The sequence below is a fragment of the Haloterrigena sp. KLK7 genome, from assembly GCF_037914945.1.
In the GTDB taxonomy this organism is placed as follows: Archaea; Halobacteriota; Halobacteria; order Halobacteriales; family Natrialbaceae; genus Haloterrigena; species Haloterrigena salinisoli.
Map to the genome: position 1 here is coordinate 115343 of NZ_CP149789.1, position 56853 is coordinate 172195.

The 56853-nt window shown below is 60.5% G+C and carries 54 protein-coding genes and 3 pseudogenes (2 of these 57 only partly in view); 27 read left to right on the forward strand and 30 right to left on the reverse strand.

Features of this window, described 5'->3' with window-relative positions; genetic code table 11:
* Together WD430_RS21230 and WD430_RS21235 are read right to left on the reverse strand one after the other, a co-directional pair.
* Positions 1-1137, reverse strand: partial view of an acyl-CoA dehydrogenase family protein gene (locus WD430_RS21230; protein WP_339106191.1) — the 5' portion only. It extends 18 nt beyond the left edge of the window; only the first 1137 of its 1155 coding nucleotides appear in the window; the start codon lies at positions 1135-1137; the stop codon falls past the left edge of the window.
* Positions 1138-1266: 129 nt separating this feature from the next.
* The gene (locus WD430_RS21235) at positions 1267-2718 is read right to left on the reverse strand and encodes an aldehyde dehydrogenase family protein (RefSeq protein ID WP_339106329.1); all 1452 of its coding nucleotides are present in this window, start codon (positions 2716-2718) and stop codon (positions 1267-1269) included.
* Between the two features lie 106 nt (positions 2719-2824).
* Here WD430_RS21235 and WD430_RS21240 point away from each other — a divergent pair, with 106 nt between their 5' ends.
* The 7 genes from WD430_RS21240 to WD430_RS21270 all read left to right on the forward strand — a co-directional run bounded on the left by WD430_RS21240 (position 2825) and on the right by WD430_RS21270 (position 9268).
* A complete protein-coding gene (locus WD430_RS21240) occupies positions 2825-3997 on the forward strand; it encodes a thiolase domain-containing protein (protein ID WP_339106192.1) in 1173 nt (390 codons plus the stop codon).
* Positions 3994-5415 carry an OB-fold domain-containing protein gene (locus WD430_RS21245; RefSeq protein ID WP_339106193.1) on the forward strand — a complete coding sequence of 474 codons (1422 nt, stop codon included), beginning with the start codon at positions 3994-3996 and terminating at the stop codon, positions 5413-5415. Before WD430_RS21240 ends, WD430_RS21245 begins: the two co-directional genes overlap by 4 nt.
* Positions 5416-5678: 263 nt before the next feature.
* Positions 5679-5894 carry a MarR family transcriptional regulator gene (locus WD430_RS21250; protein ID WP_407067157.1) on the forward strand — a complete coding sequence of 72 codons (216 nt, stop codon included), beginning with the start codon at positions 5679-5681 and terminating at the stop codon, positions 5892-5894.
* Positions 5895-6384: 490 nt separating this feature from the next.
* The gene (locus WD430_RS21255) at positions 6385-6774 is read left to right on the forward strand and encodes a hypothetical protein (protein WP_339106195.1); all 390 of its coding nucleotides are present in this window, start codon (positions 6385-6387) and stop codon (positions 6772-6774) included.
* Between the two features lie 77 nt (positions 6775-6851).
* Positions 6852-7742 (forward strand): 3-hydroxyacyl-CoA dehydrogenase family protein, encoded by an 891-nt coding sequence (locus WD430_RS21260; RefSeq protein WP_339106196.1) that lies wholly within the window; start codon positions 6852-6854, stop codon positions 7740-7742.
* Complete coding sequence (locus tag WD430_RS21265; RefSeq protein ID WP_339106197.1) at positions 7735-8541, forward strand: enoyl-CoA hydratase-related protein; 807 nt, start codon at positions 7735-7737, stop codon at positions 8539-8541. The genes WD430_RS21260 and WD430_RS21265 overlap by 8 nt, the downstream gene beginning before the upstream one ends.
* A gap of 121 nt (positions 8542-8662) precedes the next feature.
* Positions 8663-9268, forward strand: coding sequence for a GNAT family N-acetyltransferase (locus WD430_RS21270; RefSeq protein ID WP_339106198.1), 606 nt, complete (start codon positions 8663-8665; stop codon positions 9266-9268).
* A gap of 5 nt (positions 9269-9273) precedes the next feature.
* Here WD430_RS21270 and WD430_RS21275 read toward each other — a convergent pair whose 3' ends face one another.
* The 8 genes from WD430_RS21275 to WD430_RS21310 form a co-directional block, all read right to left on the reverse strand.
* Positions 9274-9681, reverse strand: coding sequence for a universal stress protein (locus tag WD430_RS21275; protein ID WP_339106199.1), 408 nt, complete (start codon positions 9679-9681; stop codon positions 9274-9276).
* 117 nt (positions 9682-9798) lie between these two features.
* Complete coding sequence (locus WD430_RS21280; protein WP_339106200.1) at positions 9799-10575, reverse strand: enoyl-CoA hydratase/isomerase family protein; 777 nt, start codon at positions 10573-10575, stop codon at positions 9799-9801.
* A 553-nt stretch (positions 10576-11128) separates the two neighbouring features.
* Complete coding sequence (locus tag WD430_RS21285; RefSeq protein ID WP_339106201.1) at positions 11129-11938, reverse strand: enoyl-CoA hydratase-related protein; 810 nt, start codon at positions 11936-11938, stop codon at positions 11129-11131.
* A gap of 150 nt (positions 11939-12088) precedes the next feature.
* Entirely contained in the window at positions 12089-12805 is a 717-nt protein-coding gene (locus tag WD430_RS21290; protein ID WP_339106202.1) for an ABC transporter ATP-binding protein, read from the reverse strand.
* Positions 12798-13613: an ABC transporter ATP-binding protein gene (locus WD430_RS21295; protein WP_339106203.1), complete on the reverse strand. Its 816-nt coding sequence runs from the start codon at positions 13611-13613 to the stop codon at positions 12798-12800. The genes WD430_RS21290 and WD430_RS21295 overlap by 8 nt, the downstream gene beginning before the upstream one ends.
* A gap of 2 nt (positions 13614-13615) precedes the next feature.
* On the reverse strand, positions 13616-14692 hold the full coding sequence (locus WD430_RS21300) for a branched-chain amino acid ABC transporter permease (RefSeq protein ID WP_339106204.1): 1077 nt from the start codon (positions 14690-14692) through the stop codon (positions 13616-13618).
* Positions 14693-15562: a branched-chain amino acid ABC transporter permease gene (locus WD430_RS21305; RefSeq protein ID WP_339106205.1), complete on the reverse strand. Its 870-nt coding sequence runs from the start codon at positions 15560-15562 to the stop codon at positions 14693-14695.
* 86 nt (positions 15563-15648) lie between these two features.
* Complete coding sequence (locus WD430_RS21310; protein ID WP_339106206.1) at positions 15649-16944, reverse strand: ABC transporter substrate-binding protein; 1296 nt, start codon at positions 16942-16944, stop codon at positions 15649-15651.
* 73 nt (positions 16945-17017) lie between these two features.
* Between WD430_RS21310 and WD430_RS21315 the strand changes: the two genes are divergently transcribed.
* From WD430_RS21315 to WD430_RS21330, 4 genes are all read left to right on the forward strand, one after another.
* The gene (locus tag WD430_RS21315; RefSeq protein ID WP_339106207.1) at positions 17018-17911 is read left to right on the forward strand and encodes a CoA-transferase; all 894 of its coding nucleotides are present in this window, start codon (positions 17018-17020) and stop codon (positions 17909-17911) included.
* Entirely contained in the window at positions 17901-18674 is a 774-nt protein-coding gene (locus WD430_RS21320) for a CoA-transferase (protein WP_339106208.1), read from the forward strand. Before WD430_RS21315 ends, WD430_RS21320 begins: the two co-directional genes overlap by 11 nt.
* A gap of 53 nt (positions 18675-18727) precedes the next feature.
* The gene (locus WD430_RS21325) at positions 18728-19075 is read left to right on the forward strand and encodes a hypothetical protein (protein WP_339106209.1); all 348 of its coding nucleotides are present in this window, start codon (positions 18728-18730) and stop codon (positions 19073-19075) included.
* Between the two features lie 90 nt (positions 19076-19165).
* Positions 19166-20806: an acyl-CoA synthetase gene (locus WD430_RS21330; RefSeq protein ID WP_407067158.1), complete on the forward strand. Its 1641-nt coding sequence runs from the start codon at positions 19166-19168 to the stop codon at positions 20804-20806.
* A gap of 784 nt (positions 20807-21590) precedes the next feature.
* Here the strand turns inward: WD430_RS21330 and WD430_RS21335 are convergent.
* Positions 21591-21875: a 2Fe-2S iron-sulfur cluster-binding protein gene (locus WD430_RS21335; RefSeq protein WP_012945242.1), complete on the reverse strand. Its 285-nt coding sequence runs from the start codon at positions 21873-21875 to the stop codon at positions 21591-21593.
* A 4-nt stretch (positions 21876-21879) separates the two neighbouring features.
* Positions 21880-22377, reverse strand: a complete 498-nt coding sequence (locus WD430_RS21340) for a GNAT family N-acetyltransferase (protein WP_339106211.1) — start codon at positions 22375-22377, stop codon at positions 21880-21882.
* Between the two features lie 418 nt (positions 22378-22795).
* Here WD430_RS21340 and WD430_RS21345 point away from each other — a divergent pair, with 418 nt between their 5' ends.
* The 5 genes from WD430_RS21345 to WD430_RS21365 all read left to right on the forward strand — a co-directional run bounded on the left by WD430_RS21345 (position 22796) and on the right by WD430_RS21365 (position 26238).
* Positions 22796-23716, forward strand: a complete 921-nt coding sequence (locus tag WD430_RS21345; RefSeq protein ID WP_174703449.1) for a Phenylacetic acid catabolic protein — start codon at positions 22796-22798, stop codon at positions 23714-23716.
* A gap of 2 nt (positions 23717-23718) precedes the next feature.
* Entirely contained in the window at positions 23719-24114 is a 396-nt protein-coding gene (locus WD430_RS21350; protein ID WP_339106212.1) for a metal-sulfur cluster assembly factor, read from the forward strand.
* 5 nt (positions 24115-24119) lie between these two features.
* A complete protein-coding gene (locus tag WD430_RS21355; RefSeq protein ID WP_339106213.1) occupies positions 24120-24329 on the forward strand; it encodes a phenylacetic acid degradation PaaB family protein in 210 nt (69 codons plus the stop codon).
* A complete protein-coding gene (locus WD430_RS21360; RefSeq protein WP_339106214.1) occupies positions 24322-25089 on the forward strand; it encodes a Phenylacetic acid catabolic protein in 768 nt (255 codons plus the stop codon). Before WD430_RS21355 ends, WD430_RS21360 begins: the two co-directional genes overlap by 8 nt.
* A 306-nt stretch (positions 25090-25395) precedes the next feature.
* Positions 25396-26238 (forward strand): enoyl-CoA hydratase/isomerase family protein, encoded by an 843-nt coding sequence (locus WD430_RS21365; protein WP_339106215.1) that lies wholly within the window; start codon positions 25396-25398, stop codon positions 26236-26238.
* A 196-nt stretch (positions 26239-26434) separates the two neighbouring features.
* Here the strand turns inward: WD430_RS21365 and WD430_RS21370 are convergent, their stop codons facing one another.
* The 4 genes from WD430_RS21370 to WD430_RS21385 are packed head-to-tail and all read right to left on the reverse strand — an operon-like array spanning position 26435 to position 30792.
* Positions 26435-27391 carry an MBL fold metallo-hydrolase gene (locus WD430_RS21370; protein WP_339106216.1) on the reverse strand — a complete coding sequence of 319 codons (957 nt, stop codon included), beginning with the start codon at positions 27389-27391 and terminating at the stop codon, positions 26435-26437.
* On the reverse strand, positions 27384-28805 hold the full coding sequence (locus WD430_RS21375) for a UbiD family decarboxylase (protein ID WP_339106217.1): 1422 nt from the start codon (positions 28803-28805) through the stop codon (positions 27384-27386). The genes WD430_RS21370 and WD430_RS21375 overlap by 8 nt, the downstream gene beginning before the upstream one ends.
* The gene (locus tag WD430_RS21380; RefSeq protein ID WP_339106218.1) at positions 28802-30298 is read right to left on the reverse strand and encodes a UbiD family decarboxylase; all 1497 of its coding nucleotides are present in this window, start codon (positions 30296-30298) and stop codon (positions 28802-28804) included. The genes WD430_RS21375 and WD430_RS21380 overlap by 4 nt, the downstream gene beginning before the upstream one ends.
* Positions 30295-30792: a hypothetical protein gene (locus WD430_RS21385; RefSeq protein WP_012945232.1), complete on the reverse strand. Its 498-nt coding sequence runs from the start codon at positions 30790-30792 to the stop codon at positions 30295-30297. Before WD430_RS21385 ends, WD430_RS21380 begins: the two co-directional genes overlap by 4 nt.
* Positions 30793-30963: 171 nt before the next feature.
* Here WD430_RS21385 and WD430_RS21390 point away from each other — a divergent pair, with 171 nt between their 5' ends.
* On the forward strand, positions 30964-31446 hold the full coding sequence (locus WD430_RS21390) for a MaoC/PaaZ C-terminal domain-containing protein (protein WP_339106220.1): 483 nt from the start codon (positions 30964-30966) through the stop codon (positions 31444-31446).
* A gap of 102 nt (positions 31447-31548) precedes the next feature.
* Here the strand turns inward: WD430_RS21390 and WD430_RS21395 are convergent, their stop codons facing one another.
* Both WD430_RS21395 and WD430_RS21400 read right to left on the reverse strand, forming a co-directional pair.
* On the reverse strand, positions 31549-32295 hold the full coding sequence (locus WD430_RS21395; protein ID WP_339106221.1) for an enoyl-CoA hydratase-related protein: 747 nt from the start codon (positions 32293-32295) through the stop codon (positions 31549-31551).
* 378 nt (positions 32296-32673) lie between these two features.
* Positions 32674-32946: a hypothetical protein gene (locus WD430_RS21400; RefSeq protein WP_339106222.1), complete on the reverse strand. Its 273-nt coding sequence runs from the start codon at positions 32944-32946 to the stop codon at positions 32674-32676.
* Between the two features lie 104 nt (positions 32947-33050).
* On the opposite strand from WD430_RS21400, the gene WD430_RS21405 reads away from it, so the two are divergent.
* Positions 33051-34574, forward strand: a complete 1524-nt coding sequence (locus WD430_RS21405; RefSeq protein ID WP_339106223.1) for an NADH-ubiquinone oxidoreductase-F iron-sulfur binding region domain-containing protein — start codon at positions 33051-33053, stop codon at positions 34572-34574.
* Complete coding sequence (fdhF, locus tag WD430_RS21410) at positions 34571-37903, forward strand: formate dehydrogenase subunit alpha (RefSeq protein ID WP_339106224.1); 3333 nt, start codon at positions 34571-34573, stop codon at positions 37901-37903. Before WD430_RS21405 ends, fdhF begins: the two co-directional genes overlap by 4 nt.
* A 396-nt stretch (positions 37904-38299) precedes the next feature.
* Here fdhF and WD430_RS21415 read toward each other — a convergent pair whose 3' ends face one another.
* On the reverse strand, positions 38300-38701 hold the full coding sequence (locus tag WD430_RS21415) for a PaaI family thioesterase (protein WP_339106225.1): 402 nt from the start codon (positions 38699-38701) through the stop codon (positions 38300-38302).
* 127 nt (positions 38702-38828) lie between these two features.
* Here WD430_RS21415 and WD430_RS21420 point away from each other — a divergent pair, with 127 nt between their 5' ends.
* Positions 38829-39671, forward strand: a complete 843-nt coding sequence (locus WD430_RS21420; RefSeq protein WP_339106226.1) for an acyl-[acyl-carrier-protein] thioesterase — start codon at positions 38829-38831, stop codon at positions 39669-39671.
* A 43-nt stretch (positions 39672-39714) separates the two neighbouring features.
* On the opposite strand, the gene WD430_RS21425 is transcribed toward WD430_RS21420, so the two are convergent.
* Positions 39715-40137 carry a hypothetical protein gene (locus WD430_RS21425; RefSeq protein ID WP_339106227.1) on the reverse strand — a complete coding sequence of 141 codons (423 nt, stop codon included), beginning with the start codon at positions 40135-40137 and terminating at the stop codon, positions 39715-39717.
* Positions 40138-40467: 330 nt separating this feature from the next.
* Between WD430_RS21425 and WD430_RS21430 the strand changes: the two genes are divergently transcribed.
* The 4 genes and pseudogenes from WD430_RS21430 to trpD all read left to right on the forward strand — a co-directional run bounded on the left by WD430_RS21430 (position 40468) and on the right by trpD (position 42974).
* The gene (locus tag WD430_RS21430; RefSeq protein ID WP_339106228.1) at positions 40468-40959 is read left to right on the forward strand and encodes a hypothetical protein; all 492 of its coding nucleotides are present in this window, start codon (positions 40468-40470) and stop codon (positions 40957-40959) included.
* 16 nt (positions 40960-40975) lie between these two features.
* Positions 40976-41351, forward strand: a pseudogene (locus WD430_RS21435) (RNA-guided endonuclease TnpB family protein); the annotation flags it as partial.
* A gap of 171 nt (positions 41352-41522) precedes the next feature.
* Positions 41523-41774 carry a HalOD1 output domain-containing protein gene (locus WD430_RS21440; RefSeq protein ID WP_339106229.1) on the forward strand — a complete coding sequence of 84 codons (252 nt, stop codon included), beginning with the start codon at positions 41523-41525 and terminating at the stop codon, positions 41772-41774.
* A gap of 199 nt (positions 41775-41973) precedes the next feature.
* A pseudogene (gene trpD, locus WD430_RS21445) lies at positions 41974-42974 on the forward strand (anthranilate phosphoribosyltransferase).
* 26 nt (positions 42975-43000) lie between these two features.
* Here trpD and WD430_RS21450 read toward each other — a convergent pair.
* The 3 genes from WD430_RS21450 to WD430_RS21460 are packed head-to-tail and all read right to left on the reverse strand — an operon-like array spanning position 43001 to position 45846.
* On the reverse strand, positions 43001-44284 hold the full coding sequence (locus WD430_RS21450; RefSeq protein ID WP_339106230.1) for an amidohydrolase: 1284 nt from the start codon (positions 44282-44284) through the stop codon (positions 43001-43003).
* Between the two features lie 58 nt (positions 44285-44342).
* Complete coding sequence (locus WD430_RS21455) at positions 44343-45095, reverse strand: hypothetical protein (protein WP_339106231.1); 753 nt, start codon at positions 45093-45095, stop codon at positions 44343-44345.
* Between the two features lies 1 nt (position 45096).
* On the reverse strand, positions 45097-45846 hold the full coding sequence (locus tag WD430_RS21460) for a DUF5058 family protein (protein ID WP_407067159.1): 750 nt from the start codon (positions 45844-45846) through the stop codon (positions 45097-45099).
* A 336-nt stretch (positions 45847-46182) separates the two neighbouring features.
* On the opposite strand from WD430_RS21460, the gene fni reads away from it, so the two are divergent.
* Complete coding sequence (gene fni, locus WD430_RS21465; RefSeq protein ID WP_339106232.1) at positions 46183-47265, forward strand: type 2 isopentenyl-diphosphate Delta-isomerase; 1083 nt, start codon at positions 46183-46185, stop codon at positions 47263-47265.
* Positions 47266-47356: 91 nt separating this feature from the next.
* Here fni and WD430_RS21470 read toward each other — a convergent pair.
* A pseudogene (locus WD430_RS21470) lies at positions 47357-48178 on the reverse strand (IS5 family transposase).
* 153 nt (positions 48179-48331) lie between these two features.
* Between WD430_RS21470 and WD430_RS21475 the strand changes: the two are divergent.
* Positions 48332-48982, forward strand: a complete 651-nt coding sequence (locus tag WD430_RS21475) for a TRIC cation channel family protein (RefSeq protein ID WP_339106331.1) — start codon at positions 48332-48334, stop codon at positions 48980-48982.
* An 80-nt stretch (positions 48983-49062) separates the two neighbouring features.
* Here WD430_RS21475 and lipA read toward each other — a convergent pair whose 3' ends face one another.
* From lipA to WD430_RS21490, 3 genes are all read right to left on the reverse strand, one after another.
* A complete protein-coding gene (gene lipA, locus WD430_RS21480; RefSeq protein WP_339106233.1) occupies positions 49063-50007 on the reverse strand; it encodes a lipoyl synthase in 945 nt (314 codons plus the stop codon).
* Positions 50008-50238: 231 nt separating this feature from the next.
* Entirely contained in the window at positions 50239-51648 is a 1410-nt protein-coding gene (gene lpdA / locus WD430_RS21485; RefSeq protein ID WP_339106234.1) for a dihydrolipoyl dehydrogenase, read from the reverse strand.
* Between the two features lie 222 nt (positions 51649-51870).
* The gene (locus tag WD430_RS21490) at positions 51871-52248 is read right to left on the reverse strand and encodes a Rid family detoxifying hydrolase (protein WP_339106235.1); all 378 of its coding nucleotides are present in this window, start codon (positions 52246-52248) and stop codon (positions 51871-51873) included.
* Between the two features lie 124 nt (positions 52249-52372).
* On the opposite strand from WD430_RS21490, the gene glyA reads away from it, so the two are divergent.
* Entirely contained in the window at positions 52373-53623 is a 1251-nt protein-coding gene (glyA, locus tag WD430_RS21495; protein ID WP_339106236.1) for a serine hydroxymethyltransferase, read from the forward strand.
* 185 nt (positions 53624-53808) lie between these two features.
* On the opposite strand, the gene gcvPB is transcribed toward glyA, so the two are convergent.
* The 3 genes in view from gcvPB to gcvH are tightly spaced (at most 3 nt apart) and all read right to left on the reverse strand, a layout consistent with a single transcriptional unit that may run on beyond the window.
* Entirely contained in the window at positions 53809-55233 is a 1425-nt protein-coding gene (gene gcvPB, locus WD430_RS21500; RefSeq protein ID WP_339106237.1) for an aminomethyl-transferring glycine dehydrogenase subunit GcvPB, read from the reverse strand.
* Positions 55233-56609, reverse strand: coding sequence for an aminomethyl-transferring glycine dehydrogenase subunit GcvPA (gcvPA, locus tag WD430_RS21505; protein WP_339106238.1), 1377 nt, complete (start codon positions 56607-56609; stop codon positions 55233-55235). The genes gcvPB and gcvPA overlap by 1 nt, the downstream gene beginning before the upstream one ends.
* 3 nt (positions 56610-56612) lie before the next feature.
* On the reverse strand, positions 56613-56853 hold the 3' portion of the coding sequence (gcvH, locus tag WD430_RS21510) for a glycine cleavage system protein GcvH (RefSeq protein WP_339106239.1). The gene runs 134 nt beyond the window's last position; the window shows 241 of its 375 coding nt (coding positions 135-375); its start codon lies beyond the right edge, outside the window — the gene reads right to left on this strand; the stop codon is at positions 56613-56615.

Below are 56853 nucleotides of genomic sequence, written 5' to 3' on the forward strand. Positions count from 1 at the left end.
GCTCGCAGCAGTTGTCTTCTGGATCTCCGTCGTCCCGCCGATGATACTCAGGATTTTCGCGTCACGATAGTATCGCTCGAGGGGAAGATCGGTTCGGTATCCCTTTCCACCATGGACCTGAATCGCGTTTCGGGTCACGAACTCTGCTGCGTCGCTCGCCACGTACTTCGCCTTGCTCGATTGTCGCGTACTTCCGTTACCATTGGCGATCGCTGTCGCAGAATTGTAGACGAGGTGGCGCGCAGCGTCGAGTCGCGCATCCATGTCTGCGATTAGGACCTGGACGGCTTGGTATCCTCCGACCGGTTGCCCTCCCTGTTCGCGATCCCCGGCGTAGTCGACGGCTTCTTCGAACGCGGCGGTGGCAATCCCAGTCCCGATCGCTCCCAGACCCGTTCGAGCCATATCGATCGTACCCATCGCGATTCGGAACCCCTGGCCGATCTCGCCGAGCAGTGACGATTCGTCGACGAAGACGTTCTCGAGCGTGGAGTCGCCCGTTACGTGACCCTTCATTCCCATGAACTCCGTTCGATCGAACGTGAATCCCTCTTGTTCGTCAGCTTCGGGAGTCAAGAACACGCTCACGCCGTGACCGTCCTCGGGCGCAGGTCGCTTGCGTGCGACGACGAGGTGGACGTCCGCGATGCCGGCGTTCGTCCCGAATGCTTTCTCGCCGCTGAGAGAGTACCCGTCCTCGTCGGTCTCGGCGACCGTCGACAGTTCGGTCGGCGAACTCCCGGCGTCGGGTTCCGTCAGTAACATCGCACCGACGGTATCGCCGCTGGCCATCGACTCAAGGTACTCTTCTTTCTGTGCAGCCGTCCCGAAATTTGCAATAGGGAGCGCTGCGAACGTGTGTCCCTGTATAGTCTCGGCGACGGCGCCGCTGGCCTGTGCGATCCGCTCGACCGCCAGACAGTAGGAGAGGAAATCGGATCCCTCTCCGCCGTATGCTTCCGGAAGCAGGATCCCTAACAGTCCCCTGTCTCCCGCCGCTTCGATTACCTCTCGCGGAAATTCGTCGGTTCGTTCGATGCGGTCGGCTTCCGGCTCGACGACGTCCTCGGCGAAGGCCGCTGCTCGCTCCCGAAACTCGCAGTGCTCGTCGGAAAGCGCGTTCTCGATGAGGCTCATACAGTGCTACACGCGAGGCACACCACCATAAAAGTTCTCGAGGGACATGATAGCTCTCGGCGACTGCAACGGTCGGATCCTTTTCGAGTCGCAGCCGTCGCTATTGGAGAGAGCGATCGAAGACCGTCATCACTCGAGGTTCACGTTAACGTTCTTCGTCTGGGTATATTCGTGGATCGCCTCGGTGCCCTGTTCTCGGCCGTGTCCGCTCTGTTTGAATCCGCCGAACGGCGTCTGTGGCTGCGTTACGGGATACTCGTTGACACTAACCATTCCGTAGTCGAGGTAGTCGGCGGTTTTGTGGGCTGTATTGAGGTCAGACGTCCAGATTCCGGCCATCAGCCCGTACGGTGAGTCGTTGGCTATTTCGATCGCTTCTTCCTGATCGGAGAACTCGATGACTGAGAGGACCGGCCCGAAGATCTCCTCCCGAGCGATCGTCATGTCGTTCGTGACGTCGGTGAACACGGTCGGTTCGACGAAGTATCCCTGCTCTCTGTTCTCGGGGATGCCGCCGCCGGTTGCGACGGTCGCTCCTTCGGCTTTCCCGGTCTCGATGTAGTCGAGCACCTCCTGCTGTTGGCTCTCGCTGACCGTCGGCCCCATCTGGGCGTCGTCATCGATTCCGCTCCCGAGCGGCGTCGCCTCCGCTCGTTCGACGACACGGTCAACGACGTCATCGTGGACCGATTCGTGAACGAGCAGCCGCGAGCCCGCCCAGCACATCTGCCCGGCGTTCATGAAGATCCCGTAGTGACAGCCGGCGGCGGCCGCGTCGAGGTCGGCATCTGGGAAGACAATGTTCGGTCCTTTGCCACCGAGCTCGAGCGTCACGCCGGTCACGTTCTGTGAGGCTTGCTCCATCACGCCCTTCCCGACGCCCGTGCTTCCCGTAAACGCGATATGATCGACATCTGGGTGTTCGACGAGCCTATTGCCGGCGGTGCTCCCGCGACCGGGCACGACGTTCACCACGCCGTCGGGCAGTCCTGCTTCTTCCGCCGCGACGGCGTAGTACAGCGCTGATAGTGGAGTCGTGCTGGACGGTTTGAGAACCGCCGTATTCCCGCAGGCCAGCGCCGGCGCGAGACTTCGTCCGGCGAGCTGGAAAGGATAGTTCCAGGGGATCACGTGGCCGGTGACGCCAACCGGCTCTCGAACGGTGTAATTCAACCGATCTCCAGGAACCGGCACTTCATCACCTTCGATCTTGTCGGTCCAGCCGGCGTAATATCGGAAGGTATCGATGACCATATCCACGTCGAGAGTGGCCTCGAACGGCGTCTTCCCGTTGTCGCGGGACTCGACGCGAACGATCTCGTCCTTTTGTTCTTCGATCGCGTCCGCCATGGCGTGCAGATACGCGCCCCGCTTTCGCGGATCGAGCGAGCGCCAGTCGCTATCCCGCTCGACTGCGTCGGATGCTGCGTCGACTGCGCGATCGACGTCTTCTTCTGACGCTTTTGCGACATCCGCATAGACGTCTTCCGTCGCCGGGTCTTCGGTCGCGAACGTTTCGCCGCTCGCCGCGGTAGTCCATTCGCCGTCGATATACAGGTCTGTCGGACCGGTGTAACTCATGCAACCGCGTTTTTCCGACGGACCGATAAAAAGTGTTTGATACCGGCCACATTGGGGACGGCCGTCGTGGGTCATCTATAAGTTACCCGCACAGATATCTTGACCCATGCGAGATGCATACATCCTGGGAGCTGGACAGTCATCGTTCGGCTCGTTTCCGGACCGAACGTACCTCTCCCTGTTCGATGACGCGTTCAATGCGGCGATCGATAGCGTCGATAAGGAAATTTCGCCGGACGTGATCGACGAGGCATTCCTCGGAACACTTGGCGTCGGTGGCCGTCAGATCGGGCTTTCTGGACCGGCAGTAACGGAACACGTCGGGCTTCACGGCGTTCCGACGACCCGAGTCGAAAACGCTTGTGCCGCGAGCGGCTACGCGTTTCGACAGGCAGTGACTGCAGTCCGCTCGGGTCTGGTCGACGTCGCACTGGCCGGCGGATACGAAGTGATGACCGATGCGAGCTCCGACCACACCCGCTGGTGGCTCGGTGTCAGCGGGGAGACTGAGTGGGAACGAATGAGCGGAACCACCTTCTCCGGTGTCTATGCACAGATGGCAAGCGCATACATGGACGAATACGATGCCTCCGTCGAAGACCTGAGCCGCGTCGCCGTGAAGAACCACGGTAACGGTGCGCAGAATCCGAAAGCGCACCTCGGCTTCGAGTGCTCGCTCGAGGACGCGGTCTCCGCGCCGCCGGTCGCGGATCCGCTCAACCTCTATCACTGCTGTCCGACGACCGACGGCGCGAGCGCGGTTCTCGTTGCGAGCGAAGACGTCGCTCGAGAGCACAGCGACGAATTGATCCGAGTCACGGGCTCCGGAGCCTCGAGCGGCCGAGTGGGATTGTTCCAGCGGGAGTCGCTGACGTCCATTCCGGCGACGGTCCGAGCGGGCGAAGACGCCTATGAGGACGCCGGCATCGAGCCGTCCGACCTCGACTTCGCCGAAGTCCACGACTGTTTCGCGATCGCCGAACTCCTGGCCTACGAGGACCTCGGCTTCTGTGATCGAGGAGAGGCCGGACGGTTGCTCCGAGAGGGTGTGACCGATCCCGACGGCGAACTCCCGGCGAACACCAGTGGTGGGCTGAAGTCGAAAGGCCATCCGATCGGGGCGACCGGCACCGGACAGATCGTCGAGGCCTTCGATCAGCTGCGCGGCGAGGCCCACGTCCAAGTCGACGATCCCCGGTACGGACTCACGCACAACGTCGGTGGGAGCGGTGGCGGGGTCACCGTTCACATTTTCGAAAAGGAGGAGGTCCTCGCATGAGGGGGCTCGTCGCCGCCGGGGTCTACGTTCCTCGGTTCCGACTCTCGGCCGACGACCTCGAGGCCGCGTGGGAGACGAGTCACGCCGCGGGCGTCGAACGAAAGGCCGTTCCGGCCGCGGACGAGGACTCTCTGACGATGGCCGTCGCGGCGGCCCAACGGGCGCTCGCCGGCGCCGCCGTTGATCGCTCAGCGATCGAGACCGTTGCAGTCGCGACGACCACTCCGCCGCTCGAGGAGGGCGATTTCGTTCCGCGACTGGTTCGAGCGCTTGATCTCCCTGCAGGCGTGGCGACGATGACTGTGACCCACCACACCGCGGCCGGTGCGGAAGCGCTCTCGCGTGCGCTCGACGCTGACGGGCCCGCTATCGTCGTCGCCGCCGACTGTCCCGAAGGGGAACCGGCCGATGCGGACCATCCGTTCGGCGCCGCCGGGGCAGCGTTCGTGATCGACGACGACCCGGTCGTTCCAATTGACGACGTCGCGTGGCACAGCGACGAGACGCCGGGGATCCGGTTCCGCGAGCGCGGCGACCGCGACGTCGACTCCTTGGGAGTCACGACGTACGAACGGGACGCGGTTCGCGAGGCGGTAACGACGGCAGTGTCATCACTTGAGATCGACGCGGCCGAGGCGACCGGTGCGGCGGTGCACCAGCGTGACGGTGGCTTCCCCTATCGGATCTCGAGCGATCTCTCGGTCTCGTCCGAGGCCGTGGCTGCGGGGACCGTCGCCGACCGGATCGGCGATGCCGGCGCGGCGACGGTCCCGGTTGGACTACTCACGGCGCTGGACGGAGCCGACGTCGACGAACTGACCGTCGCCGCCTTCTTCGGCGGCGGTAGCGCGGCCGCACTCACCTGCAAGGGATCGCTTTCGGTTCGCGGAATCGACGACCTCGAGTCGACGGAGACGGTCGATTACTCGACGTACCTCCGCGAGCGCGGATACATCGTCGACGGCGAGGTCGCTGGCGGCGGTGCGAACGTGAGTTTGCCGAACTGGCAGCAGTCGCTCGATCACCGATACCGACTCGTCGCCGGCGCGTGTCCAAACTGCGGTGGCGTTACCTTCCCGCCCGCCGGTGCCTGTCAGGAGTGTCACGCTCGAGTCGAGTTCACGGAGTTCGAAGCGTCCCGGGTCGGGACGGTTCGCGCGGTGACCGTCATCGAACAGGGCGGTGCTCCGCCCGAATTCGCGGACCTCCAGCAACGCGATGGCGCGTACGCCGTCGCGATCGTGGCACTCGAGACCGAACACGGATCGGTTACGCTCCCCGCCCAGCTCACGGACGTCAATCCGCAGTCGGTGTCGGTCGGCGACACCGTCGAGGCCGCGATCCGTCGGATATACGCGCAGGAAGGCGTCCCACGGTACGGCGTCAAGTTCAGGCCAACCGACGCGGGTACCGACTGACGCCGACCGGACTGCGATCGCATGCGACAGTAGCGCTCCGTTGCAGTCTGGATCGGCGATGGTGCCTACCTGCTGAACCAGATGTTCGGTGACGCTGACGCCGATGGTCTGTAGTGGGGCAGAGAGCCCCTCTTTGCACCTTACTGTGTTCACTCTTTGCATCGCCCTACCCCCGTTGTCACCTCGATCTAGTACCATTGGTTAGTGTTCACACATCACTAAGTAACATTCATATGTGGATTCGTTGTCACAGATAATGGATGATGTCTACGAGTAAACAGCAGTGCGCAGTTCCAGACGATCTCGAATCGCCACAGGCCAAACTCGTCTATCTTGCCCTCCGGCAGACTGATGCAGCGACGGCGTCAGAACTCCAGCACCGACTGGACTTGTCCAAACTCACGCTGTTCCCGCTACTCGCGTCGCTCGTCGCAAACGACTACGTTCAACGGACGGAGAACGGATACTCCTGCAAATGAATTTACTGTTCCAACTGCATCGCCGATCACTGCCGATCGACGGGGAGTCGGTTCGCGGCGAACTCGCTGTCGAATCGGGCGCTGGGTCGGTCGACGCGGACACTCGCTTGAGTCGGCGTTCCATCGACGAGAGGTACGACTCCTGTCGTTCGGAGACGAAACCGAGTGGTAATCGAACGAGTGCGGTACCGTTCGTCGAACTGGCGATGGCCCGTTGTGTAGCTATCTGATAAGGTGAATAGATATTCAATCTTTTGTGAGTATCAGCATCGTTCCACGCGTTCAGTGTGGTGTGTAGTAACGAACCACTACACTTATGTAGGAATACGGACGTTACAGTTGCCAGACGCAGCGGCGAATTCGAACGGCGAACCGTACAGCACAGTAACTTGATCGTGAAAGCGTCCCATCATCGAAGTAGCGGGATCGATACCCGAAATTGATGTCGAGGATGGGAACACATGGGGATCAGCGTACGAACCGACTACGAATGGACCACAACGACCGTAACAGCGACGATAGCGTAACGGAAGCAGAGTGCGATTTCACCGACCTCGAGGGATCCCTCTCAACGGATGCGATGCTCGAACTACTGAAGCATCCCTACCGACGAGCGACCCTGCAGTACTTCATCGACGCGTCCGACGAGACGGCAACTATCGGCGAGGTAACGACGTATCTCATCGATCACGAAAACCAGCAGTCGGGCGACCAGTCAGATCGCGACCGTATCGAGATCGAGATCATTCACATTCACCTACCGATGCTATCGGAGAAAGGAATCGTCGAGTACGACGTCCGTTCGCGAGAGATACGGTATCGACGCCACGATGGTCTCGAGGCGCTTCTCCGCTGTCTTCGCGCCCTGAATTCGACGTGAGGACGGGACCACTCGCAGCGGAATCACGTGAACGATCGATACAAACACTTTTTATCGATACTCGAGTCGGTCCGTGTATGCAGGTCACAGTACTCGGAGCCGGAAGCATGGGCCACGGAATTGCACAAGTCTCGGCGATGGCGGGCCACAACGTGGTCCTGCGGGACATCGAAGAGGACCTCGTCGAAGACGGCCTTGAGGGAATTCGCGAGAACCTCCAAGGCGGCGTCGACCGAAACAAGCTCACTGAGAACGAGATGGATGAAACGTTAGCGCGCATCGAGGGGATGACCGACCTCGAGGCGGCTGTCGCGGACGCCGATCTGGTCGTCGAAGCGGTGCCCGAGGAGATGGACCTGAAACAGGAGGTCTTCGCGGACGTCGAGGCGGCGACCGACGAGGAGACCGTCATCGCCTCGAACACCTCCTCGCTTTCCGTGACGGAGATGGCCAGCGCCCTTGAGCACCCCGAGCGCGCGGTGGGACTGCACTTCTTTAACCCGCCCCACATCATGGACCTCGTCGAGATCGTGATCGCCGAGCAGACCGACGAGCGCACTGAGGCGTTCGCCGTCGATTACGTGCAGGGCATCGAGAAAGCGGACGTCGTCGTCCGCGACACGGCCGGCTTCGCGACCTCGCGGTTGGGCGTCGCACTCGGCCTCGAGGCGATCCGGATGGTCGAGCAGGGCGTCGCCAGCCCGGCCGATATCGACGAGGGGATGGAGATCGGCTACGGCCACCCGATGGGACCGATCGAACTGACCGACCACGTCGGATTGGACGTCCGCCTGCACATCGCCGAACACCTCCGCGAGGAGCTCGGCGAGCGATTCAAGCCGCCACAGTCCCTGCGCCGAAAGGTACGGGCGGGCAAGCTCGGTAAGAAGAGCGGCGAGGGCTACTACGTCTGGGAGGACGGCGAGCGCGTCGGCACGAGCGGCGACTGGGGTGAGAGCGATGAGTGAGCTCTCGGACGAGTACGACCTGCTCTCGGTCGAAATCGGTGAGCGCTCCGACCGCGTCGCAACGGTCACTATCGAGCGTCCCGACGCCCGCAACGCGCTCAACGGACAAGTCCGCTCTGAACTCAAAGACGCCGTCACCGCCGCCGACGCGGACGATGTCGTGCGCGTGCTCGTTGTCACGGGCGGCGAGGAATCCGGCGCATTCGTCGCCGGCGCGGACGTCACCGAGTTCCGGGAGCGTGGCGTGGTCGAGCAGCGCGAGGCCAGTGAGCGCCCGCGAATCTACGAAACCGTCGACGCCGCCTCTATCCCCGTCATTGCGCGGATCAACGGGCATGCACTCGGCGGCGGCTGCGAGCTCGCGATGGCGTGTGACGTCCGGATCGCCCAGTCCGGTGCGAAGATCGGCCAGCCCGAGATCAACCTGGGGATCATCCCGGGTGGCGGCGGAACCCAGCGACTTCCCCGTCTGGTCGGCGAGGGCCAGGCAATGAAGCTGATCCTCTCTGGGGAACTCGTCGACGCCGAGGAGGCCCGGGATATCGGTCTCGTCGACGAAGTCCACGACGAGGACGGACTCGACGAGCGCGTCGACGATCTTGCCGGTTCGATGGCTGCGAAGAGTCCCATCGCCCTCGAATTCGCCAAGAACGCCATCAAGGCCAGTTCCCGGATGGGACTCGAGGAAGGCATTGAGTACGAGGCTGAATTGTTCGCCCAGCTGTTCGCCACGGAAGATAAAGACGAAGGGATCGAGGCCTTCCTCGAGGGTCGCGATCCCGAGTTCACCGGACGGTAGCCGCACCCGGGTGAACACCCGTTTCTCGCCGTCCAGTGGAGTTCTCGAGCCGGATTCCGACCGGGAGAACCGAAACATGTTCGCGCTGAACGTTACGTGGCTGTCGGGAGAACGAATCGATATGAGCGCGAATACCGGTACGACGGGCGCCGCCTGTACCGCCTGGGACAACTCGGAGTGCCAGGGAACGCCCTACTGCCCGCCGCGGTGTCCGCGGTTCGAGGGAAAAGATGACACGCTATTTCTGACTCGGCCATACGAGTCCGACGATCAGGACGCGCTCGTCTCGATGTACGCCGATCTCGATCAGTACAGCCGGTCGATGGGGCTGCCACCAGCGACAGTACCGAAAATCGAAGACTGGCTCGAGCGATTACACTCGAACGGGTGGAGCCTGATCGCGCTCGACGGAGATCGGGTGATCGGTCACGTCGCGGTCGTCCCCGCGGACTCGAGCGAGCCGGAGTTCCTGATCTTCGTCCATCAGGCGTACCAGAATCACGGTATCGGGACCGAGCTGATCAAGCAACTCGTCGCCTATGCCGACGACAGGGACCACAGCGGACTCACGCTGGAGGTTTCGAAGGGCAACAAACGTGCCATCACGGTGTACGAGAACGTCGGCTTCGACGTCACGAAACGGAAGCTCTCTGAACTCGAAATGGAACTCGATCTCGAGCACTCGCTCGTCCGGCGGCTCCGGCGACCGCCTGCGGATCGGGTCTGACGCCGTTATGAACGGCTCGTTTCGGAGCTCCCGGCGATAAGGACCGACCGGTCGGTGCTCAAAATCACGTCCTGCGTGACGCTCCCGAACAGGGCCTTCCCCGTCGGCGATCGCTTTCGGCCGGCCAGACAGACCAGATCCGCGTCTATTTCGTCCGCGTAGGCGAGAATCTCCGGCGCCGGATCGCCGCTTCGTTCGTCGAGACGAACGTCGATCCCGGCGGCCTCGAGTCGCTCTTCGGCGGATCGCGCCGTCTGGAGTTGTGAAATCGATGCACCGGCCGGATTGTCCGAGAAGACGTGCAGCACCGTTACGGAGACGGTATCGGTCTTGATCGGGAACTCCAGGATCGTTCGAATCTGCCGCTCGACACGGCTCTCGTCGGTATCGATGGGAACCAGTATCTCGAACATAGGTACCAGTTATCGTTCGAACTGTAAATAGGCCGATGATCGATCACGGCACAGTCGGCGAACCGATATGGACTCTATCCGGGTAGCGGCGACGAATCGGTTACGCCGAGTTCGACGTTACTCGCCGGTAAACTCCGGATCGCGGTCCTCGCGGAACGCCTTGATTCCCTCCCGGTGATCGTCGGTCTCGAGGAGCGTGCTCTGGGCGAGCGACTCCAGGACGCCCGCGGTCTGGGTGTCGGTATCGCGGGCGGCGTTGACGACGCGCTTCGCGAGTCCGAGCGCCTGCGGCGGTTGCTCGAGGAGGTCGTCCGCGTACGCTCGAGCAGCGGACTCCGGATCGTCCGCGACGCGCTCGATGAGCCCGATCTCGCGACCGCGTTCGCCGTCGACCAGTTCGCCGCTGAAGATGAGATCCTTCGCCGTCCCGGGACCGACGAGATGGACGAAGCGGGAACACCCGCCTAGGCCGGGTATGAGACCGATGTTGTGTTCGGGGAAGCCGAGCGTCGCATCGGGACTCGCAATCCGGACGTCACAGGCTAACGCGAGTTCGAGGCCGCCGCCGACGCAAGTGCCGTCGATGGCGGCCAGTACGGGCTTTTCCATGCGTTCGATCGCATCGAACGCGCCGCCCAGAATCCGCGAGTTCGAACGGAACTCGTCGGTGGTCCACTCCTGGGCCTCCTCGAAGAGGCCGACGTCGGCCCCGACCGAGAACACGTCTGGGCGTCCGGTGATGATCCCGACTCGAACTCGCTCCTCCCGGAGGATATCGACCGCGTCGGCGAGTTCGTGGCGCATCTGCTGGTCGATCGCGTTGACGGGATCGTTATCGATTCGAACGGTCGCGATGCCGTCGTCAACGGAGACTTCGAGCGTTTCGAACGTCATGGATGGGGAAACGGCGGGAAGTCTCTTGGTTCTTTCTCACCGGAGGACCCGTCCGACGCTCGAGCGTCGACGGAACGCGTTCCCGGGATGAACGGTCACCTCGAAGCGGAATTATTCATGCGTTTAATAGGGTTTATTACTATCGCGGGCGTTAGTGATCTTGGCGGGATGACTCAGCCAGATTGATTATCGAGATAGAACCCCCACTCGATATCATCCCGCCCGTGGCAAGATGATACTCCACGGTTCGACCGACCCGAAATTCGTTCGGGTCGGTCAAACCGATTATCGTCCGTCCACGTCAACGCGGCTTCGGTCGTAAACCGAAGCCGCCCACACACTCTCTCGTCGAACCGCAGACCGTTCGCTCGAGAACGGTCACTTGCAGTTCGGAGAACGACTGTAGGGGCCGTGATGGTCTCTGCCACACATCGCTCATCGCGACATGACGGCCCCTGCTGCGATGATCACCAAATGGGACGAGGTGGCCGATTCAGTTCCGGCCACCGTCTTCGAAACTCCGTAGCGACCTCGCAAGCGGTGCTGTCGGTTACTACTCCCAGTTCGGTTGGCGCTTCTCGAAAAACGCCGAAATGCCCTCGTCGAACGTATCGGAGTCGCTCATTCGCTTGATCGTCGACCGTTCCTCCTCAAGGTGGTCGTCGAGTCGTCCCTCGAAGGCGGTATCGAGGAGTTGCTTCGTCTGCGCGTACGTTTCGGTCGGTCCGTTCGCATATCGTATGGCGTCTCGGGTCACGGTCTCGATGAACTCCGACTCCGGGACATCGTATCGATCGTTTGCGAGCCCGAGATCGACGATCTCTGCCGCAGAGATCGGTTCGGGATCGAACAGTAATTCCCTGGCCCGGTACGGACCGACCGTCCGAACGAGGAAAAACGGCGTCGCGTTATCCGGCGTGAGTCCGATACGGGCGTACGCCGTGTCGAATACGGCCTCAGCGTGAACGTAGATCAGGTCGGATGCGAGTGCGAATCCGAGCCCGCCGCCCGCTGCGACACCAGTGACGGCCGAAATGACCGGTGCCGGGAACTGCCTGATCGAGCGGATGAACCGGTTCGACGCGGCTGCGATAGTGTCGATCTTCGCCGGGCGCATCTCCTGTGGCATCCGCTTGACCGAACTGAGGTCCGCGCCAGCGGAGAACACCGGTTCGCCGTACAGGACGAGCGAATCGATATCGTCCGCGAGCGACTCGACCGCAGTGGCCATCGCCTCGACCTTCGACGGGCGAAAGACGTTCATCGGAGTCTCCCCCTGTTCCATTACCAGTCGGGCGACGGACTCGTCGGTGAGGAATTCGACGCGAACCAGATCGTGAATTCGGTCGGTCTCTACGTCCACGCTGTCCCACCTCTGTCAGTGTAGTCGGTCAGGTACCGCATCGGTACACGAGACTGGTATTCCCGTGCAGTTAGCCGTTCGGGTCGTCTCGAGATACTCGTTGGACTGCCACACGTGTCGCGGTTTCCGAGCGGATGGTGCGTAGACGGCTCATTTAACGCCGAGATATCCCTCCATCGTTTCGCGGTCGTCAAGCAGTTCTGCGGCGGTCGATTCGTGGACGATTTCGCCAGTCTCGAGGACGTACGCGCGATCCGCTAACTCGAGAGCCATCTCGGCGTTTTGCTCGACGAGAAGGACGGTGACTCCGCGCTCGTTCAATTCGCGGATGATCTCGGCGACGTCGTCGACGATCTGTGGTGCCAGTCCCTCGCTCGGTTCGTCAAGCAGGAGTAGGTCCGTCTCGGGACCCAGGAGCGCTCGAGCGATCGCGAGCATCTGCTGTTCGCCGCCGCTCATTGTCCCCGCTTTCTGGGCCCGTCGCTCGTCGAGTCGAGGAAACTCCGCGTAAATCTCTTCGAACCGGTCAGCCTGATCGCCGTCACCGCTGTGAGCCGCCAGTCGTAGGTTCTCCGCGACGGTCAGGCTCCCGAACACGCGCCGTTCCTCGGGAATCCACGAAATGCCCTGTTTCCGGATCTCGTGCGGATCGAGTCCGTCGATCCGATCGCCGTCCTTCGTGATCGTCCCGTTCGTGGGTGGGGTTAGTCCCATGATGCTTCGGAGCGTCGTCGTCTTCCCCGCGCCGTTTCGGCCGACGAGGGCGACGATCTCGCCGCGGTCCACAGCGAGCGAGAGGTCGAAGAGGATGTGACTCTCCCCGTAACGGGTGTCGATCGAATCTATTCCAAGCAGCCGATCAGTCACGACCACCACCTCCTAAGTATGCCCGCTGAACGCGTTCGTCCCGCTGGATCTCCGCCGGCGTTCCCTGCGTGAGTAGCGATCCCTCATTCAACACCGCGATCCGATCGGAGATTCCCATTACAATATCCATGTCGTGTTCAATGATAACGATCGTCATGTCCGTTGCGATGTCTTCGATCAGTTCGACCACCTCCCGCGTCTCCTCGGGACTCATTCCGGCCGTCGGCTCGTCCATCAACAGCAACTCGGGCTCCGAGGCGAGCGCGATCGCGATCTCGAGGTGGCGACGCTGGCCGTACGAGAGGCTCGAGGCGGGCTCGTACACGACATCGTCGAGGTGTACACGTTCGAGAATGCGCTTCGCGTCGGCGATCGGCTCCTCGAGCGCCGTGTGGTGGCTGAGGAAGTCCGATGGTCCGAAGCCGGAATACCGTGCCTGGGCCGCGAGGCGGACGTTCTCGATCGCAGTGAGCTCCGAGAAGAAGTTCGTGATCTGGAACGACCGGACGATTCCGTGGCCGGCGATTTCGTGGGGCGGCTTTCCCCCGATCGACTCGCCGCGAAACTCGATCCGGCCTTCGGTCGGCGCGTGCTTTCCAGTGAGCGTGTTGAACAGGGTCGTTTTCCCCGCCCCGTTTGGGCCGATGATCGATGTGATCCCGTCGGTGAGGATATCGAGCGAGATGCTATCGATCGCGGTGAGCGGACCGAACTTCTTGGTGAGATCCTCGGTTCGAAGGATCACGTCGTTCGACGGATCGGGCTGGTCTTCGACGGTTGTCTCGAGTTCGTCGACGTTTTCACTCATCGTTATCCTCTCACCTTCCGCACGTAGTTTTCGAGCGCTCGCTTCGCGTTTCCGATGGCGGCACGAGGATTGTTTCGGAGCGCGATAATCGACCCGGCGAGTCCGCGCGGGGCGAAGATGACGACCGCGACGAACAGGCTGCCGAGGATAACTTCCCAGCTCGCGACGCTGCCGAGACGATCCTCGAGAAAGACGACGAGTCCGGCCCCGAGCATCGGGCCCCAGAACGTGCCCATGCCGCCGAGTAGGACCATCACGACGAGTTCCCCGCTGACCGTCCAGTGGAGCAGTTGGGGGTTAGCGACGCTCTGGAACGGCACGTAGAGCGCGCCGGCGAGACTGGCGAAGCCGCCGCTGATCGCGAACGCGATGACCTTGTAGCGCTGGACGTCGTAGCCGATGAATTCCGTTCGTTCTTCGTTCTCGCGAATGCCCTGCAGGACGCGGCCGAACGGGGAGTTGGCGAGCCGGACTATCCCGGCCAGCGACAGCGCCACGATCCCGAGGGTCAGGTAGTAGTAGTTGAGCCGCTCCCGAAAGTCGATCCCGAACAGCTCGTACAGCTGAATGCCGTAGAGACCGTTATCGCCGCCGGTCACCGTCTCCATTCCGGCGATCGTTGCCGGTAGGTCCGTGAACGCGACGACGTAGAGCATCTGTGCGAACGCCAGCGTCAGCATAGCGAAGTAGATTCCGCGGGCCCGCACGCTGAGCCAGCCGATTATCGTGGCCACGATGACGCCGGTGACGACTGCGAGCGGTAGGACGACCAGTGCACTCGCGGTCACCTCCGTGACCAACAGCGCCGCAGCGTACCCGCCGGCACCGTACATCGCGGCGTGGCCGAATGACAGCAGTCCCGCGTAGCCGAAAACGAAGTCGAGGCTCAGCGCCAGGAGAGCGAAGGTCAACATCCGAACCAGGAGATTCAGCCAGAACGGCTGGACGGACTGGACGACTGGCCCCAGCGCGGCGAGGACGGCGATCCCCACCAGCAACGCGAGCCGTCCCGATCTCGAGAGGATCTGGTTTCCAGTTCGCGGCGTATTCCGCTGTCGGAGGTAATCGAGTGCGGACATTTATGCCGCCTCCGTCGTGCCGAACAGTCCGTTGGGTTTGATCATCAGTACCACTGCCATCAGCCCGAAGAGGAACAAATCCGTCAGCGTCGGCGCGATCAACGCCCCGTAGGCGGTGACCAGTCCAATGAGGAGCCCAGCATAGACAGCGCCGCGGAAACTCCCTAGTCCGCCGATCACGACGATCACGAACGCCTCGATGATGATCCCCATCCCCATTCCGGGGTTGACCGAGCGCGACGCACCGAGCAGGACGCCGGCGAGACCGGCCAGCACCGCACCGAACACGAAGACGCTAGTGAACACCTTCGAGACGTTGATTCCGAGTGCGTCTACCATCTCCGTATCGTGGGCGCTCGCTCGCATGAGGATCCCGAGGTTGCTCCGATCGATCGCGAGCCATACGGCTGCGATCAGGACCGTGCTCACTACGAGGACGAACAGGCGATAGATCGGGTAGTTGAGCGATCCGATCGACAGCGTTCCGGTGAGCAGGTCCGGTTGGGCGATCCGACGGGCCTGTCCGCCCCAGATCTGTACGATCGCACCCTGTATCATGATCGCGAACCCGAACGTGAGCAGGATGTGATACAGGGGATTGCGACCGTAGAGGGGACGAAGCGACAGCACTTCGATCGCGGCCCCGATGAGACCAACGAGCAGCGGTGCGAGCACCAGTGCGAGCCAGAAGCTCCCCAGGTTGACCGCGATTACGGCTCCGAAATACGCGCCAAGCATGTAGAGCGCGCCGTGTGCGAAGTTGATAACGTCCAGCATGCCGAAGATCAGCGTCAGGCCGGCGGCGATCAGCGCGAGCGTCATACCCAACTGAACGCCCAGTAGCGTGGCTCGAAGGAACGTCTCGACCATCTCACACACCCCCTCTCGAGACGTCAGTCGTTCGGTGGTTGCAGCGCGTTCGGCCGGCGACCCGTTCGTGCGTTCGACGAATCATACTACTCAAGGTTGCATCCCCAGTTAGGGCCTTCGACCGAGTCGATCGTCTCGACGACTTGATTCTCGACGGGTTGGTCCCTGTCGCTTTCGACGACCTCTCGAACGTACATGTTCTGAATCGCCTCGTGCGTCTCGGAGTTGAACCAGAAACTGCCCCGCGGGCTGTCGAGCTCCATTCCGCCGAGCGCGTTTGCCATCTCGTCGGGGTCCGAACTGCCCGCTTCTGCGACGGCGGCGGCGAACGCCTGCGCGGAATCGTACCCTTGACAGGCATAGACATTCGCCGAGCTATCGTACGCCTCGCGATAGTTCCCGATGAACTCTTGGTTCCGGTCGGTCTCCTGGGTCGGCGTGTAGTGGAGCAGTGAGTACATACCCAGCGCCGCTTCGCCCTGTGCGGGAAGCGTGTCCTCCGACAGCAGGAACCCGCTCCCAACCTGGGTCATCTCCGCGTCGAGACCGTAGTCGGCGAAGTCCGAAATGTAGTTTACGGCGTCGCTCCCCGCGAAGAATGAAAACACCGCGTCGGCACCGCTGCTTTCGATGTCGCTCAAGTACGTCGAGTAGTCGTCAGTCCCCAACGGAGCACCGACTTCGTCGACGACCTCGCCGCCGACCTCCTCGAACGCCTTCTGGAAGAAGTTCTTCGAGTTCTGCCCGAACGCGTAGTCGGCGTAGGCCAGACAGACGTTGTCTGCGACGTTATCGTACACCCATTCCGCGAGTGGTGCGCTCGTCTGCCAATCGTTGAACGACGTGCGGAAGTGGTAGTTCAGACAGCCCTCCTCCACGACGCGGTAATCACCCGCGTTCGCGTTCAGCCAGATCGCGCTTGCCTCGTTTTCGATCGTCTGCATCATGGCGATCGCGACGCTGCTCGAGACCGGCCCAACGATCGCATCGGCCTGTTCTTCGACCATGAGCTCTCGGGTCACGTCGACACCACGGTTCGTGTCAGCCTCGGTGTCGCGCTTGACAGTCTCGACTTCCTGACCGTCGATCTCACCGTCGCTCTGCTCGAGGTACAGCTCGAACCCGTTGACGATACTCTCGCCGAGCATCGCGTAGGTACCGGTAAACGGCAGCGCGTATCCCACAGTCAATCCGTCATCGCTACCGAGACAGCCGCCGAGTGCGGCTCCGACACCTACTGCTGTACCGCTCGCTAGATACTGGCGTCTCGATATCGACGACTGAGGCGCCCGATCAGTGGCTATCCGGTTGCTACTCTCACCCATGAGTCTGCGAACCATACCCTCCCGTGTGATAGTATCATATATATAAATTCCGATCATATGCAGGGAAGTTCCGCGAGTCGTGCAATATCCCAGTTGGATTTTATATACGGCCATCGACATTTGGTACTGTATGACGGCAAATATGGAGCCACTGGACGTCGCGGTATCGCGTATCAACGCTGGGAGTACAATCGCCGCCGGACTCGCACTGGAACACGCGATCCCGTTTGCAGTGGGGCATGAACTCCTCCGGCAGGGTGTCGGAGGACTGACCGTGGTCGGACCGATCAGCGACCTGCTCTTCGATCAACTGATCGGCGGCGGTGCGGTATCCGACGTCCGCGCCGCGTGGGTCGGGAACGTCAGCGCTAGAACCGGCTACCGGTTCCGAGAGGCCGCCGAGAACGGGGAAGTTACCGTCGAAGATCACTCTAACTTCAGTATCGCGCTCGCGTTGCAGGCCGGTGCGATGGGTGTCCCGTACCTCCCGACGCGCTCGCTGCTCGGAAGCGACATCTTCGAACAAAACGATCGATTCACCGAGGCGACCGATCCGTTCGACGGAGAGCCGCTCGTGCTCGTCCCGGCGCTCAAGCCCGATTGGGCGATCGTTCATGCACAGCGTGCAAGTCCGGATGGAGACGCCCACCTCTGGGGGAACACCGGTATCGTCGAACCAGCGGTCGGTGCGGCAGAGAACGTTCTGGTAACCGCCGAGGAAATCGTCGAACCGGCCGTCATCAAGAGCGATTCGAGTAGGGTCGCGATTACGCGAGACCAGGTCACCAGCGTCGTCGAATGCCCGTTCGGAGCGCACCCGTCGCCGGTAACCGGATACTACAACCGGGACAACGATTACTACCTTCGGTACAACCGTCAAACGGAGACGGCGAACGGGTTCGAGGACTGGGCCAGCAAGTGGGTATACGGCGTTAGCGGCCGCGAAGAGTACGCGACGCTCGTCGACACTGAACTCGAGATCACCGAACCGACCGTCGCCGCAGAGGTGCAGTATGGTCAGTGAGGACTATACGGACCGCGAACTGATGGTCACCACCGCCGCCCGCGAGCTCGAGGACGGTGAGACCGCGTTCGTCGGCATGCGGCTGCCACTGATCGCGTTTCAGGTCGCGGTCAGCACGCACGCGCCGAACGCGATGGCCGTATACGAGAGCGGCGTCATTCGCGATGCACCCGCGGATGGCTTCGTTCATACGATGTGCGACCTGCCGAACCTGAATCGCGCCGTCGCGACGACGGGCATGATCGACGTCATGTCCCGACTCCAGCGCGGCGACATCGACGTCGGCTTCCTCGGCGGTGCCGAAATCGACCGCTACGGAAACCTGAACACGACTCGAGTGGCCGCCGGCGATCGAGAGATTCGACTCCCGGGCAGCGGTGGCGCCTGCGACATCGCGTGTATGGCCGATCGGACTGTCCTTCTCATGCCACACGAATCGCGTCGCTTTGCTGAAGAAGTGAACTACGTGACGAGCCCCGGATATCCGGCCGATGGAAACGGTCGCGACGACCATCCCGCGCCCGGCGGTGGCCCGAGCGCGCTTGTCACGTCGAAAGCGACGTTCGGATTCGACGAACGCGGTGAACTCTATCTCCGCACCGTTCATCCCGGTGCCGACGTCGCAGACGTTCTCGCGGCCTTCCCGTGGGAAGTACAGACAGCCGACGACGTTGGTGAGGGTACCGTCAAGACGACGTCCAAGCCGACCGACGAGGAATTCGAATTGGTTCGGACGTTCGATCCGGACGGGTTCTGGACGTAGCCCGACACATTGCAACCCGATCGATTAAGACGGATTCCGTCGTCAAACAAACCATGGCCGATCGAAACGAGCCGACGGATCCCGAATCGTTTGCGACGGACATTCCCCTGACTGACGTCTTCGGAACCCATCCCAAGACGTTGCTCGTCAGCGCACTACTCGCCGAATCGGAGGATCCGACGACTCACTTTACGATTACCGAACTCGCTCGTATCACCGGCCTCGAGGAGTCGACCGTCGAAACGCATGTCGCCGAACTCGAGGCAACCGGAATCGTCGCCGAAACGGATGAACTTGAGGACGCGAAGACGTACGTCTTCGCCGAGGGAACCGACGCCGTCGATACCATCCGACGGCTCCACGACGAGCTTTTCGAGGCGGAACGGGAAGTCGAGAAATAGCGGACCGACCGCAGGCGTGAAATAAAATATTTCTATAATTAACACCGGATGAGGAACCGATAGGTATATTATTAAATGCTATAGTTGATTATGCGTATGCAGGCCACTATCACAGAGGAGCGTCTGCCGGACGAAGAGAATGCCCCGGACTACGTCCATTCGCTTCCGGAGCTCCATTACCCGGACCAGATCAACGTCGTCGACGAACTGGTCGACCGCCACGTTCGCGAAGGGCGCGGTGACAACGTCGCGATCTATTTCGAGGGTCGGGAGATCACGTACGAAGAATTGCAGGAGAACGTGAACAGAATGGGGAATGCGCTGCGCGGCCTCGGCGTCGAAGCCGGTGATCGGGTCGTCGTTCGATTCCCTAACCGACCGGAAGCGATTATCTCGTGTCTGGCGGTTCAGAAGATCGGCGGCGTTGCTCTCCCGTCGATGAAACTCCTCCGGGCAAAAGAGATCGAACACATCGTCAACGACGCCGAAGCGTCGGCCATCGTCGTCTACGATGATCTCCTTAGAGAAGTGGAGAACGCGCTGCCGGAACTCGAAACCGTCGACGACGTCATCGTCGCCGAGCGCAACGGGATCGATCACAGCTATCACAGCTACGACGGCCTACTCGAGGACGTCAGTGACGAACTCGAGGCGTACAACACCGAACGCGACGATCTCGCGCTGATGCTGTATACGAGCGGAACGACTGGGCAACCGAAGGGTGCGATTCATACCCACCGGAACATGTTGGCCACCGCGGACTCCTACGCGCGGTACTGCCTCGAGCCGACCGAGGACGACGTCTTCGGCGGGAATCCACCGCTCCCCTTCGCGTACGGATACGGCGACCTCGTGACGTTCCCGCTCCGGTTCGGCGCGAGTACGAGTCTCGTCGAAGACGCGGATCCCGGTGATTTACTGGAAGCGATCGAAGCCCACGGGATTTCGATCCTCTGTTCGATCCCGACGGGATTCAATCAGATCCTCTCCCAGTATCCCGACGGTCCTGACGACTACGACGTCTCGTCGCTCCGTCTCGGGCTCAGCGCCGGCGAACCGCTGACGCCGACGACGTTCGAGGAATTTAAATCCGAGTACGGAATCGATCTCCTCGACGGAATTGGAACGACGGAGATGCTCCATATCTTCATCAGTCACCGTCACGACGAGGAAATCGATCCGAGCGCGACCGGGTATCCGGTCCCGGGGTACGAGTGTAAGATCATTGACCCGGACACGGGCGAAGACTTAGAGCGCGACGAAGCGGGACTCCTCGCCGTTCGCGGGCCGACCGGAATCGAATACTGGGACCGACCCGAAAAACAACTCGAGGTAAACCAGGACGGGTGGTCGATCCCAGGCGACATCTTTGTACAGCGCGAAGACGGTCGCCTGGAGTACAAATCCCGCGACGACGACCTCATCATCTCGAGCGGCTACAACATCCCCGGGCCCGAGGTCGAAGCGGTCATCGAAGAACACGAATCGGTCTCCGAGGTCGCTGTCGTCGGCAGTCCGGACGAGCAACGTGGCGAGGTCGTGAAAGCGTTCGTCGTCCTGAACGACGGCGCCTCCGAGGAAGACGAACTCGTGACGGAAATACAGAATCACGTCAAGAACAACCTCGCACCGTATAAGTATCCGCGCGAGGTCGAGTTCAAGAACGCCCTCCCGCGGACGGATACCGGAAAGATTCGACGGACGGAACTCCGACAGTTGGAGCGCCGATAGAATCGTTCGATCGCTTCGAACGAGCAGCACCGATCTCGGTTCGCGACAGCGCCGATAATCGTTTCTGCGGCCTCCGAATTATCTCTCCTGCCTTCTTCGATCCATCGGTCCGAACTCATTCGCGAATCGTACCCTCTTCCAGGAGAGTGATCTCGGCCGGTTAACCCACACGCGTCGATTCTGAGATGCGGTCGCTAAGTAGCGGTCGAGACAACCGCCCGTGAACTCCAAGCGCGGCGAAACGCTCTCTGAATAGTAGATTGTCCGTTGACGCCTCGCGTGTATGGAGAGGGTTTACGTTTCTCGTATACGGCAACGGTGATGGAACGAGAGTATTTGGGCGGTATGCGGTTACACGTGTGAAACGAGGAGACGGATACGGCGATCTCGAATCGGCATTCTATTACAATAGTACTACTGTAATATCTTGTTCGCCATCGTCCCTTCCCACTTTCGATCGATCTAGCTCGCTCAAATCTATTACAGAAGTATGGATGTAAAGGTAGGTGGGAGTGGGTGTCGGTGGGCGTATACGGTGCGCGTATACACATTCCTTGTGAACCGTCGGGATCTATTCGGTCACTGGAAACGATCGCGTTTGGTCGGCTTTAAAAACGAGAGGCGGTTCGCGGAGTCACTTACCGTTCCGAGTCACTGATAGCCGTCGGTACGCTGATCTATGTCTCTCAATACCAGGGTCTAGAGCGCGAGACACCGCCGACTGAGCGCTCGTGGACTGTAACGGTCGAATCGGAAATGAGCGGGAATCTGCGTGGTCGCGTCGTTACGGGCTCTCGTCAGTGCGAATACGGAGATCCGAACGTGGTTTCGCGATACAGGTCAGAGCGTAGCCTTCCTCTTTCTCGCTGTCGGAGAGGAACATACCCTCCGTCTGGTCGACTTCACCGTCTTCGACGACTAAGCCACAACAGACCCCGCAGACGCCCATCCGACACTGATAGGGTGGTGCGAGACCGGCTTCCTCCGCCGCCTCGAGTATCGGTTTATTGGCCGGCACTTCGATCGCTTGTCCTTCGTCAACGAACTCGACAGTGTAACTTTCGACCATTTGCTTACTGCTCTCGATCGGTGGCTCGTTCGAAGACGTGTTCGACCGGCTCGAAGTCGTTCGACTCGTAGAACGCTTCGGCGGACTCGTCGCCGTGCATCACGTCGACGCGGTAGAAGTCGACGTCTTTCTCCGACTGATCGAACCACTCGTGGACCTCCTCCAGTAACGCGGCGCCGACGCCGTTGTCCCGGTGGCTTTCCGCGACGTAGTGGCCGTTGATGTACCCGTGGTCCTGCAGCCGGAAGATCGGATGGTTCCCCATGATGCGCGCCTCGAGGACGCCGACGAGTTCGCCCGAATCCTCATGTTCCGCGACGATGACGGTGCCGTACTTCGAATCGACGAGCTGGTTTTCGAAGTACTGGAGCCAGCGGTCATCGGCGCTTTCCTTGTGCGCGTACCGATCGTCGTGTTTCGAGAGGTGGTCCGTGAAGCCGTGCCACAGGTCCAGTAGTTCCTCACCGTCTTCCAGGGACGCCTGGCGTATCTGGTACGTCATACATTACCGTCAGAGGTGGACTACCAAAAAATGCACTGGTATGTATGGTAGCGAATCCAACAACTCTGCCGGGTTAGGCTGGCAGTTCGGTCGCAGCGAGAGACTCGGCCTAGCGTGACCGCGCGATTAGTGGAGTGAGTCCCCCTTCACGTTACTCGGACGAACTCCGGTCCGCGAGACGCGGACTCGAGTCGTCCAGCTTATCGAGAATCGACCTCGCGCGAGGCGTGCGATAGCGACGTCTCGACACCGACGGAGCCGAGCGAACTCGAGAGAGTACTCGATGTGCGCTATCCGCCGATAAGATTGCGGCTGGACCGCGAGACCGACATGACACGCGGATTGGTAGATACAGGAAGCGTATACAGGAAACAATTATAACCTTCGAGTAGAAAGCTTCTACTGGAAGATCAGAGCCATGCCCACCGAGAAGCAATTCAAAGAAGAGCTGCAGAACGGACGGATGATCGAATCGCCCGAAGAGATGACCGACGGCTACAAAAAGGCCCTCAAACAGATCCTGACCGTCTCGGGCGATACCGAACTCATGAGCGCGCCGGCGTACTACGAGCAATCGCTCAATGCGCCGTCGCTCGACGCACGCGCCTCGTGTATCAGCGTGATCCAAGACGAGCTGGGACACGGCCACATCGCCTACCGACTGCTCGAAGACTTAGGCGAGGACCGCGAGGAACTCATCTACGAGCGCGAACCCCACGAGTTCCGCAACACCTACGGGTTCGACCAGCACATCGACAACTTCGCCGAGCTCGTGACGGCCCACGGGCTGTTCGACCGCGCGGGGATCGTCCTGCTCGGCGATATCCACGAGAACACCTCCTACGCGCCCTGGAAGCGCGCACTCACGAAGGTGAGCAAGGAAGAACAGTTCCACCTCCGTCACGGCGAAACGTGGATGCGTCGGCTCGCGAACAACAGCGAGAAGACCCGACAACAGCTGCAGGAAGCAGTCGACTGGATGTTCCCGATGGGCGTCGAGTGGTTCGGGATGCCCGACGACAAGAAGAAACACGACGACCAGCTCGAGTACCGCATCAAGGGGAAGTCTAACGACGAGCTCCGGCAGGACTGGCTGTCCCGGACGTTGCCGCTGATGAACGAACTGGAACTCGACGTGCCGGCCCACTACGACGACGAGCGCGACGAGTACGTCCTCGACTACGATCTGCCGGTCGCCTTCGACGCGGACAACAAGGAGTGGCGCTTCGACGAACCGATCTCGTGGTCCGACGTGATGGATCGGTGGCGCTCCCGCGGCCCGGCAAACGAGAAGTACATCGATATGATCCAGTCCGGTACCGTCGACATCGAGGTCTAATCATGTCGAGTGTACGATCAACGACGAACGGATCGCCGAACGCGTCGCTGACCAGCGAGTTCGTCGAGCAGCGTCGGGCCGACGCGACGCCGTTTGAACGAGAGCTGTGGGACATCATCGACGAGATTCCGGACCCGCACATTCCCGTGAGTCTCGTCGAGATGGCGATGATTTACGACGTCAGCGAAGACGAGGGCCACGTTACGGTCGAACTGACGTTTCCCTGCATGGGATGTCCCGCCTACGACATGATCCATAACGATATTCGGAGCTGTCTGGCGGTCGTCGACGGCGTTGACGAGGTCGATATCGACGTCGTGTGGGATCCAGTCTGGTCGAAGGACATGCTCACCGATGCCGTCCGCGAAAAGATGCGTGAATCAGGTATCAGTCTCTAATGACCATGAAATACGAAGTATTCGCACGAATCAACCAAGGTGACGATACCAAACACATCGGTAACGTCACCGCAGAGAGCGATCGACTCGCACAGATATACGCCCACAACACGTTCAACGAAGAGGACTGGGACCTCCTCGCCGTCGCCAGAACGGAGCACCTGCTGGAAGTGACCGGTGGACGGCCTGACCTCGAGGTGGTCGCTCATGAGTGAGGATTGGTCCGAAGCGGCGGTCGACTACGTACAGGCGATCTACGACACGAAGCTCCTCCTCGGGCACCGGTACGCCCAGTGGAGCCTCTCGGGACCGTCGCTCGAGGACGATATCGGCGGAGCGAGCGCCGCCCAGGAAGAGATCGGCCATGTTCGGCAACTGGCGCGCGAACTCGAAGAACAGGGACGGGACGCCGACTGGCTGAGCGGTCACCGCGATCCCGACGAGTTCGCCAACGCGGCCTGTCTCGACCGCATCGACGGCGAGTGGCCGACGTACCTGGCGTCAATCGCGCCGGCCGACCGAGCCGCGTGGTATCTGATCGACGCGATCGGCCGAGACGATCTGTCCGGCCTGATCACCAAGATGGGCGAGGACGAGTACTTCCACCTCGAGTACCACGATGCGCGGCTCGAGACGCTGGCCGCGGAGGATCCTGAGACGGTCCAGCAGACGCTGGAAACGACGCTTCCACAGACGCTCGCGCTCATTGGCCCGGCCGCGTACGACGAGGACGAGGATCCGCTGTATCAGGCTGGATTCACAGATCGACCGATTGCCGAGATTCGTGAGTCGTTCGTCCAGCACTACCGAGACCTGTTCGCCGGGACGGACGTCTCGCTCGAGAACGTCGACTGGGACGCGCCCGCACTCGAGGAGTGGGACGAAACGCGGCGACGAGTGGATACTGGCTCGATCAGTGACACGGACGTCGAACAGCTCCGCGGCGAAGCGAACGAACTGTTCGCGATGAACTGACGCCAATGAACGACCACCTCTCGAAACCGACCGTAACGTGTCCGTTCTGTGAATCGACGGATACGGAACGGGAGTCCGCCTTCGGCAGCGAGATCTCGAAAACCCAGTACTACTGCAACGACTGCAACACGGTATTCGAACGTATCAAATACGACGGCGCAAACCCGGACACTGGTCGATAGCTGCTCCGTTGGCGTTTAGTACGCCCTCGGCTCCCATAGCGACCGGTATCCTCAGCGCTTCTACCGCCATAATCCAACCTATTTGGGAAAGTTATTTATATGGGCGACCCGATGAGTGTTCTGTATGCAACTCCGATCGTTCGACGAGCTTGAACTCGAGTATTTCACGACGGAAGTGAACAGTCACGTCGGCATCCTCCGACTCGACCGTCCGCCGGCGAACGCACACGATATCAACGTCCTCCTGGAGCTACAGCGTGCCGTTGAGTCGATCCGATTCGACGAGAACATCCGGGCCGTGCTCTTCGGTAGCGCGAACGATACGTTCTTCTCGACCGGCTTCGACATCCAAGAGCTGAACGAGGAATCCGGCCGACAGGTCGGGTACGCGAGCCAGACGAGCAAGGAAGTCATGATGAAGATCCGCTCGACCGACACGATCTTCATCGCGATGGTCAACGGTCACTGTATGGGCGGCGGGCTCGAGCTCGCGCTCGCCTGTGACTTCCGGTACATCGGCAACGACGAGAGCTACAATATCGGCATGCCCGAGATCAGCCTCGGTCTCATCGCCGGCGAGGCGGGGACCCAGCTGCTCCCCCGGTACATTGACCGCTCTGAGGCGCTCGAAATGATGCTCACCGGCGAGACGTTCACGCCGGAAGAGGCGACCGAGAAGGGTATCTTCGACAAGATCTTCCCCCCGGAGGAGATCGAAGACGCCGCCTTCGAGTTCGCCGAGGAGATCGTCCAGAAGCCGAGCGTCGCGGTCGGCAACAACAAGCTGGCGGTCAACGAAGGGCTCGAGATGCCCCTGCAGGACGCGCTGGTCCACGAGCGAGAGCTGCAGAACCGATTGCTCGGTTCCGACGTCGCGGAAGAAGGTGTCAGTGCGTTCCTCAACGATCGAGAGCCCGACTTCCTAGGCGTGGAGCTCGGAGACAAAGAACCGGGCGCCGAGGAGTAACGACTACGTCCGATACCGCTGGTTTCCGCCTCTGGCAGATCAGTGGCGTTTTCATATTTTCAAACGCGATGAGCTATCCGTGCTCGGGTAGCGTATCCGATGTGGCTGTCGACTGATGATCCAAGCCAGCTTCTCAGACTACTGTGTTCAAGGCGATCGTAAGAACGTCTGAGCCGACGGTTTGCGGTGACTCGAACTACGGCGTCAGCGAGAGGTCGTCTGGACATGAGTCGACTTTCGGACGGTATCGAACCGCTTCCCCGTCTAAGCGCTCGACGATCCCCAGTTCAGCGAGTCGCTGAAGGTGGGCGGCCGCTTCGCCGGCGCCGAACTTCGCGTGGATCCCTCGCATATCCCCGAACAGCTGTCTCGCTACCTCCCACGGCGTTCGTGCTGTCACCTCTGACGTCGCGATCGCTCGAAAGGCCGCTCTGGCCCGATCTCGGTGGTGACGTCTCACGTCGGCGCTCGCGCTCTCGATCTCGAGTTCTGCTCCGTGACCCGGGTTTCCGTCTCCCGATGTCGACTCGAGTCTGTTCACTGACGTGAGATATCGCCCGAGCGGATCGTCGAGTCGCGTATCGCTCCCCCCTACGTTCGGCGTGTACGTCGGTAACAACAGATCTCCGAGGAAGAGATCCTCGTCCGTCTTCAGTGACGCATGACCGGCAGTATGTCCTGGCGTGTGAACGAACTCGACGCCGGCGACGGTATCACCGCTTTCGTGACCGACCACTACGAACGAGTCCGGGAGCGGGGACGACGTATCCCGACTCAGCACATCGTCTCGAACCGACTCCGGGACGCCCCACCGCTCGAGAGTCCGTCGGTCGCGGCGAAGCCGTCGTCTCCGGGCGGATGCGTAGTCGCCGATCAAAGCTGCATCGTCCCGATGAGCGTGTACCGTCGCGTTAGCACGATCCGCGAGTCGATACGCCAGACCGGCATGATCGATGTGCCAGTGGGTAACAAAGACGTGTTCGACGTCATCGAACATGAGGCCGGTCTCCGTGATCCCGTTCTGAAGGGAAGTCCACGCTGTTTCGGTCGGTGGTCCGGGATCGATGACGACGCCGTGCGCCGGAAGGATGTACGCACTGTTCGTTCCCTCCGGTGATCCGTCGCCGACAGGGATCCGAACGACGTCACTCATGATCGGTACTCACCCCTCGTTCGTCGAGGAGGTCGTCGAGACCCAGTTCCTCCCATCGCTCGATGAGTGATTCCAGAACATTCTCGGAGAACGCCGTCTCGAAGGTCACTCGAGGGGCGATGTATTCCTCGTTCCACCGTGGATCCCACGTGGCGTTGATGTAGAGTCGAGAACCGTTTTCGTCGTCCGAGCGATACAGCGGGGCGGCTGCGCTCGAGGCGTTCGGTTCGCTGAAGATCCAGTCGTTGGCCGGGTGGGCCTTGACCCACATATCGTCGATCGCTCGAGCGAGATTCGTCGGATCGGCCTGTTCGTCGAGAACGAGCACCTTGTCGAACAGATCGGAGAACGAGAAGAGCGTATTCGCCAGTTGCCACTCGAACCCCGCGTACAGGATTTCACTCGAGACGATACAGAAGCCGAGTCGCCCTTCGACCGGCAGCTGAATCCACTCGACGGGAGAGACGCCCCAGTAGTTGTTCACCCGGCGAAAGAGCTTCGCCGTCTCGACGAGACACATCAGGTGGATATCGTCGGTCAACGGTTCGCCGAGCGGAGTGAACGGAACGATCGGGTCCTCGCGAACGGCGACTGTCTCGACGTTGACATCGACAGTCGCTGTCTCGCAGGTCAGTTCCCACGCCGCTCGCGGTTCGGTCCCCTCGGTTGCCGACGATTCGACGGCGTTCATCCGCCCGTCGATGCGAACTTCGGCGTCCGACGGGACGGTCCGCGATCCGGCCGTCGTCACGGAGACGTCGGCCAGTCCCGCCGCGAGGTTCGGGACGCTCGGCGTCGTCTGGCCCTGTGTCCATCCCTGAAGCGCCGCAATGAGGGGAGCAACCGAGACGCCGAGAACGACGCTCACGTCGGCCGGGGACGTACACCACTCGACGACCGACTCGGGAACGGAGAGTCGCAGCGTTTGGCTTCGCTGTGCCCGCCCTCTGATCGGTGCCCAGGTCGTGACACCGTCCCTCTCGACGACGAGTAGACCCAGGGAGACGAGCGGCGTCCCGTCGCTGGTCGTCGGGAGTCCGAGGGAATAGATATCGCCACTGCCGCGGACGGTCGCAGCCGGTTCGTCGGTGACGTCGTCGATGTCGGACGTCTCCCACCGCGCCAGGTGCTCGATCAGTTCGGTATACGAGCACTCCGGGCCGAGATCGAGTGCCTGTGCGATTCGCTGCCACGGCCGTTGGTCGGCGCTGGCGAACTGATCGGCGCCGCCGTAAACGCCGCTCACCGGCCGGACCGTCCCGGACGTGTTCTCGAACAGCGTTACGGGGCAGTTGTGCCGGGTTGCCTCGCTCGCGACCTCGGCGACCGCGCCCTCCCAGTGAACGCGTTCCGTCACGGATATCAGATCGCCCGTTTCCCGAAGCCGATCGAGGTGCCGTCGCACCGTCGTCATTGCGTGGCCTCCCCGGGATCGACGAACGACAGCTCGCTCGATTCGACGCCGGCTCGTTCCAGTATCTTTTGCGCCCGATATCTGCGCTCGACGTCGTGGGTCGGTTGCGCCTCCCGGCCGGCTCCGTCGCTGGTCGCGTCGATGTACGCCTTCGCCGTCTTCGCTTTCGACGTTCCGGTCTGGATGTCCCCCTTCTCGGTCGGCGTCTGATAGATGTTGAGCGGCACCTTCGGCATCGTCTCGACGCCGAACTGATGGAAATCCGCGTCGGGATCCGCGTGGAGGGCGAGCGCCTCGAGCACTTCGCGCTGATTGAGCGGGTTGACGTCAGCGTCGACGAAGATGAAGAAGTCGACGTGGAGCATTCCCCACGTCGTGAAGATGAAATTCGCCATATCGTGGAGATAGCTGGGGTTGGTCTTCTCGGTCGAGATCGCGTAGATCGTCCTCGGCGTCGACTTCCAGGGGGCACAGCATTCGACGTCGAACCCGGCGGTCCGCAGTCCGAGCGTTGCGTCCGGCCCGACACAGCCGATTTCCATCGAACTGGTTGTGTTTTCCGAATGCCCAACACCGGTCCCCTCGACGCAGAACGGGAGTATCGGATCGGTTTGATGAGTGATTCCGGTCACTCGGAACAAGGGCATCGACCGTCTGGGGCCGTGCATATAGCCGAAGTAGTCGCCGAACGGTCCTTCGTCACGACGCTCGTTCGGGAGGATTTCGCCCTCGATGACGAGTTCGGCCGTCGCTGGGACCGAGAGGTCGTTGGTTTCACAGGGTACGAGTTCAACCGGTTCCTGTTTCAATCCCCCTGCGTATTCCGCTTCGTTTCGTCCCGTCGGAATCCACATCACGGACGTGTACTGAACGGCGGGTTCAGCGCCGACGGTGATCGCGACCGGCATCGGTTCGTCCCGTTTCTCGTACTTGTAATAGTAGAGATTCGGCGTTTGCTCACCCGCCAGCAGGAGGACGCTGCTCGTCTCGCCGTCGTGGATCATCGTTCGATGGTTCGACCAGTCGACCCACTCGGAATCAGGGTCCGGTGCGACGAGCGTATGGAGATTCGAATAGCGTCCGCCGTCGCCCGCGTGAATGTACGGCCAGGGAAAGTCCAGGAGATCAACGTCGTCGCCCGTCTGTATCTCCTCTTTACAGGGCGCGTCGTCTGTGGATACTGTTACCGGTTCTATCGGGTTTTTCAGCCGTTCGATCACCGCTTCGTAGAACTCTCTGTACGAGAGATCCGACGGCAATCCGAGTCCCAGGGCGATCCGTTCCCAGGGTCGTCGTTGGGTTCCCCGATATGGGTCGCCGACGAGTCGCGCTGAATCGACGTTCTCGAATAGCGGCACGGCGCTGTCTTCTTCGTTCAGCAGCATCGTGACGGCGCTGGCCTCGAGATTCCACGAGACCGGCTCGCTAATTCGGTGGAGGTCTCCGTTCGTCTCGAGCGTTTGGAGGTACTGCCGGAGGCTACTGGCCGTCATTTGTAATCGTGTAATTCGTTAGCTAGTTCGTTCCGCTCCGACTGTACTTTGAGATCGATGTATTCGCTGACGAGTTCCGGATACGTATCGGAGAGATACTCGAGCATGATCGTTCGACTCGCCTCGGAGACGGAATCGTACTCCCCTTTTTCCGTGAGATACTGCAGGAGAGTCTTCACCTCCTTCGAGCGGGTGTTGATAACGGTCGACTGCTCTTCGAGGGCGGTCATCGTCGATTCGAGCAGTTCAGTGTCGACCGGATCGCCGCTATCCGTCTCGAGAACATCGAGATACCACTCTTCTTCGGTGTTCTCGTGTGGGCCTTTCACCACGGTCAGCGTGTCCGGATCGACGAGATTGTCGGGATCTCGATCGATCTTGGCCCGGATATTGAAGATTTCTTTCGTCTCTTCGTCACTAACCTGTAACTGGATCTCCTCCCCTTCGGGATCGTCCGGTAGATTGCTTTCGGACGTGATATATTTCCCTGCCATACCCGTTGTCAAGTAGTGAAGCGGCCTACAACTAAAATCCCTCTCTAACCTATCGGACAGGTTCATCGATTCAAGTAACGAATGTGATCCCGCGCGCGCCGGAGAGACGGACTGCAGTCTCGGTGACTGCAGATACCAACGTTAACTTGGCAGGAGGAACGACTCGTCTCTATGACCGATTCAGAGAGCGAAACTCGATATCTCGAGGATATCCGGGAACGAACGATCGACTGCGGTGAAGTAACGGTCTCGGCAGACGACATCGTCGAGTTTGCACGGCAGTTCGATCCGCTCGAGATCCATACCGATCCGGAAGCGGCAACGGAAAGCCGGTTCGATGGCCTCATCGCTAGCGGATATCACACACTTTCCCTAGCGGTTCGATGTCTTGTCGACGAAGTCCGGAGCGAGCGAGCCGTCATCGCCGGTCTCGGAATCGACGATGTTCGCTGGCACGAACCGGTTCGGCCGGGGGACACTCTTTCCGTAGAGACGACGATCCTCGAAACGCGACCGTCTGAGGGCGATCCAACCACTGGCATCGTCCACGAACGAATCTCGGTAACGAATCAGTCCGAAACCGAAGTGCTCTCGCTCGAGAATCGCGAATTGGTTGAACGGCGTGATACCGAGCAGCGGAGTGATATTAGTTAACGTTCGACGGGTGGGACCGGCTCATAGTTTCTCGTGCCCGCGTCGGCAGCTACGCCTGCTGGTTCCTGCAGTCCGCTCTACGAGTCGACCGCGGCAGTCGACTTACTTCTCGAGAAATTCGGCGACGCCGTCTTCGTGCTCCGGTGTGCCGTAGGCGATCGATTGAGTGAGAAGTTCGTGATCGAGCGCCTCTCGCCAGTACCGACCCATGTTTTCGTGGATCGCGCGTTTTGTCAGTCCCAGCGTCGTTGTCGGACGCTCTCGAAGCGTTTCGAGGAGGTCGTCGACCGCTGCCTCAAGGTCGTCGTCCGGAATGGTCTCGTTTACGAGTCCAATCTCCGCGGCTTCGGCCGCGGAGATGAACTCGGCGGTCATCGCCAGCCGCTTGGCGGTACGGAGACCAAGCAATCGGGGCAGCAAGAACGTCCCACCGGTGTCCGGAACGAGGCCGACTCGCGCGAACGCACAGCTGAACGACGCGGAGTCAGCGGCGTACGCGAAGTCGCTGACGGCGGTCACCGCGAGGCCGGCGCCAACGGCGTCGCCGTTGACTTTCGCGACGATCGGGACCTCGGACGTGAGCGCCGCTTCGACGACTCGACCGAGCGTCTCGGTCGTCCGGTCAAGGGACTCCTTCGGCGTCTCGTCTCGGTCGGCCATCGCCTCAAGGTCGCCACCGGCGCTGAATGCGTCGCCCTCGCCGGTGAGGACGACCGCATCGTACTCGTCGGCGTTGACGCTGTCGATGGCCTCGGCTAACGATTCGGCCGCATCGGCGGTGAACGCGTTTAGCGATTCGGGCCGGTCGAACGTGACCGTCCGCACGCCGTTCTCGTCTTCGACGATCATACGTCACCAACTCCGCCGCTACTGTTAAATTTTGCTAGACGGTGCCGTAGCACACGTGAGGGTTCCGTCACGATGGCGGTACGGACAGTCTCGACGCGGACGTGGCCGCTAATCGGAGGCGTTTATCTGGCAGTGTCCCAATGGCGAAGAACCGGTAAGCGATCATCGTCCAGAACGATCCGATTCGACCGACCGACGACCTCGAGAGACTGTACTGGCGGTACGCCGAGACCTGTCGGAAATGCGAACCGGCTGCTGGTTACGAGCGGGCGCTCGATCGCTACTACGCCGCCAGGGGGTGGGAGCGGGACGGTTTGGCCGCTCCGTCAACGAGTGATCGCCGCAGTTGCCGCGATTTCTGATCCGGACGAACGAGAATTACCGGGGCTGCATCTGTTCGGCGCGCTCGACCGCGAGGTCGGTGATCTCCTCGATGGAGCTGTCGGAACGGTCCGCAAGCACGCGGAGCAACATGCCGAGTTGGATCGTGGCTACCTCCCGGAGTTCCGCCGCCTCCTCCGTGTCGTTAGCGAAGTAGTACTCGTGACGACCGTCCTCGTGGACGAGCCCGGTATACACGGATCGGAGATCCTTCTCGGTAACCGCCTCGGCGGCCCGTTCCCGAACATCATCGAATTGCGGGTTAGTCATCGTTCTATCGAACCGTTCGCTGCGTCCTCAAGGCGTCGATATTGACTTAGCAGACGGTGACATTCGGGTGTTTTTTAATGTCCAATCGCAAACCGTGAGTACCGATGACGAATGAGATAGGAGCCGTTCGTCGATCGCCGGTCGTTCGCGTCTCGGCAGCGGTCGCAGCTGATCGAGGTGACCGCGTTTACGACGCCGCTCGCGACGCCGCGGCTTCTGTGTCGGTTGTCCGAACCGGACCCACCGGCGTCGACGAACTGGAACCGCTGGTCCTCATGACCGACGACGGGCGGACCGCGTTCTTTCGCTCGCCGTCCCCGTCGACGGCTCGAGATCTCGTCACGGAATTTGAATCAAATGGACTCCCGATGTCCCGCGCCGACGCCATCGTCGACCACGATCCGGACGCGACGTCGCTTCCGGTTCCAGGAACTGGCCCGCTCGCTGCGGGCAGACGGCTCGTCCTCGGTCCGTGCGGCTGGGTCAATCCGCTCGATCCGGCCGACTACACACTATGTTCGACCGAACGCGACGCCAGTGTGGCCGCGGATATTGGGATTCTCGCCCGTGGACGAGGCGACGCCATCGCCGACGAGCCGACCGTTGATGCCTGGAAACGGGCCTGCGAGACCGACGGCGATCCGGTCGTTATCGTCAACGCGAACGATCCCGACGATCGACAGCGAGCCGACCGGACGCTGCTCGCCGGGGCGCCGATTGCAGTCCTCGACGGCGTCGCAGCGGTCGCGGAGTACATCGGTGCCGAGGACGCGGTCGTCTATTTGAACGAACACGAGACCAACCTCCAGCGACACGTTCGACAGGCCTCAAACGCCGTCGAAGACAAATTGCCAGTCGTGCCAGACGTTGTTGCCGGCCCCGACGAGTACCGTGCCGGCGCGCCGACGGCCGCGCTCGAGGCCATGGAGGGTGCGGACCGGATTGAACCCCGCCTGCAACCGCCGACCCCAGCCGAGTACGGCCTCTACGGCCGTCCGACGATCGTGCACACGCCGCGGACGTTCGCACAGGTCCGGCAGGCCGTTTACGCCCCGGAGTCGCTCGACGCCGACGCCCCGGATCCGGGAACGCGGCTCATGACCGTAACCGGCGACGTCGAGACGCCGGCGATCGTCGAACTGGACTCGAGCGCGACGCTCGAGGCGACCCGTGATGCCGTTTCGATGAACGGATCGTTCAAGATGGCCTGTGTCGGCGGTGTCTTTGGCGGGTTCACGACCGATCTGGGCGTCATCCCCACTGCACAGTCGCTCACCGCGGTGGATCTCGGAACCGACGGCGTCGTCGAACTGCTTCGCGACGGACGCTGTGCGGTCGCGACCGCTGGCGAGCGAGCGCGATTCGCTTCGGAGGCCAACAGCGGCCGGTGCGTCCCCGGACGGGAGGGGACGAAACAGCTCACGGAACTGCTTCGCGACGTCTACGCGGGCGCGTTTAGAAGCGACGAAATCCGCGAACTGGGACGCGTCATGGCTCGCTCGAGCAACTGCCAGATCGGTGCCACTGCTCCGCGTCCTGTGATCACGGCTATGGACGAATTCGAATCCGAGTTTCGCGCCCACGCCAACGGGCGCTGTCCGAGCGGAACGTGTTCTGATCACTTATGAATACGCACGATCCACTTCCACGAATACCGACAATCGACGATCAACGGAATGAGACGCCAGTGACAGCAACGTTCGAGACGGGCACTGCGAACGATCCCCCTGCCGGCACGGCCAGCGACAAACCGACGACCCTCTCGATCAACGGGCAGTCGGTGACCGTTCCGCCCGGATCGACTGTTATCGACGCGATGCAGGCCGTTGACGACGAGACGGTCTCCGTCGACCCGGGCGCCGACGGCCTCGAGGACGACGCCGACGTCCCTGCGCTCTGTTACTACGACCGGGACGGCGACGCAAGCGAGGAGATCGGCCCTCGAAGCGAGTGTCGGACCTGTATGGTCGAGACGGAGGAACACGGACTCGTTCCGTCCTGTTCGTTCCCCGCGGAGGACGGGCTGTCGGTCAGGACCGACACGCCCGACGCCGCGGAGAGTCGGAGCGTGAACCTCGATCTCATCCTCTCGAACCACAACCTCCGCTGTACGACCTGCAACGGGAACGGGCGCTGTGAGTTACAGGACGCCGCGATCAGCGAGGGGGTCGACCACCCGCGCTATGGCGTGTTCGACGAGCGGAGCGAGTACGAACCGATCGACGACACCTCTTCGTTCATCCAGATCGATCGCAACAAGTGCATCCTCTGTAACCGCTGTGTGGAGGGCTGTAACAACGTGCAGGTCGAGGGCGTGCTCCGGATTGAGGGCCACGGCGAGGACGCTCGGATCGGCTTCCAGTCGGACGCGGAGACGATGGCCGACTCTGAGTGCGTCTCCTGTGGCCACTGCGCGACGGTCTGTCCGACCGGCGCGCTCACCGAGAAGGGAATCGGTGGCCCTGGAACGCTGCCGCTTCCCGGCTTCACCCATCGCAACTCCATCGGGACGGTCGTCGAAACCGACGAGGTGGAAACCATAGACGACACGACTGCACCGAATCGGTCGCCCGACCCCGGTAGCGCTCTCAGCCACACTAACGCGGTCGGCGGCGACGACGTGGCGGAGGCGCGAGTCGCTCGCTTCATGGAGCGCGCCAAGGACCGCGTCGCGGAACTCGCCAGCGAGTACGGTCACAGAGCGGTACTGGCCGGTGAACATACGGCGGAAAACATCGCTACGAAGACGCTCCCGGAAGGACGGCTCTTTGACATCGCCGATTTCGTCAGCGACGTTCGCCTCGAAAACCTCGATGCCGAAGAGACGACATGTGGCTTCTGTGCGGTCGGCTGTCGCTTCGAAATGTGGGGCAAAGACGGCGACACGATCGGTACCGTACCGGTCGACGATCCGTCCGCAGCGCCCGCCAATAACTTCTCGACCTGCGTGAAAGGGAAGTTCGGCCACGAGTTCGCGAACAGCGACCGGCGACTCACCGAGCCGCTCGTCCGGACCGACTCCGGCGAGTTCGAGTCGGTCTCGTGGGATGACGCGCTCAAGTACGTCGCGGAACGTCTCCGAGAGATCCAGAACGAGCACGGCGTCGACGCCGTTAGCTGTCTCGCGTCGTCGAAGGGGACCAACGAAGAGGCCTACCTCGTCCAGAAGTTCGCCCGACAGGTCCTGGGGACGAAGAACGTCGACAACTGCGCGCGTCTCTGTCACTCCTCGACGGTCGCGGCGCTCCAGCAGACGCTCGGCTACGGCGCGATGACCAACCGAATCAACGAGGATGTCGGCGAGGCCGACGCTTACCTTATCACCGGTTCGAACACGACCGAGAGCCACCCGGTACTGGCAACGCGAATCAAGCAGAACGTCCGCGATGGCGCCGATCTGGTCGTGTTCGATCCGCGGCAAGTTGGCATCGCCGAACATGCCGACCAGTACACCCGGACCGAGCCGGGCTACGACGTGGCCTGGATCAACGGGCTGATCCGCTACGTGATCGAGAACGATCTCCACGACGAGGCGTTCATCGAGCGGAACACGACCGGCTTCGAGGACCTCCGTGAGAAGGTCCAGCCATACACGCCCGAACGGGTCGAGGAAGTCGCGGGCGTCCCGGCTGCGGAACTCAAGTCGGCTGCGAAGACCCTCGCCGCGGCCGACACCGTCGTCTTCGGCTGGGCGATGGGAATGACCCAGTCGAGCCACGGTACGCAGAACATCTTGGCGCTCGCGAACCTCGCGCTAACGCTCGGCCAGCTCGGAAAGCCGGGAGCCGGCCTCTCGCCGTTCCGCGGCCAGAACAACGTGCAGGGCGGCGGCGGGGACATGGGGACGCTTCCCGGTAGTCTGCCAGGGTATCAAGACCCGTCCAATGGCGAGATACAGGAAAAATTTGCGGACGTCTGGGGCGAGCACCCGCCAGCCGAACCCGGTCTCAAAGTCCCCGAGATGTTCCGCGAAGCCCACGAGGGGAACCTGCGCGGGATGTACATCGTCGGCGAGAACCCCGCGCTATCCGAACCCGACGTGCAGCACGCCGGAGAAGCCCTCAAGGCGCTGGACTTCCTTGTCGTCCAAGATATCTTCATGACTGAGACGGCCGAACATGCAGACGTGATACTCCCCGCGGCGACGTCGCCGGAGAAACACGGGACGTTTACCAACACGGAGCGACGGATTCAGCGCGTCCGCCCGACGGCCGCCCCGCCCGGCGACGCGCGGCAGGACTGGGAGATCACCCAGGAACTGGCGAACCGTCTGGGCTACGATTGGAACTACGACCATCCGCGGGAGATCATGGACGAGATCAGTGACCTCGTCCCAATCTACGGCGGCGTCAGCTATGACCGCCTCGAGGAGGGTCCTCAGCACGGGCTGCAGTGGCCGGTTCCGCACGCAGACCACCCCGGGACGCCGTATCTGTACGACTACGAGAACGGGAACTTCAACTTCGAGGACGGGCGCGCCCGCTTCGTCCCGGCGGACAGCGGCCAGCCTGGCGAGATTCCGGACGAGGATTACCCACTGACGCTCACGTCTGGTCGTGTCCTCTATCACTGGCATACCGGTCAGCTCACCCGCCGTGTCGAGGGGCTCATGAGCCACGTAGGCGAGAGCTTCGTCGAGATCCATCCCGAACTGGCCGCGCGACTCGACGTCACCGACGGAGAGTACGTCCGTGTCGAGTCCCGCCGCGGCGAGATTGTCGTCAAAGCACAGGTCACCGAGCGCGTCGACGCGGGGACGTTGTTCATCCCGATGCATTTCGCCGCCGGCGCGGTCAACAAACTCACACAGGAGACGTTCGACCCGCAGTCGGGGATCCCCGAGTACAAGGTCTCGAGCGTCCGCGTCGAACCGCTCGGTCCAGAGACCGACGTCGACGTCCTTCGGATGCCCGATGTCGGTGCAGCTACCGATGATGCCGCTATCGGCGACGACTGATCCGTCTGCTATCAGTCCGGCGAAGATGCGGCAGGAGGAGACGTACTTCGGAATCCATCCTCCGGCCCAAACTGGTCGCCGAACGAAGCGGCTGAACATGCGTGACTGAATCCGGTCTGTTGATGTCACGACCGTTCTGGCCGAGGCGACCGTTACCCCTGTGTTTACAGGAACGACCATGGCCGTAGCGAACGCAGTGGTCGCGAGATCGCAATGAGATACTGGAACGAGTTATCGTTCTGCGAGTCATCCTCACTCGGATGATCACAGCCTAACCGGTCGTCCTGTCCGCCAGCGATTCCAGTCGATCTATCGGTGGTCTCTCGCCAGCGATGTGGCTTTGCATCGAAGAGTCGGTTCAGGCTCCGAACAGGCGGATACGTGGCCGTCGTGGCCTTAGAATTTATATCCGCGACATCGATAGGAGGCGACGCGCGCCCCGGCTTCCGTCTCTACCGTCACCGTCATTTCCGCTGTCTTCCGGCTTTCGTGAGGGATCTCCGCGGTCGCGATCACCGTCTCACCGGCGTCCACTGCCTCAAGGAAGGACACATTCGCCTCGAGCGCGATATTGGCGTCCGTACCGACACGGGAGGAAAGCGCTGCTCCGGCTGCCGCATCCGCGAGCGTGAAGACAGCGCCACCGTGAAGGACGCCGGCGAAATTCAGATGCGACTCCGTGACTGGCATTCGTGCCGTGGCCGCCCCGTCTTCGACCTTGTCGAACGTAATGTCGAGAGAGTTGCAGAACGGATCGTCGAACAATTCGTCTCGGATCAGTCCGTCGTCGACGGTCATAGTGGCGAATCACGACCGTTACATAAAAATCGTTTTACTCGTTCCTGGCTCCGATCTCATCATGTTCGCGTCGTATCGTTTGCCGTTTCCTGTAGTATAGTAGTTCTCGACCAAATACGAACGCGGTGTGCAAACGATTAGCGATACGCAGGTGCGATTTGGAGAGCTCGCTGGACCGCTCGTTCACGGATCCGTCCTATTCGACTGGCAGCTGATTTCAACACAGGAGGTCTCCGCTGCCTTCGGCTATCCGTTCGAGGATATCCTCGCGGACGACGGTATTCCCTACGCGCCGGTTGTGGTCGACACCACCGTCCACCGGTATCCCGCACTCGGTGACGAGATCACCGTCGAGACAGTGCCCATCGACGTCGGGAGATCGAGCGTTGAACTCCTCTACGAGATCCTCGACGCCGATGGCGAGTGCCTTGCGACGGCGCGAATGACTCACGTGACGATATCGTCAAGCGGCGGTGCACGTCCATTACCGGAGCAGGTTCGGTCGGCGTTCGCAGACGCGTGTGTCGATCGAGACCCCGAGGTCGGTCCGACGACAGAAACAGACGAGGGCACGGACCTGCCCTCGTACTTGAAGTCGGTCCCAATTCGGAGCCCATACATCGAGGGCGCGGAACTGTCCTACTTCGAGGAGTATCCCCGGTTCGCGGGGATCGCCTTAGAGGAGTTCCTCGCCGAGCAGGGAATGAGTCTCGGCGAACTTGCTGGTGAGAAACAGCCGTACCGGCTCCGCAATTGGGAGTGGGAGTTTCAGTCGCCCGTTCAATTTGAAACCGAACTCCATGTCGAATGTGACGTGAGAAGCGTTGATCAGGAGACGATTCGGATTGCTCACGAATTTACCAGTAGCGGAAAAACGAATATTAGGGGAATCACAGAATACGGCTGCTTCGACCGAGTTGGAGCACCTGTTCCGTTCGACGATGAGATGATAGCTCCGTTTAAGTCATAGCAGTTCCACTTCATCCACTTGGCTGACTATTGTCCATGTGCTGTTACTCTTCTCGTTCGACTATTGCTTTCGCGAAATACGTTATTACCTCGTCATCGCTTTGGTTCCGGCCAGTAACCTTTATATCGACTGTGGGGAAATGAGAATCATCTTGATCTGGATCGATATTCACTACTCTGATAGTAACAGACAATACGTCTCCCGGTCGAAGCTGTTCGTGATACTCGAGTTCCTTGATTTCGTTTATTCCTTTCAAAGCAATCTCCTGTGGCGTGCTTAATAGGACACGCCCACAGATGGCTCGTATATACTGTTTTGGGGCGATCAGCTCACCGTTCTCATTCGTATTCTGTTGATATTCCGATTCGGCTTTGGCCACCCATTCTTTGATATCTCGCTCTCGGATAGCATGATGGCCACAGTATTCTCGGGTGCCGCTCTCTAGGTCCTCAAAATAACGCGTCATTCGTCTACGAATAATCCTTTCTCATAGAAAAGAGTACCGTACATTCCTTCCACTACTGATCGATCGCCACTGCATTAATGAACGATCAGTAGAACACCTGATCGAGTCGTCGAAATAGATTACGTCCTTTGGAATCAATCTCATTATGTACGGTTGAAGCGATTTGGGTAACGCGATAAACTGATCACCGGGCTGTGAAAACTAAGCGCTCTTGAAAGAGTGACGACACTCACTTTCCGTGGGTGTTTATGCTATTGTTGTGCAGATCTAAGCACCGTCTCAACGACCAGTAACGGTTTATGAATTGGGAGAATATGGATCTCCTACGGAATGACTTGCCCCGAACCTCAAACTGTAGCGGACCGTATCGACACTGTCGTCGTTGACCCCACGAATGTTGTTGAGGCGTTCAAACAAAATCGTGACGAGGAGGCAGAACACCGTCGCCATGTCCTCCGTATCTCGCCACCGTTCGAAAGTGAGGTAAAGGCGGTACCCCACGTTCTTGATGACAGGGACTCGCCATCGGACGTTGATTCTACAGCGATCCACCTACGTCCTGAGGCCTTTGTCAGCGTCCGCGACGATTATGATCGGTATCGGACTCGGATTTCAATCCCGACGCGACAGGAATCGCGATCGATCGCGCACAGCGATCACGGGGGAAACGTCGACACGGAGATCGTCGAAGCGTACCACACCACTGCGATGGAAGCTTGGAAGGAATGCGTTTGCACGAGTCTAGTCGATAGGATTCTTCTACTTCCCGACCCGAAACCCGAAAACGAGGTCTGGATTGACGTTCAATACGAGGATAGGTGAGTTATATTTCCCAAGAATAGAAACAATCCACACTCTACCACCGACGGTGTACAAAGAGTAACGCCTCAAACGTACCGTGGCTATCTATCGCCGTCCACTCGACGATGCTTTCTCGAGTAGCGCGGACACAGACAGCAGTCAATGATGTCGTCACTGGCTACAACCTCACGTCACACGCGAAGGACGCGCTTAAGAAATGCATCCCTCAACTCCGGAAGGCGTACAATGCGTCGGAATTCGATAACGATCATCCAGTTCGATTCACAAATCGTGGTTGGCAACTCGACTACTCCGACGAACGTGAGTACGAGTTCTGCTGGCGCGTTCTACAAGACGGACGTGGTAACGCCTTTTGGATCCCTCTTCGGATCAATCCTGCACAACACGACCTGTGATTCGGTCTGCTCAATGGCGGATATTTCGACGTTTGCTCTTTCAACCTGCCTCCGTTACAGCCAACGGAACCCCTTGTAATACTCCTGCTCAATAGAAGGAGCTTATAAACCCCCGAAGAGAGTGAAGTCGGGAATATTCCCGTATGGTTCCCCAATGCCTAATCGGAAATGGAGACTCAACCCGTTGAATCAACGAACCAGCCAGTATCTGTCGCAGTTGTCGAAGCCATTGCTGCTGCTACTGATCAGAGTCCTCTGGAAGTCGAGTCCCTCTACAACACGATCGATCCAGAGGCCCTTGAGGAGTTATTCCATAACGTGGGAAGTCAGTCACGAGCACGAGGGAGGATTAAGTTCGTCCACTGCGGGTATGAGGTGACCGTCGAAGACACTGGAGACGTAACGATTGATGAACGATAGCATTCCACATGGATGTAGAGTAAAACAGTCGGCGGATTACTTGGCACAAAAGTGTGCGAATTTTTGCTTCAAACGTACAGAGTGGATGACTCACACAGACAACAGTAACCAGTCACATATCGGCATCGTGATTCTCCGCGGTTACGAGACGATCAGCAAACAGAACACTTGTAGTATATGATGTCTTACGTAAGTATAGATGGATGATATTGGAGTCTATTTGGACCGAATAACCGCCGGAGACGATCTCACTATCGATGGAGCACGCGAGGTTGCTCAACTACTCTTTAGAGAGGCTACAGAGGCACAGATCGGTGCGGTACTCGCTGCTCTCCGTACGAAAGGTGAGACAGAAGCCGAGATCGCTGGGTTCGCTCAGGGGATGCGAACGATTGATCCCGACCGGTCACCACTAGTTGGCATCTGTGGCACCGGCGGGGACAGCTACAATACGATCAATGTCTCGACAACCAGCGCGATCGTTGCGGCGGGGGCAGGTGCGGCAGTCGCCAAGCACGGTAACTACTAGGTCTCCTCATCGTCAGGAAGTGCCGACGTTCTGGATGCCGTCGGTGTCGACATCAATTCGGAACCACATGCCGTCGAAGCCGCGATCGAACGAAACGGAATCGGATTCATGCTTGCACCAGTATTCAATCCGGCAATGGAGACCGTTATCGGTCCACGGAAGGAACTTGGAGTCCGGACGATCTTCAACGTTCTCGGACCGCTCACCAATCCTGCTGGAGCTAACGCACAAGTAGTCGGCGTCTACGATCAGGATCTGGTGCCGGTTCTGGGCAAGGTATTAGCCCGCCTCGAGGTTGACCGTGCACTTGTCGTCCACGGTCAGGGAATCGACGAGATCACGATCCATGGGGAAACGAGCGTCGCAGAAGTCACCGGCGAGTTGATCGAAGAATACGTGATCACTCCGGAAACGCTCGGACTTGACCCTAGTGGTATCGAGGCGGTTTCGGGAGGTACGCCGGCGGAGAACGCAGCCGCTCTTCGCGGGATCATCACAGGATCGATAGCAGGCCGATGCGTGACATTGTTCTCGCAAATGCAGGTGCGACAGTATATGTCGCCGGTCTCACAGAGACATTACGGGCAGGCGTCGATTGCGCTCGCGAAGCAATTGATTCGAGCGAAGCTGCCGCTAAACTCGAGGATTTGTGCAGTGATGGACAGAACTGACTCGGATAATATTTGGCTATGGATCGCTAAGAGAGGCGTTTCAGAACGGACTTCGAAAGCACCTCCACACCGATCGAGAGGCACTCCTCATCGATATCGAACTTCGGGGTGTGGTGGCCACTAGGATTGTTCCCGCCGATGCCGATGTACGTCGCCTTGCCACCGTTCTCCGTCACGGCCTTCATCAAGTACGTGGCGTCCTCGCTCGCGGCCAAGGCGTCACGTCGAATCAGTGAGAGCGACTCCGATCGATCAGTTACCGTCTCACTCACCAGGTCCACGAGTTCTCCGTCGCAGTCCTGCCGTATCGATTCCCCGGTGAGAGAGATTTCGGCGTCACACTCGTGCATTTCCGCCGCCGTGTTTACGTGCCGCTGCACGGCGTCGCGCATATACTCCATCAGTTCGGTCGACTCGCCGCGAACCTCGATCGACGCGGTTGCTCGGTCGGCGATGATATTCGCGGCGTTGTCCGCGCTGATTTCCCCGATGTTCACGCGCGTTTTCCCCTCCCTGTGGCGAGGGATCGCGTAGATGTTATGAGCAGCGGCGATGAGCGCTTGGACCGCGTTCCGTCCTTCGTTCGGAGCCAACCCTGCGTGGGCAGATTCGCCCTCGAACGTGACGTCCATTCGGGCGAGGGCGAGCGCTTCATCGAGTCCGGCAACGACCGTCCCTGTCGGATAATCGAGGCCGACGTGGGCTCCGAACAGATAGTCGACGTCGTCAATGTGGGGACCCGAAGCCATCGCTTTTCCACCGCCGAGGAGTTCCTCTGCCGGTTGGAAGAAGACTTTAAGCGTCCCACTGAAATCCCTCTGAATAACCGACTGAATCGTTCCTAACCCGAATGTAATGTGGGAATCGTGGCCACATGCGTGCATAACCTCTTCATTAGTCGATCGAAAGCCGTCGGACGCTGGCCGATGATCGCCGTCAGTCGATTCGGTGATGGGAAGCGCGTCGATGTCGACACGTAATCCGACGGTCGGGCCCTCACCGTTCTCGACAATCGCGACGACTCCCGTGCGACCGCCTTGAATCTGCTCTAACACGTCCGTACGGTTCGTTTCAGACGTCGCTTTCTCGTACCACTCCGAAAGTACGTCCTCCTCAGGAACTCCCAATCGCTCGTCGGGATCGAGAGCGTCCGCCCCGATGTGGATCTCGTCGACGTTCAACTGTTCGAGTTCCTCGACGATCCGTACAGTCGTTCGGAACTCACACCAGCCGGGTTCCGGATACCGGTGGAACTCCCGTCTCCACTCCTTCAAGTCCGCTTCCGATGGGGGTATCGTTTCCGTTGGCATAGGGTTGTGATTCAGCGTATATCTCGTTTCTTCGAAGCTCCTTGATTGTTACTACCGCTCACGAATCGTCCGGTGGGTGGATCATCCCGTTCTCCCACATCCATCGCGCGATCAGGATCGTTCCGAAGACGGAGACGATTATCACCACATAGAGTGGATATCCGGGAAGGAAGTTGAGGAATCCGAGTTCTAACAGCGTCGTCATCGCCAGTGCCAGCGTGAACCCAACACCTGCCACTTTCGGATAGTCACGTCCGAACTGTGCAAAGATCGCGCCGAACACCGCCGGGACGAGGTACGAGTCGAGCGCGTTCTGCCACAGGGCAGGGAGCGCTTGGAACGCGGAAACGAGGGCGAACGCCCCGACACCCAGCAGCGTCGTATTAACGGCGATCGATGCGGCGATCGCGATCGTCGAGATGATGCTTCCTTGTGGCGTCCCGGTTTGTACGTCCGCGCTCTCCTGGGCAGCGGCAGCGCAGGGCAATCGCAGGTTAGAGATGTTCCCGGACAGGAACGCCATATACGTACCCGGGATCCCCAATACGGGGTAATACGAGAGCGGTTCGACCAGCCAAAAGATACCGTACGTCGCCGCGACCGAGATGAACGCACCGGTGACCGCCTGTGTCGGCGGGAGAATACCAAACACCGTTAGTAGGGCCACTGCGGGACCGAACGAGAGTGCTACGGCGAGGAGGTTCGTCCTCCGCCCCCATTTATTGATATACGGGACGAAATCGTTCTCGTACACGTCTTTGCTACTGTCCGAGCCGTCTGCAACGTTGGCATCGATCTCACTTTCAGACATCTTACCACCAACTCCCGACCGTCACTTGCAGTACTACTCCGACCAGGAGACCGACGATCATCGCGGTTCCCAGCGCCCATTCTCGTAACCACTGTATATCTCTCTTATCGGCTATCCGTAACAGCACCAGCATCACCAATCCCCCTACGGCGACCGATCCCGTTTCGGGCGTTCCCGCCGCGACCTCACCGGTCAGGAAATAGGCGAAGGCCCCGAGCATCGCGGCGGAACTAATGATCGGAATGAGTTTTTCTTTCCCGTTGCCAAGCTTCTGTCTGGCCTTTTCCATATGCGGCGTTCCGAAGGCGGAGACCAGCAACCAGCCAGTGCCACCCAAGGTCATCGACCAGACTGCCGTCGCATACGCCGTCTCAGTGATATCACCGTCACCGAGACTGTATCCAAACTGGCTCACGCCCAGCTCAGCCGCCGGGAGTTCGAACGCGACCGATCCGATCACTGTGAGACGCATCCATGCAACGGGTCCGCCGACGGTGGCTATCAGTGCCAACATTCCGACCAAGACCGCTACAGCGGGACCGATCGCCGATATCACTCCGGTTTTGAACCCGGTTTTTAGTTGGCCGTCTGACAACCCCATTTCCTTTCCATCGGCCCACGCCCGACGGAGAAAGATCGCTGCCTGAAACAACACCACCGAGACGACCGGTAGAGTCGAAAGCCACAACCATCGACTATTGGCGATATCCATATATGCCAGTACGGCTATCGGAGGTTCACACCACTCCATGATAGTTGCTATCACCCATCTATATATAAAAATGGTGGTAGTGGACTCAGATCTCTTTTCACGAAATGTATCAACAATGCCATGAGCTTGCAAAGTTATAATCAAAAGGCTCTGTTGAGAGCCTATTCTCCAGACACAAAATCGTATGATATAGCCGGTCGCTGAGGAGTGCGGACTGACCGTTGCCTCCTTCCTGTTTCAGATGCTGTTCGGAGTGTCGTGCAAGAAATAGGACGCGTAGCCGGCCATAGACTAATCTTCGTTTAGGTGAACTAGAGGGCAGAATCGAATCGATAAAACAGTACTGTTTTACAACCCCTTTCGCAAGGTAGAGTAATGACGGAACGGCCCTCGTCGGAGACTGAAGATCGAAAAGACGACCACATTCGGATCGTTCAGGACCGGGACGTCGAAACCACGGGAACGGGCTTCGAAGACGTCCAGCTCGTCCACGAAGCGCTTCCGGAACTCCATTACGACGCTATCGATACGTCTGTCGAATTTCTGGACCACGAGTTATCCGCTCCGATCTTCATCGAAAGCATGACTGGGGGGCATCAAAATACTACAGAAATCAATCGTGCACTGGCTCGCGCTGCCGGCGAGACGGGCATCGCTATGGGGCTTGGAAGCCAGCGAGCCGGCCTCGAACTCGATGATGACAGCGTCCTTGAATCGTATACTGTCGTCCGTGATGCCGCACCCGACGCGTTCATCTATGGAAATCTCGGTGCAGCACAACTTCGAGAGTACGATCTCGAAATGGTTGAGCGCGCAGTGGAGATGATCGAGGCGGACGCGCTCGCAGTCCACCTGAACTTCCTCCAAGAAGCCGTCCAACCCGAAGGCGACGTTGACAGCCGGGACTGTCTGGCGGCCATCAAACGAATAGTTGAGGATCTCTCTGTGCCGATCATCGTTAAAGAAACGGGTAACGGAATTTCAGGGGAGACTGCCCGAAAGCTATCCAGGGTAGGCGTTGACGCGATCGATGTCGCTGGAAAAGGCGGTACGACGTGGTCCGGGATCGAGGCCTACCGCGCAGCTGCGGCGAACGCACCGCGGCAGAAACGAATCGGTGCGCTGTTCCGGGAGTGGGGAATCCCGACCGCTGCGAGCACGGCTGAGTGTGTCGCCGAACACGACTGCGTAATTGCGAGCGGCGGTGTACGGACGGGATTGGACGTAGCAAAAGCGATCGCGTTAGGTGCACTCGCCGGTGGGTTGGCAAAACCATTCCTGAATCCGGCCACTAACGGATCGGACGCTGTCATTGAGCGAGTTGAGGATCTGATCGCCGAGCTACGGACAGCAATGTTTGTCACCGGTTCCAAGTCAATCTCAGACCTTCAGCAGACGGAATACGTGTTGCAGGGAGAAACGCGCGAATACATTGCCCAACGGACCAGCAGAGAGTAGCAGCCAGATTCTACGCTTTCAGCTCCTCGGCAGGACAATTATCGTCGGCGCTACTTCACCACGTGCGAAGTACATCCGCTATATTGACTGCTCAGAGTGATCGGTCGATATTATGAATGAGACAGGCGATGGTGAGTTCACGGAACTGTTTCCACCAGCGTCGTGATCGGACGAACGCACCGTACTTTCGCTTTAGCGTTGAGTTGACGGTCTCGGATTGACTCCGTTGGCCATAAAGATCAGCGTCTAAGCGTTCGTTCCACGCCTTGTGAAGTGGTGTGAACTCCCGATGCTTGATGAGTGGACGACCCCCGTGTTGACGGGCAAGCCGTCTGATTTTCTGGTCGTCGTAGCCTTTGTCCCCGAGAAGGGTATCAATATTCGCGGAGTTGCGTTTGATCAAGGACGGAGCAATCTGGCTATCGTATTTTCGTGTCGTCGTTACGTGGAGATCAAGGATTGCGTTTACTTTTGTATCGACCAGTAGTGTCACTTTGAGCCGCTGAATCGTGAGTTCGGCTCGTTTTGTGTAGTGTTTCGAGGCGTGACTGCAGTCGAATCCTGACGCATCAACCCCAACAACGCCGCTTGTCGGCAGTAGCGTTGCTTAGAGAGTCAATAAAACGCGCCACACAGCCATATCAATCCGATTGAACGTCTTACAGAGCGTTGATGGCGCAGGGAGTTCGGATAATCCAAGAGTCCGACGAATGCATGGCATCTCGATCGACTCGTCAGGCACTCCACGGTAGGTTGTGTTCTTTCGATCCTTGAGGCAGAGCAGGACAACGTGTTGAGGGAGTGTATAGCGGTGTTTGGAGAATTTTGAGGAGTACTGAGATACAACTCGACGTGCCAGATGGATCGCTTTCTCAGTGAAACGGAGAATTTGTGACTTCCGGAGGGCGTTCATCTCGTCAAATCACAGGACGTACCTGTGACTCTCTGAGTATTTCAACAGAGCCAATCAAAACTATAAACCAACGAAACGGCAAAACCGTAGCGCTCAATAGGACTCCTGGATAGACCTTAATCAGTGGCACAAGAGTTCCTACGTCACCTACTGATGGATCCGTTCGCGATTATGAACTCGATCGGGTTAGTCGCATTCGCCTTGGTCGGATCCGCGAAAGCGATCCGCGAGGAATTCGATCTATTCGGGATCACTGTCGTCGGCCTCGCCACGGCCTTCGCCGGCGGTGCGACTCGAGACGTTCTCGTCAATCGGGTTCCGCTCGCGCTGAGTTCGATGGGGGAGATCAGTCTCGGAATGATCGGCGTTAGCCTCGCTATCGGATTACACCGTGTTCTGGCCTCTCCGGACGATCATCCGATAACGGTGATTTCAGATGCAGTCGGTCTGGCAGCGTTTACGACCACGGGCGCGATCGTGGCGGTAGACACTGGAGTTTCGAGCTTCGGCGTCGTCGCCATCGCCACGATCAACGCGGTCGGTGGCGGTGCGTTCGCTGATATCCTGTTGGATCGATCGCCGTTCATTCTGGTGACTGATTTCTACGCGAGTTGTGCGGTACTGGGCGGGTGTACCTATTGGATAGTCGCTGTCGTTTTCGGAGCCGAGAGCGTTGCTGCTGCGTTGTGCGCGAGCGTCACGGTCGGTACTCGCTTGTATGCTGTTCGATCCGGATTACATCTTCCGACTGCCCAATCGTTCGGTGCGATGTTCGAAGAGTGGATTGGTAATAGCTCGAAATAACTCGAGACGGCCCGAATTAGAAGACGACTACTCGGTTTCTTTACTGGGTCTTCGACCGATCTCGTCACGAACGCCGCGGATCACTGGTCCGCTTCCGCCCGCGCTTCGCGGCGGGCCTGGGCGACGGATTTGCCGTCCCGAAGGAGGGCGTCGACGAACAGCTCGCCCGCTCGATACGAGGAGCGGACCATCGGGCCCGACGCGCAGTACAGAAAGCCCAATTCCTCCTCGGCGACGCGTTGCCACGTGTCGAAGGCGTCGGGGTGGACGTACTCGTCGACTTCCAAGTGCGACAGGGAGGGCCGGAGGTACTGGCCCAGCGTCACCACGTCGACGCCCGCTGCCCGCAAGTCCGCGAGCGTCTGGTAGACTTCATGGGTGTATTCGCCGACCCCGAGCATGAGCGAGGATTTCGTGTAGATGTCGGATTCGCGGTGGACCTGCCGGAGCACCGACAACGATTGCTCGTAGCCCGCTCGCCGGTCCCGGACTGGCCGTTGTAACCGCTGGACGGTCTCGACGTTGTGCGCGATGACGTCTGGATCCGCGTCGATAATCTTCCGGACGAGGCGTTCCTCGCCCTGGAAATCGGGAATGAGCACCTCGACGAGGATACCCGGGTCCCGGTCTTTGATCTCGCGGATGGTTTCGGCGAAATGGCCCGCGCCCTGATCGGGCAAGTCGTCCCGATCGACGCTGGTCAAGACGACGTAGTCCAGGCCGATGTCTGCGACGGCCTCGGCGACCTGCTGGGGTTCCTTCAGGTCGAGGGGCTCCATGCCGCCGGTCTCGACGTCACAGAAGTTACACCCCCGCGAACAGCGCTCACCCATCAGCATGAACGTCGCTGTTCCGGGGCCGTTGCGCCCCGACCAGCAGTCGCCGAGGTTCGGACAATTGGCTTCCTCACAGACCGTGTTGAGGTCTCGCTCCCGGAGCGTCTCTTTGATGTCGGTGAACCGCTCGCCCGACGGCGGCCGCATCTTTAGCCACTCGGGCTTACCAGTACGACTCATACTAGTCAAATTTGCGTCCTCGAAAAAATACCTGTGGATGTCGTCGCTCGTGGGGGAGATAGCCCTGCGACAGCGATCAATTGCAATTTGCGGTTCGGAGACCGGGGAGGCCGACGGTGAGCAGTCACTCGATGAGAAGCCCCTCGAGGCCGGGACGGAACACCAGTGCCTGTCTGGGCCGTTCGACCGTCGGAAGTTTTCTCCGTTGCCCGCAGTGAGTTCCCCGATCCGTGACGAGACTCACCTGTTCAGCGTGTGAATCGCACGACCGAGTACGTTCGCCGCCGCCTCGTGAACCGACTCGGCCATGGTCGGATGCGCGTGGATCGTTTCGGCGAGCGCTTCGACGGACAGTTCCTGTTCGACCGCGAGCGCAATCTCAGCTATCAGTTCGGACGCTTCCGGTCCGACGACCTGGCCGCCGAGGACGCGCCCGTCCCCGGACGCGACGATGCGCGCGAAGCCGTCAGTGTGGCCCGTCGTGAGGGCGCGGCCGCTGGCCCGGAGGGGGAACTCGCCCTGTATCGGACGGCACCCGGCGTCTTCGGCCTCCTGGACGGTCTGACCGACGGTCGCGAGCTCCGGCGCCGTGAACGTCACGGACGGCACTGCGCGGTCGGCAAACGACGCCGTTCGACCGGCGATGACCTCGGCTGCGACCTCGCCCTCGGCGCTACCCTTGTGTGCCAGCATCGGCTCGCCCGCGACGTCTCCGACGGCGAACACGTGCGGAACGTCGGTCCGACACTGGTCGTCCGTCTCGAGGAACCCATCGTCGTTCGGTTCGAGGCCGATCGCGTCGAGATTCACCGTGTCGGTGACCGGTTCGCGTCCGACTGCGACGAGGACGGCCTCGGCCTCGTGCTCGAACTGGTCCTGGCCGTCAGTCGACTCTGTCTCGAGGACGAGGCCCGCATCGGTTTCCCGCCAGCCCTGAGCCAGTTGCTCGTAGTGGCAGTCGATACCGAGTTCCCCGGCACGCGACTCGACCGGTTCGACGAGCGCCGGTGGGAAGCCGGGGAGCATCGACTCCAGCGCCTCGACGACGGTCACGTCCACGCCGAGCTTCGCGAACGCCGTCGACAGTTCCATGCCGATATAGCCGGCACCGATGACGACCAGGCTGTTCGGCAGGCTCGACAGCGAGAGCGCATCGGCAGCGTCGAGGACTGACTGATGATCGTACTCGAATCCGGGAAGTTCGACGGGACGACTCCCCGTCGCGAGGACGGCGTAGTCGAATTCGACCCGTTCGAGCTCAGTACCGTCGCCGTCGAGAACGCGCGCGACGTGGCGGTCCTCGAACACCGCACGGCCTTCGACGAGATCAACGTTGTTCGCCTTACAGAGTTTCTCGACGGCCTTCCCCATACGGCGTACGACGCGGTCCTTCCAGCGAGTGAACTGCTCGAAGTCCACGTCGACCTCCGCCGTGATGCCGATCTCCTCGCTCGTGCGGGCCTCGTGTGCGACCGATGCGGCCGAGATGATGGCCTTCGACGGGATGCAACCCCTGTTTAGGCAGGTTCCGCCGTGGGCGTCAGCTTCGACGAGCGTCGCGTCGATGCCGAGCTGTCCCAGCCGTATCGCGGTCGTATAGCCGGCCGGTCCGGCGCCGACGATGAGCACGTCAGTGCGACGATCGGTCATTCGCTGACACCTGATCCGGCGCGGTCGGCCGCGATTCGTCTCCCATTTCGCTCTCTTCCGTGGCTAAGCGGTAGCTTTTGTCGGCTCACGTTCCATGCGACTGTCGGAGAGTGACATATATCTTTCTCTGTACGGTATCATTCTCCCGACGACGGAGGCGGGAAAACTACTGCCGCATCGAACGGAGTCTTCCGGCCGGATTCGAGAGGTGAACTCGGCGTATCATGACTGCGCCGCGACCGCCTCGATCTCGACGCTGACGTTTTTGGGCAGGTTCCCGGCCTCGATTGCGCTGCGTGCAGGCGGACTCTCGTCGAAGTACGAGCCGTACACCTCGTTCATGGCGTCGAAGTCATCGATATCCGCGAGGAAGACTGTCGTTTTGAGGACGTCCTCCAGACCGAGCCCCTCTTCCTCGAGAATGGCCCGCAGGTTGTCCAGGACCAGTTCCGTCTGTTCCTCGATCGAGGTCTTGTTTTTCAACTCGCCGTCAGGCGTCACCGGGATTTGTCCGGCCGTGAAGAGGAGGTCGTCGTTCGTCGTACCCTGACTGTACGCGCCGACGGCTGCCGGAGCGGCGTCTGTCTCGATGATTCGCATCGTGACTGATTATCACGCACTCGTCTGATAAAAGCGTTTGTGGATCCCGCGGGTCTCCGCCGCGGACGCAGGCAGACATCCGGTCGGCAAAAGAATTATTATAATTCCTGTAGATTCCATAGTCATGTCTGACAGCAGTCAGCTCGCAGACACCGACAAGCAACTTTACGAGGCGATCAGCGCCGAGGAACGGCGTCAGGAAGACAACTTGGAGATGATCGCATCAGAGAATCACGTCTCGAAGGCCGTCCTCGAGGCCCAGGGGAGCGTCCTCACCAACAAGTACGCGGAGGGATATCCGGGTGCACGCTACTACGGCGGGTGCGAACACGTCGACAAGGCCGAGAATCTCGCGATCGAACGGGCGAAGGAACTGTTCGGCGGCGACCACGTGAACGTCCAGCCCCACAGCGGGACGCAGGCGAACATGGGCGTCTATTTCGCCACGCTCGACCCCGGCGACAAGATCCTCTCGTTGAACCTCAACCACGGGGGGCACCTTTCGCACGGCCACCACGTGAACTTCTCCGGCCAGCTCTACGAGGTCGAGCAGTACGGCGTCGACCCCGAGACGGGATACGTCGATTACGACGAACTGGAGCAGAAGGCGCTGGACTTCGAACCAGACGTGATCGTCAGTGGGTCCTCGGCCTACCCGCGCGAGTTCGAGTACGAGCGGATCAGCTCCATCGCAGCGGACGTGGATGCCTATCACCTCGCGGACATCGCGCACGTCACGGGGCTCATCGCGGCCGACGTTCACGCGAACCCGGTCGGCGTCGCGGACTTCGTTACGGGCAGTACGCACAAGACGATCCGGGCGGGTCGCGGGGGGATGATTATCACGGGAGAAGAGTACGCCGATGACATCGACAGCGCCATCTTCCCCGGCAGCCAGGGCGGCCCGCTGATGCACAACATCGCCGGCAAAGCGGCAGGGTTCGGAGAAGCCCTCCAACCGGAGTTCAGAGAGTACGCTGAGCAAATAGCCGCGAACGCCAAAACGCTCGCCGACGCGTTCAGCGAGCGCGGGCTCTCGCTGGTCAGCGGCGGAACCGACAAACACCTCGTCCTCATCGACCTCCGCGATTCACATCCAGACCTGACCGGCGAGGAGGCCGAAAACGCGCTCGAAGCGGTCGGGATCACCGTCAACAAGAACACGGTCCCCGGCGAGAGTCGCTCCCCGTTCGTGACCAGCGGGATCCGCGTCGGGACGCCGGCCCTAACCACGCGCGGCTTCACCGAGTCGGCGATGGAAGAGGTGGCGAACCTCATCGTCGACGTCCTCGACGAACCGGACGACGGTGACGTCGCCCAGCGGGTCGAAGCCAGAGTCGACGAACTGACCGACGAGTTCCCCGTCTACGACTGATCGGTCTGTTATAACTGGTTACCGGAGCAACCGCAAGCCGTCCTGCGGTTGCTCCGAAACCGACTTACAGCGGTCCGTATAGGGAACGGACTCTCGAGCCGGGTTGCCCCCGAATTTCTCAGTCGTTCAGTGCAATACCGCGCTGGAGAACTGTTCGTCGCCCGAATTAGTGGGTCGCGGAGCAGTTAGCTGTCCAGACTGTGCCAGGAGAGCCGTGGGTTTCTGGCGGCGCTGGTCTGATCGATACGTCGGGCGGACGTATTCTCCGGGGCTTCGGCGAGCGTCTGTTCGCCTTCTTCGTTCACGGCATTGAAGGCGTCCGCGAGCTGGTCGAGCGACGTCTTGCTCTCCGCCTCAGTCGGCTCGGTCATGAGCGCTTCCTGGACGATCTCGGGCCACTTGGTCGTCGGTGGGTGGACGCCGTAGTCGAGCATCCGTTTTGCGACGTCAGCGGCGTCGCGTTCGCCGGCGCTGGCGACGAACTCGTGGTGGAACGGCCCGAACGGGATTTCCAGATCGATCTGCGAAGCGAGGTAGTTCGCGTTCAGCACGGCTTTCTCACTCGTGTCACGGAGGCCACTGTCACCGAGTCGGCTGATGTACGCGTGTGCCTTGAGCAAGACGAGCCAGTTCCCCATCGCCCCGTGCACCTTGCCGATCGTGTGTTCGGGTTCGACCAGGTCGTACTGGCCGTCACGTTCACGCACTTGCGGCGTCGGCAGGAACGCCTCGAGGTCCTCGGTCACGCCGATCGGACCGGCGCCCGGCCCGCCGCCGCCGTGGGGCGTCGCGAACGTCTTGTGAAGGTTGAAGTGCATGACGTCGAATCCCATGTCACCGGGTCGAGCTCGCCCCAACAGCGCGTTGAGATTCGCCCCGTCGTAGTACAACAGCCCACCGGCCTCGTGGACGATGTCGGCGATCCGCTCGATATCCCGCTCGAACAATCCGAGCGTGTTCGGGTTCGTCAGCATCAACGCCGCCGTCGAGTCTCCGACCGCGGCCGACAGTGCGTCGAGGTCGACCCGACCGTCCGATCCGGGCGGGAGTTCGACCATGTCGTAGCCGGCCATCGCGGCGCTGGCGAAGTTCGTACCGTGCGCGCTCGCCGGTACGACGACTTCGTCACGCTGCTCGCCCTCGTCGTTGTACTCGTGATAAGCTTTCGCGACCATGATGCCGGTGAACTCACCGGCGGCGCCGGCCGGCGGCTGGAGCGTCACCACGTCCATGCCGCCGATGTCCGCCAGATACTCCTGCAGTTCGGCGAACACCTGTAGGGTCCCCTGAATACTCTCAGCGTCGCGGTCCGGGTGGACCGACACGGCCGGGAGCGCAGCGACGTCCTCGGTGAACTTGGGGTTGTACTTCATTGTACACGACCCCAGCGGGTACGGGCCGCTGTCGATGCCGTAGTTCATCTGCGAGAGGCGCGTGTAATGACGGGCGAGTTCCGGCTCCGACAGCTCCGGTAGTTCGAGCGAATCTCTCGTGAGGTCGTCCGGTAGCGCGCTGTCGATTTCGACCTCCTTCAGCCCCTTCTCGGAGAGGAGCGGTTCGTAACCGTCGACATCCGTATCATTCCAGACAGTTTGGTCGTGTCGTTGCATCAGTTCATCACCTCCGTGATCGCCTGAACGAAGTCGTCCGTCCGGTGTTCGTTGACGTCAGTGATCGAGATCTGAATCTCGTCGGAACCGAGCGCGTGAATCGCTATTCCCTCCTCGCGTAGGTCCGCGGCGAGCTCCCGTGCGTCAGGCTCGACGCGTGCTTTGAACTCGCGGAAGTGATGGCAGTCGCGGACGGGGGCCGAGACGCCGTCGATCTCATCGAGTTCGGCGGCGACCCGCTCAGGCAGCCGGTGGCACTTCTCGGCCAGCGAGACGAGCCCGGACGGGCCCAGGGAAGCCGCGTGAATCGCCGTTCGAAGCGCGACCCATGCCTGGTTGGTACAAATGTTGCTCGTCGCTCGCTCACGCCGTATGTGCTGCTCACGTGTCTGGAGCGTTAGAGTGAACGCGCGGGTGCCGTCGCTGTCCTCAGACGCGCCGACTAACCGGCCCGGGACCTGTCGGAGGAACTCCTCGTCACAGGCGAACATTCCCAGTCCCATGCCGTAGGCCGTGGATAGCCCGAGGACGCTCGCGTCACCGACGACCATGTCGGCCCCGACGGATCCGGGCGATTGGAGCAACGAGAGCGCGACCGGATCCGAACCGATGCAGTACAGGGCACCGTACGCGTCGGAGAGTTCCCCGATCTCGGTCAGATTCTCCTCGATGACTCCCTCGATCGTCGGATTCTCGACGTAGATCAATACGACGTCCTCAGAGAGTTCATTTTCGAGCGTTTCCGGGTTGACCTGACCGTTCTCTGTATCGAACGCCTCGACGACGAGTTCGGCCCCCTCGACGTAGTTCTCGAGGACGTCGCGGTGCGTGTCGCGCATATAATCCGGTACGAGGACGCGGTTCCCGTCGGCTCGCCGGCTTCGGTCGGCGAGCGTGGCCGCTTCTCCGAGGGCCGTCGCGGCGTCGTACATCGAGCAGTTCGCGACGTCTAGTCCGGTGAGTTCGGCGATCACGGACTGGTACTCGAAGAGCGCCTGCAGGAACCCCTGCGTTATCTCCGGCTGGTACTGCGTGTACGACGTGAGGAACTCGGAGCGCAGTGAGATGTGGTCCACGATCGAGGGGACGTAATGGGAGTTGTGACCTCGACCGAGAAACTCCGTGTAGTCTTCGTTCTGTTCAACGGTCTCTCGCAACCGCTGTCTGACACGCTGCTCGGACACTCCGTCGATGTCGAAGCTCTCCTCGAAGCGTACTGATTCCGGGATGTCGAACAGTTCCTCGACAGTATCGACGCCGACGGCGGCGAGCATCTCCTCGACTTCGGAGTCGTCGTGGGGAGCGAACGGGGTCCCGTCGCTCGTATCGTCGCGATGCACCTGATCTACGTCTATCGAATCTGGCGGTATCGTCATGGTCTAGATCTGTTCGCTGTATTCGGAGGGACTGAGAAGGTGGTCCAGGTCGCCGTTCGTTTCGATCTCGATCAACCAGCCGCCATCGAAGGGCTCGTCGTTGACGAGTTCCGGCTGGTCTCGGATCTCGTCGTTCACGGCCGCGATCTCTCCTGAGACGGTCGCGTAGATGTCTGATACCGCCTTGATGCTCTCGACGACGCCGAACGACTCGCCCGCTTCAATCTCGTCGCCGACATCCGGC

Coding starts and splice junctions, on each gene's coding strand:
- WD430_RS21255 (WP_339106195.1), top strand. CDS start 6,385: ATGGACCACAACGACCGTAACAGCGACGATAGCGTAACGGAAGCAGAG.
- gcvPB (WP_339106237.1), bottom strand. CDS start 55,233: ATGCAACGACACGACCAAACTGTCTGGAATGATACGGATGTCGACGGT.
- WD430_RS21400 (WP_339106222.1), bottom strand. CDS start 32,946: ATGACTAACCCGCAATTCGATGATGTTCGGGAACGGGCCGCCGAGGCG.
- WD430_RS21310 (WP_339106206.1), bottom strand. CDS start 16,944: ATGATCGGAATTTATATATATGATACTATCACACGGGAGGGTATGGTT.
- lpdA (WP_339106234.1), bottom strand. CDS start 51,648: ATGACCGATCGTCGCACTGACGTGCTCATCGTCGGCGCCGGACCGGCC.
- fni (WP_339106232.1), top strand. CDS start 46,183: ATGACGGAACGGCCCTCGTCGGAGACTGAAGATCGAAAAGACGACCAC.
- WD430_RS21395 (WP_339106221.1), bottom strand. CDS start 32,295: ATGATCGTCGAAGACGAGAACGGCGTGCGGACGGTCACGTTCGACCGG.
- WD430_RS21300 (WP_339106204.1), bottom strand. CDS start 14,692: ATGTCCGCACTCGATTACCTCCGACAGCGGAATACGCCGCGAACTGGA.
- WD430_RS21250 (WP_407067157.1), top strand. CDS start 5,679: ATGTCTACGAGTAAACAGCAGTGCGCAGTTCCAGACGATCTCGAATCG.
- WD430_RS21460 (WP_407067159.1), bottom strand. CDS start 45,846: ATGGAGTGGTGTGAACCTCCGATAGCCGTACTGGCATATATGGATATC.
- WD430_RS21405 (WP_339106223.1), top strand. CDS start 33,051: ATGACGAATGAGATAGGAGCCGTTCGTCGATCGCCGGTCGTTCGCGTC.
- WD430_RS21415 (WP_339106225.1), bottom strand. CDS start 38,701: ATGACCGTCGACGACGGACTGATCCGAGACGAATTGTTCGACGATCCG.
- WD430_RS21360 (WP_339106214.1), top strand. CDS start 24,322: ATGAGTGAGGATTGGTCCGAAGCGGCGGTCGACTACGTACAGGCGATC.
- WD430_RS21390 (WP_339106220.1), top strand. CDS start 30,964: ATGACCGATTCAGAGAGCGAAACTCGATATCTCGAGGATATCCGGGAA.
- WD430_RS21245 (WP_339106193.1), top strand. CDS start 3,994: ATGAGGGGGCTCGTCGCCGCCGGGGTCTACGTTCCTCGGTTCCGACTC.
- gcvPA (WP_339106238.1), bottom strand. CDS start 56,609: ATGACGATACCGCCAGATTCGATAGACGTAGATCAGGTGCATCGCGAC.
- WD430_RS21325 (WP_339106209.1), top strand. CDS start 18,728: ATGGCCGATCGAAACGAGCCGACGGATCCCGAATCGTTTGCGACGGAC.
- glyA (WP_339106236.1), top strand. CDS start 52,373: ATGTCTGACAGCAGTCAGCTCGCAGACACCGACAAGCAACTTTACGAG.
- WD430_RS21235 (WP_339106329.1), bottom strand. CDS start 2,718: ATGAGTTACACCGGTCCGACAGACCTGTATATCGACGGCGAATGGACT.
- WD430_RS21280 (WP_339106200.1), bottom strand. CDS start 10,575: ATGACGTTCGAAACGCTCGAAGTCTCCGTTGACGACGGCATCGCGACC.
- WD430_RS21260 (WP_339106196.1), top strand. CDS start 6,852: ATGCAGGTCACAGTACTCGGAGCCGGAAGCATGGGCCACGGAATTGCA.
- WD430_RS21340 (WP_339106211.1), bottom strand. CDS start 22,377: ATGACGTACCAGATACGCCAGGCGTCCCTGGAAGACGGTGAGGAACTA.
- WD430_RS21330 (WP_407067158.1), top strand. CDS start 19,166: ATGCGTATGCAGGCCACTATCACAGAGGAGCGTCTGCCGGACGAAGAG.
- WD430_RS21315 (WP_339106207.1), top strand. CDS start 17,018: ATGACGGCAAATATGGAGCCACTGGACGTCGCGGTATCGCGTATCAAC.
- WD430_RS21450 (WP_339106230.1), bottom strand. CDS start 44,284: ATGCCAACGGAAACGATACCCCCATCGGAAGCGGACTTGAAGGAGTGG.
- WD430_RS21385 (WP_012945232.1), bottom strand. CDS start 30,792: ATGGCAGGGAAATATATCACGTCCGAAAGCAATCTACCGGACGATCCC.
- WD430_RS21240 (WP_339106192.1), top strand. CDS start 2,825: ATGCGAGATGCATACATCCTGGGAGCTGGACAGTCATCGTTCGGCTCG.
- WD430_RS21335 (WP_012945242.1), bottom strand. CDS start 21,875: ATGGTCGAAAGTTACACTGTCGAGTTCGTTGACGAAGGACAAGCGATC.
- WD430_RS21365 (WP_339106215.1), top strand. CDS start 25,396: ATGCAACTCCGATCGTTCGACGAGCTTGAACTCGAGTATTTCACGACG.
- WD430_RS21430 (WP_339106228.1), top strand. CDS start 40,468: ATGACTTGCCCCGAACCTCAAACTGTAGCGGACCGTATCGACACTGTC.
- WD430_RS21425 (WP_339106227.1), bottom strand. CDS start 40,137: ATGACGCGTTATTTTGAGGACCTAGAGAGCGGCACCCGAGAATACTGT.
- WD430_RS21265 (WP_339106197.1), top strand. CDS start 7,735: ATGAGTGAGCTCTCGGACGAGTACGACCTGCTCTCGGTCGAAATCGGT.
- WD430_RS21375 (WP_339106217.1), bottom strand. CDS start 28,805: ATGACGACGGTGCGACGGCACCTCGATCGGCTTCGGGAAACGGGCGAT.
- WD430_RS21320 (WP_339106208.1), top strand. CDS start 17,901: ATGGTCAGTGAGGACTATACGGACCGCGAACTGATGGTCACCACCGCC.
- WD430_RS21440 (WP_339106229.1), top strand. CDS start 41,523: ATGGAGACTCAACCCGTTGAATCAACGAACCAGCCAGTATCTGTCGCA.
- WD430_RS21475 (WP_339106331.1), top strand. CDS start 48,332: ATGGATCCGTTCGCGATTATGAACTCGATCGGGTTAGTCGCATTCGCC.
- WD430_RS21305 (WP_339106205.1), bottom strand. CDS start 15,562: ATGGTCGAGACGTTCCTTCGAGCCACGCTACTGGGCGTTCAGTTGGGT.
- WD430_RS21275 (WP_339106199.1), bottom strand. CDS start 9,681: ATGTTCGAGATACTGGTTCCCATCGATACCGACGAGAGCCGTGTCGAG.
- WD430_RS21350 (WP_339106212.1), top strand. CDS start 23,719: ATGTCGAGTGTACGATCAACGACGAACGGATCGCCGAACGCGTCGCTG.
- WD430_RS21345 (WP_174703449.1), top strand. CDS start 22,796: ATGCCCACCGAGAAGCAATTCAAAGAAGAGCTGCAGAACGGACGGATG.
- WD430_RS21370 (WP_339106216.1), bottom strand. CDS start 27,391: ATGAGTGACGTCGTTCGGATCCCTGTCGGCGACGGATCACCGGAGGGA.
- WD430_RS21355 (WP_339106213.1), top strand. CDS start 24,120: ATGAAATACGAAGTATTCGCACGAATCAACCAAGGTGACGATACCAAA.
- WD430_RS21490 (WP_339106235.1), bottom strand. CDS start 52,248: ATGCGAATCATCGAGACAGACGCCGCTCCGGCAGCCGTCGGCGCGTAC.
- WD430_RS21270 (WP_339106198.1), top strand. CDS start 8,663: ATGAGCGCGAATACCGGTACGACGGGCGCCGCCTGTACCGCCTGGGAC.
- WD430_RS21380 (WP_339106218.1), bottom strand. CDS start 30,298: ATGACGGCCAGTAGCCTCCGGCAGTACCTCCAAACGCTCGAGACGAAC.
- WD430_RS21455 (WP_339106231.1), bottom strand. CDS start 45,095: ATGTCTGAAAGTGAGATCGATGCCAACGTTGCAGACGGCTCGGACAGT.
- WD430_RS21295 (WP_339106203.1), bottom strand. CDS start 13,613: ATGAGTGAAAACGTCGACGAACTCGAGACAACCGTCGAAGACCAGCCC.
- fdhF (WP_339106224.1), top strand. CDS start 34,571: ATGAATACGCACGATCCACTTCCACGAATACCGACAATCGACGATCAA.